This is a genomic window from Rhodovulum sp. DZ06 (genome assembly GCF_050586345.1).
In the GTDB taxonomy this organism is placed as follows: Bacteria; Pseudomonadota; Alphaproteobacteria; order Rhodobacterales; family Rhodobacteraceae; genus JBOCEF01.
On record NZ_JBOCEF010000038.1, the window covers coordinates 1 to 49,765 of the forward strand.

Sequence of the window (49,765 nt, forward strand, 5' to 3'; positions counted from 1 at the left end):
GGGAGGGAGGGGTATGCATACCCCTCCCTCCCCCTCGCAAAACGGCGGCCCCGAAAGGCCGCCGTCACATCACCCCTTCGCCCAGCGCGCCGCCGCGGCGTCATCCGCGTCGCGGGCGTCGACCCAGCTCGCCCCGTCCGGCGTCGTCTCCTTCTTCCAGAAGGGGGCGCGGGTCTTGAGGTAGTCCATCAGGAACTCCGCCGCCTCGAAGGCCGCGCCGCGATGGGGCGAGGCGGCGGCGGCCAGCACGATCCGGTCGCCGGGCAGCAGGGGCCCGTAGCGGTGGATCAGCGTCACCGCCTGCAAGGGCCAGCGCTCGGCGGCCTCGGCCGCGATCTTCTCCAGCGACCGTTCCGTCATGCCGGGGTAATGCTCCAGCTCCATGGCCGAGACGGGCTTGCCGTCCTCGGCCTTGGTCATGTCGCGCACGAGGCCCGAGAAGGTGACCACGGCGCCGATATCGGCGCGGCCCTCGCACATCCGGTCGATCTCGGCCGCGATGTCGAAATCGCCCTCCTGCACCCCGACATGGATCCGCGCGGACATGCTCAGCCCCCCGTGACGGGCGGGAAGAAGGCCACCTCGCGCACGCCGGCGAGGGGGGCGTCGAAGGCCGCCTCCTCCTGGTCCAGCGCCACGCGCAGGGCGGAGGTGTCCTCGAAGGCCGCGGCATAGCGCGGCTCCTTCGCGCGCAGCTCCTCGACCAGCGCGTCCACGGTGGCGGCGCCGGTCTCGATCTCCTCGGACGAGGCGCCGATCCGCTCCCGCAGCCAGGCGAAATACATGATCCGCATCAGTTCCCTCCCTCGCGCAGCGCGGCGATCCCCTTGGCCAGGTACTCCGCCCCCGTCCAGACCGTCAGCAGCGCGGCGATCCACAGGCAGGCGATCCCGCCCCACTCGAGGCCGGTCGCCAGCCTCTCCCACATGACCACGTCGAAGCGGTCGGGCAAGGCGCCCGAAAGCATCCCCTCGTAAACGTCGGGCGGAAGCTCCCAGAACCGGAAGTCGCGCTCCTGCTGCGCCCAGCCGGCGGCGAGCAGCAGGCCGAGCGCGGCCATCTGCACCGTGGTCTTCCACTTGGCGAGCATCGTGACATGGATCACCACCTTGCCCGCCAGCGCCTCGCGCAGGCCCGAGACCATGGTCTCGCGCAGCAGGATGGCGGCGGCGGGGAGCAGGAACAGCGGGTCCGGGCCGCGCAGCGCCAGGATGACGGCGAGGGCGGTGATCACCATCGCCTTGTCGGCGATGGGGTCGAGCATGCGGCCCAGCGCGCTGACCTGGTCCCAGCGGCGGGCGAGCCAGCCGTCGAGGTAATCGGTGGCCGCGGCCACGATGAAGAGCGCGAGGGCGAGCTGGTCGGCGAAGGGCCGCTCGAAGGCCGCGAAGGCGATGGCGGCCATGGGGGCCGCCGCCACGCGGAAATACGTGAGCAGGTTCGGAAGCGTCCAGGCGCCTGGATCGGTGCGGGCGTCAGTCATGCGATCTCTCATGACGCGGGACGCGCCCGGGCGCAAGGGCGGCGCGCGCCCGCATGGCGGGATCGCGCGGCAGGGGCGGCGCGCGTGGGGGGCGCGGAGGGCGGGCGGCGGGACTGCGGCGGGACGCGAGAGGGGCCGCGCGGGGTCCTGCGCGGCGCGATGCGCCCCTTCCGCGGCGTCCGCTTGATCCAGCGCAAGGCGGCGGGGGCGCGGCGCTCCTATTCGTTTTCGCGAATGCAACATTTTGCGCAAGGGGCGCCGCAATGGACTGGAACGACTTCCTCAAGGACACCAATGCCGAACTCGCCGAATTCCGGGGCGCGCAGAAGGACGTCGCCTCGGGGTTCCACAAGCTCGCCGCCGCCGCCACCGCCGAGGGCGCGCTGGACCCCAAGACCAAGGAGCTGATGGCCGTGGCCATCGGCATCGCCGTGCGCTGCGACGGCTGCATCGGGTTCCACGTCAAGGCGGCGATGCGGCTTGGCGCAACGCGCGAGGAGATCGCCGAGACGGTCTCCATGTGCCTCTACATGGGCGGCGGCCCGTCGCTGATGTACGGCGCCAAGGCGCTGAAGGCCTTCGATGATTTCCGCGAGGCCGGCGCCGCCTGAGCGCACGCCGCCGGAAATACCGACGCCGCCGCGCCTTGCCGGGCGCGGCGGCGTCGTCATGCGCGGGGGCGGGCCTCAGCCGAACGCCACCGGCCCCATCGGGGTGTCGAGGACCACGCGCAGCGGGCCGCCGTCGGTCTCGCCCTCCGGGGCGAGGGCGTCGGCCCCGAGGGCCGCGAGCGCCGCCTCGGCCGCCGGGTCCGCCCGCCGCAGCAGCCGCGAGAGGCGCATCGGCCCGCCCGCCATCGCCTGCGCCGGGGGGCAGCCGCCCATGGGCCAGTCGATCAGCGACGGGACCACGCCGCCGCAGGCGGGGATGCGGTCCCCGGGGATGGTCAGCCGCCACGAGAGATCGCCGCGGGACATCGGCGTCAGCGGCCCGATGGGCGCCGGGCACAGCGTCGCCGCGGCCTCCACGGCGCCGAGGCCGACGCCCTTGCGGGCCCGCAGCACCCATGCCACCGGCGCCGGGCCGTCCGCGAGCCGCGCCCGCGTCGCCGGTGTGGACAGGCCGAAGGGCAGCCCGACTGCGGGCGCCTCCTGCGCCGGATCGGGGCCGATCAGCTCGAGATAGACCGGCCCGAGGCCCCAGAGCAGGTTGCGCGAGCCCATGCCCGGATGCGCGCCGCCGCCCTGGGCGGGCACGCCGAAACGGGCCTCCAGCGCCTTGCCGTCGCGGTCGAGGTCGAGCGAGCCGAGAACGATGTGGTCGAGTTCGAGGGTCATGCCGCCGATCCTGCCCCGCGCGAGGGCCGCTCGCAACCGGGCTTGCGGGGGCGCGGGGGGCGGGCGCAGGATGCGGCGGCGACGCCCCGGCCCCGGGGCCTTTCCTTGCCGGACCTGCCCATGCCGCTGCGCATCACCCGCCATGACGGCGCTTTCAACGACTGGGCCGCGCTGCGCGCCCTCTTGGCCGCGGCTTTCGCCTTCATGGAGGGGCGGATCAACCCGCCCTCCTCGCTCCACGCCATGAGCGCGGCGGATTTCGCCGCCAAGGCGGAGGCCGAAATCCTGCTCCTGGCCCATGACGGTCCCGCGCTTCTCGGCTGCCTCTATGCCCGGCCCGAGGAGGACGCGCTCTACCTGGGGAAAATCGCCGTTGCGCCGGGCGCGCAATCCCGCGGCATCGGGCGCGCGCTGGTCGAGGCGGCGGCGGAGGAGGCCCGCGCCCGCGCCCTGCCCGCCCTGCGCCTGCAGACCCGCATCGAGCTGACCGAAAACCACGCCGCCTTCGCCGCCATGGGCTTTGTGAAGACCGCCGAGACGGCCCATGCGGGCTACGCGCGCCCCACCTCCATCACCATGACGCGCCGCCTCTAGGAACGCGAAAAGGGCGACGCCATGCGCCGCCCTTTCCCGATCTCCCTCCCAGCCTGCCCCCAGGCGCCCGCAAGGGGATGGAGGGGGGAGCGCGAGGGGGGAGGAAGGGGTCGAGACCCCTTCCCCTCCCCTCGAAATCACCCGCGCTTGTTGCGGTTGGCCAGCAGGCGCAGCCGCAGGGCGTTGATCTTGATGAAGCCCGCGGCGTCCTTCTGGTCGTAGGCGCCGGCGTCCTCCTCGAAGGTCACGTGCTGCTCGGAGTAGAGCGAGAACGGCGACCAGCGGCCGACGGTGTTGGCCGAGCCCTTGTAGAGCTTCAGGCGCACGGTCCCGGTGACGTGCTCCTGGCTCTTGTCGATCAGCGCCTGCAGCATCTCGCGCTCGGGCGAGAACCAGTAGCCGTTGTAGATCAGCTCCGCGTATTGCGGCATCAGCTGGTCCTTCAGGTGGGCGGCGCCGCGGTCAAGCGTGATCGACTCGATGCCGCGATGGGCCTCGAGCAGGATCGTGCCGCCCGGGGTCTCGTAGATGCCGCGGGACTTCATGCCAACGTAGCGGCCCTCGACCAGGTCAAGACGGCCGACGCCGTGCTTGCGGCCGTACTCGTTCAGCTCGGTCAGGATCGTGGCCGGGGACATGGCGACGCCGTTGATCGACACCGCGTCGCCCTTCTCGAACCCGATCTCGATATATTCGGGCGTGTCGGGCGCGTCCTCGGGGTTCACCGTGCGCTGGTAGACGTAATCGGGCGCCTCCTGCGCCGGATCCTCGAGCACCTTGCCCTCGGAAGAGGTGTGCAGCAGGTTCGCGTCGACCGAGAACGGCGCCTCGCCGCGCTTGTCCTTGGGCACCGGCACCTGGTGCGCCTCGGCGTATTCGATCAGCCGCGTGCGCGAGGTCAGGTCCCACTCGCGCCACGGCGCGATCACCTTGATCTCGGGGTTCAGCGCATAGGCCGACAGCTCGAACCGCACCTGGTCGTTGCCCTTGCCGGTGGCGCCATGGGCGACGGCGTCGGCGCCGGTCTCCTCGGCGATCTCCACCAGCCGCTTGGAGATCAGCGGCCGGGCGATGGAGGTGCCCAGCAGGTACAGCCCCTCGTAGACCGCGTTGGCGCGGAACATCGGGAACACGAAGTCGCGCACGAATTCCTCGCGCACGTCCTCGATGAAGATGTTCTCGGGCTTGATGCCGAGCAGCTCGGCCTTCTTGCGCGCGGGGTCCAGCTCCTCGCCCTGGCCGAGATCGGCGGTGAAGGTCACCACCTCGCAGCCATATTCGGACTGCAGCCATTTCAGGATGATCGAGGTGTCGAGGCCGCCGGAATAGGCGAGGACGACTTTCTTCGGCTTGGACATCGGGGAGCTCCGCGCGCGCGTGGGATTTTCAGGTTGCGGCGCGGTTTACGCCTTTCGGGCGCGCGACGCAAACGCTGCGCGGGGGAAACGCCGCCGGGGCGCCCGCGGCGAAGCGCGCGCGGGCGGCGAGATGCTGCGCATGTTAAGCGTCCCGGCATTCCCCATCCGTCGCAGGTTCGATTCGCCCATGCTCGCCGTTTTCGAGATCGTCGCCCCCGTCTTCGCCCTCGTCGCCATCGGCTGGGCCGCGGCGAAGGGGGGGATCGTGTCGCCCGAGGGCGGGCGGGCGCTGGGCGCGCTGATCCTGTGGATCGCGATGCCGGCGCTGATCGTGCGCGCCTTCGTCGAGCGGGGCGTGACCGAGGTGCTGGACTGGCGCATGGCGGCGGGCTACGCGGGCGCCTCGCTGGCGCTGCTGGTCGCGACCTATGTCCTTCTGCGCCTGCGCGGGCGACCCCATGCGCGGGCCGGGGTCGGGGCGATGGGCGCGGCGGGGCCGAATTCGGGCTTCATCGGCTATCCGCTGGTGACGCTGGCGCTGGGCCCCGAGATGGGGGCGATGGTGCTGGCCAACGCGCTGCTGGTCGAGAACGCGATGACCGTGCCGCTGTCGCTGGCGCTGGCGCAGCGGGGGGGCGGGGCCTCGCCGCTGCGGGCGGCCTGGGGGCTCCTGAAAGCCGCCTTCACCTCCAACCCGCTGCTCGGCTCGGTGATCCTCGGGGCGGTCCTGTCGCTGTCGGGGATCGGCCTGCCGGGGCCGTCGGGCACGGTGATCGCGCTGCTCTCGGGCGCCGCGACGCCGGTGGCGCTGATCGCCGTGGGCGCGGCGCTGGCGCACCTGCCCGAGGGCACGGCCCGGCGCGACCGCCCCGAGGTGGCGGCCGCCAAGCTGGTCCTGCACCCCGCCCTCGTCCTCGGGGCCGTCGCGCTGCTGATCGGGTCCTGGCAGGACCCGCGCGCCGTCGGCATGGCCCTGACGGCGGCGAGCCCGATGATGGCGGCCTACCCGGCGATATGCGCGCGGGTGCAGGAGACGCCCTGGGCCGCCGCCACCCTGGTGACGGCGATGGCCGGATCGGTGGCCTCGCTGCCGCTCTGGCTCTGGGCGCTGGGGGTCTGACGCGCGGCGCCCCCCGAGCCCCCGGCCCCAACGTCACCCTTTCCCCCGCCCGGCCGCGGCGCCACATTGCGCGCGACACGCCTTTCGGAGCCCGCCATGTACCCTTATCTGCGCGCCGCCCTCTCGATCTTCCGCGCCAGCCGCATGCCGCCGCTGGCGCCGGGGGACGTCCACGTGGTGCACACCCGCTGCTGGCCCTGGGACATCGACCCGTTCATGGAGCTCAACAACGGGCGCACCATGACGCTGATGGATCTCGGGCGGATCCCCGTCGCCATCCGCTCGGGGCTGATCAAGGCTGTGCAGGCCAATGGCTGGCGGCTGACCATGGCGGGCGCCTGCGTGCAGTACCGCCGCCGCGTCATCCCCTTCGCGAAGATGGAGATCCGCACCCGCGCCATCGGCCGCGACGACAGGTTCATCTATCTCGAGCATCTCACCCTCGCGGGCGGGGTCCCGGCCCATAACGCCGTCTACCGCGCGGTGGTGGCGGGGCCGGACGGGATCGTGCCGATGGACAGGGTGGCCGAGGCGATGGGGCAGGAGGACTGGAACCCGCCCCTGCCCGAATGGGTCGCGGACTGGGCCGCGGCCGAGGCGAAGCGCCCCTGGCCGCCGGAAATGTGATCACGCGCCTCGGGGTTCGTGATCACATATCGCCGGACACGCGGTCGGCGGCCCCCGCCGCCCTGCCCCGCCCGGCGTCGCGCGCGATTCGGCGCCCCCGCGCCCGGCGCGCAGTTTCCTTTCGCATGTCCCGGCCCGACGGCCCGATCCTTGCCCGCCGCGCCGCGCCGCGCGACCGAACGTGACCGCCCGGCCCGGCCGGCGGCGCTTGCGCCCGGCCCGCCCCCGGCCCATGCTGCGCCGCCGAAGCGCCCCCGCCGCGCGTTTGCGTCGCGGCGACCACGGGCGCGCTGTTCCGCGCGCCGCATCGGGCGTTAACTGAAGGCCAAGACCCAAGGCCCCAACGAACAAGAGAGGAAACCCCAATGACTCGTGAAGTCGTGATTCTCGACGGCGCCCGCACCGCCATCGGCACCTTCGGCGGCAAGCTCGCCGGCATCGCCCCGACCGACACCGCCACCCACGTGACCAAGGTCGCGATGGAGCGCGCGGGCGTCGAGGCGGGCCAGGTCGGCCATGTCGTGTTCGGCCACGTGATCAACACCGAGCCGAAGGACATGTACCTCTCGCGCGTCGCCGCGGTGCAGGCCGGCATCCCCGAGGAAGTCCCCGCCTTCAACGTCAACCGCCTCTGCGGCTCCGGCGCCCAGGCCATCGCCTCGGCCGCCCAGCACATCATGCTCGGCGACGTCGCCTACGCCGTCGCGGGCGGCGCCGAGTCGATGTCCCGCTCGCCCCACTCGTTCCAGCAGGGCCGCTTCGGGCAGAAGATGGGCGACCTGAAGATGAACGACATGATGATCGGCGCGCTGAACGACCCGTTCGGCGTCGGGCACATGGGCGTCACCGCCGAGAACGTCGCCGACGAGCACCAGATTTCGCGCGAGGAGCAGGACGCCTTCGCGATGGAGTCCCAGGAGCGCGCCGCGAAGGCCATCGCCGAGGGCTATTTCAAATCGCAGATCGCCCCGATCGAGGTGAAGGTGCGCCGGGACATGGTGCCCTTCGACACCGACGAGCACCCCAAGCAGACCTCGCTCGAGAAGCTCGCCGGCCTGCGCCCGGCCTTCCGCAAGGACGGCTCGGTCACCGCGGGCAACGCCTCGGGCATCAATGACGGCGCCGCCGCGGTGGTGCTGGCGGATCGCGAGGCGGCCGAGAAGGCGGGCCTGAAGCCCAAGTGCAAGCTGCTCGGCTACGCCCATGCCGGCGTGCGCCACGAGGTGATGGGCATCGGCCCGGTCCCGGCGGTCACCAACCTGCTGACCAAGCTGGGCATGACCGCGGACCAGTTCGACGTGATCGAGTCGAACGAGGCCTTCGCCGCCCAGGCCTGCGCCGTGAACAAGGGCCTCGGCCTCGACACCGCCAAGGTGAACCCGAACGGCGGCGCCATCGCCCTCGGCCACCCGATCGGCGCCACCGGCGGCATCGTCACCATCAAGGCGATGTACGAGCTGGAGCGGATCGGCGGCAAATACGGCCTGATCACCATGTGCATCGGCGGCGGCCAGGGCATCGCGCTGGCCATCGAGATGCTCTGAGCCTGACGGCGCATCCCTGAAAACGCGGGAACGCCGCGCCCAACCGGGCGCGGCGTTCTTCTTTGCGGCGGTGGCGGCCCTCAGCGCGCCGGGGCGCCGCCGAACAGGCGCTGGAATTCCGGCGCCACGCCGTCCGCGAACACCGCCTGCGGGATCACCGCGGTCTGGGGGCCAAGCGCGAAGGGCCCCAGCTCATAAGGCGCGTAGTGGAAGGCGATGCCGCCGATCCGCCCCGCCTGGGTGGAGGGTTCCAGCGTGAAATTGCCCAGCGCCGCCGGGTCCAGCGGCGTGGAATAGGCGATGGACTCGCGCCACAGCCCCTCGCGCGCCAGCAGGTCGGCCTTGAGCGCCATGACCAGCGCCTCGAGGCCCCGCGCCCCCTCCCGCGTCGGCGGGAAGATCAGGTCGAGGCCGATCACGTCGCCCGTGGTCTTGTCCCAGGTCAGCGCGTCGAACCAGAGGCCCCCATGGGCGCCGCCCTGGTACCGCTCGGTCGTGCGCAGGACCGACACGAAGCGCGGGGTGACGGCGCGGGCCGCCTCGGTCGCCTTGAACACCTGACGGCGCGGCGTGCGCCCGTCCTCGGCCGCGCGGGCCGCCGCCTCGGCCGCCTCGTCCCGCGCCAGGTGCAGAAGGTCCGCGGTCTCTGCCGCGAGGAACGCGGCGAGCTTCGGCGCGGCGGCGGCGATGGCCGGGTCGCGCGTCACCTCCCAGTCGAGATTCGGGGCGGTCCCGCTCTCGGCCCCGGCGGGAAGCGCCGACAGCGCCAGGGCGGCGGCGAGGATCGCTTCCCGGATCATGCGCCCTCCGCCCAGTCGGGTTTGCGCTTCTCGAGGAAGGCGTTCACCCCTTCCTCGGTATCGCGCAGCAGCATGTTCTCGGCCATCACCCGGCCCGTATAGGCATAGGCGGCGTCGAGGGACATCTCGCCCTGGGCGTAGAACGCCTCCTTGCCGATCTTCACCGCGGCGCCGAGCTTCTCGGCCACCCGGCCCGCCAGCTCCAGCGCCGCCTGCGAGAGGGCCTCGGCGGGGACGACATGGTTCACGAGGCCGAGCCGCTCCGCTTCTTCCGCGCCCACGAAAGCGCCGGTGGTCAGCATCTCGAACGCCTTCTTCGGGGCGATGTTGCGCGACAGGGCCACCATGGGGGTGGAGCAGAACAGGCCGATATTGACGCCGTTGACGCCGAAGCGCGCGCCCTCCTCGGCCACCGCCATGTCGCAGGTGGCGACCAGCTGGCAGCCCGCCGCCGTCGCCACGCCATGCACCTCGGCGATCACCGGGATCGGCAGGCGGCGGACCGAGGTCATGAACCGCGCGCATTGCGCGAACAGCGCGTTGTAATAGCCGCGCCCGCCATCGGGCGCCTGCCGGGCGGCCTGCATCTGCTTGAGGTCGTGCCCCGCGCAGAACGCCTTGCCGGTCCCGCGGATCACCAGCGCCTTCACGGTCTTGTCCACCGCCAGCGCGTCGATCTCGGCCTGGAGGCGGGCCAGCATCTCCTCGGACAGCGCGTTGAGGCGTTTCGGGTCGTCGAGCGTCAGCCGGTGCACGGCGCCGATGCGCTCGGAAATCAGGATCTCGGGGGCGTCCTGGGTCATGCGTCACTCCTCCCTTGGGGCTCGGGCCGGAGACTAGCGGAGCGCCGGGGCCGCAGGAAGGGCTTGCGCGCGGGCGGGATACCGGGCGGTATGCCGACCCGAAGACATCAACATGTGCATGAACGGGAGGCATGGGATGGCGCAGCGCGAGCCGGTGATGAATGAGCGGGAGCTCGAGGAGTTCCTCGACGAGGTGTTCCCGCAGCAGCGGGGCAAGTTCACGATCGAGAAGATGGCCTCGATGGAGGCGCGGCTGCGCATGAAGATCACCGAGGCGGAGCTGCGCCCGGGCGGCACGGTGTCGGGCCCGGCGATGTTCACCGCCGTCGACTGCGCCTTCTACGTGGTGGTGCTGGGGATGATCGGGCGGCAGGCGCTGACGGTGACCACCAACTGCGCGATCAATTTCATGCGCAAGCCCGAGCCGAAGGACCTGGTGGTCGAGGCGAAGCTGATGAAGCTCGGCAAGACGCTGGCGGTGGGGGATGCGACGGTGTTCTCGCCCGGGGTCGAGGGGCCGGTCTGTCACGCCAGCCTGACCTACGCCATTCCGCCGGCGCGGTGACGCGCCCGGCCGCCGGCGCGGCGACACGCTCGGCCGCGGGCGCGGCGCGGGCAGCCGCGGCGCTCAGCTCCTTCGCCATCTTCGACATCTGGAACGGCAGGCCGTCGCCGATCCACGCGCTCTCGGTCGTCGCGCTCGTCTCGCTGGTCTTCGCGGTGCGCGCGGCGCGGGCCGGGCGGATCGACCGACACCGCAAGATCATGCGCGGGCTGACCCTCGGGGCGCTGCTGATCGCCGGGGCGTTCACCCTGCTTCCGGGGCGGATCATGCACGCGGTGGTCTTCGGGGGGTGAAATTAGTGGGGTATCCTGATACCACACGCACACCGCCATTGATTTCATTGAGATTTTTGGAACGAAGGGGAATTGACTTGCCCCGGGCTTGCCCCTAGAAGCCCTCCATCCGCGGCGCGGAGGGTTTCCTTTGACGGGAATCGCCCACGCCGCGCCCGCCCTGAAACCGCCCGCCGGCGCCGCTCGCGCCAGCCAGGACAGACGGATCGACAATGAAGACCTTCTCCGCCAAACCGGCCGACATCGACAAGAAGTGGGTCGTGATCGACGCGGAAGGCGTGGTGCTGGGGCGGCTCGCCTCCCTGATCGCCATGCGCCTCCGCGGCAAGCACAAGCCCTCGTTCACCCCGCACATGGACATGGGCGACAACGTTATCGTCATCAACGCCGACAAGGTGCAGATGACCGGCAACAAGCGCGCCGACAAGGTGTACTACTGGCACACCGGTCACCCGGGCGGCATCAAGCAGCGCACCGCCGCGCAGCTGCTCGAGGGGCGTTTCCCCGAGCGCGTGCTGTTCAAGGCCGTGCAGCGCATGCTGCCGGGCGGCCCGCTGTCCCGCAAGCAGCTGACCAACCTGCGCATCTATGCGGGCGCCGAGCACCCGCACGAGGCGCAGTCGCCTGAAGTGGTCGACGTCAAGTCGATGAACAAGAAGAACACCCGGAGCGCCTGAGCATGTCCGAAGAGATCAAATCGCTCGACGAGCTGAAAGATGCGGTCGCGGACTCCGGGATCGAGGTCGTGGCCGAAGAGACCGCCCCGCGTGAGCCCGTGCGCGACGCGCTCGGCCGCTCCTACGCCACCGGCAAGCGCAAGGACGCGGTCGCCCGCGTCTGGGTTCGCCCCGGCTCCGGCCGCGTGGTCGTGAACGGCAAGCCGATGGAGGAGTACTTCGCTCGTCCCGTGCTGCAGATGGTTCTGAACCAGGCGTTCGGCGTGGCCGGCGTGGCCGGTCAGTTCGACGTGATGGCCACCGTCAAGGGCGGCGGCCTGTCCGGCCAGGCCGGCGCGGTCAAGCACGGCGTGTCCAAGGCGCTGTCGCTCTACGACCCGTCGCTGCGCCCGGCCCTGAAGGCCGCCGGCTTCCTGACCCGCGACAGCCGCGTGGTCGAGCGCAAGAAGTACGGCCGCCGCAAGGCCCGTCGTTCGTTCCAGTTCTCCAAGCGCTGATCGCAAGGTCGGCGTCCGGAACAGGACGCATTTTCCGCGCCCCGGCGCGGCATGGTCGCGGCCCCGCCAATCGGCGGGGCCGTTTCCGTTCGTGTTTTCGAAAGATCGCTGAAGCAAAACTTGGCTTGCCTGCGGGGGCCCGGGGCGCGTATCCGCACGGGGACGCGCGCCCGCGGGCGCCGCGGCGGAATGACGAGACGGAGCCTGCGCATGGGCGGCGTGGCCAGGGAAATCACCTACGAGACGGGCGTGCAGACGCGCGCGGGGCGGCTCATGGTGCGCGGGTTCGAAACGCTGTCGGGCCGCCGGCGGCTGGTGGATCTCGCTGCGGGCTATGAGGACGAGGTCGCCGCGGGCGCCGATTTCTGGGAGGTGATCGCCCGCCGCTACGGCATCGGGCTGAACCTGCCGGGCCAGGGGCTGGCCAACATCCCCGCGCAGGGCGGCGCGCTGGTGGTGGCGAACCACCCGTTCGGCATCCTCGACGGGCTGATGCTGGGCCGGATCCTGTCGGCCGCGCGCCCGGACGGCTTCCGCATCGTCGCCAACCAGGTGTTCAACAAGGCCGAGGAGGTCGCCCGCGTCGTCCTGCCGATCAGCTTCGACGGCGACAAGGCGGCCCGGGGGATCAACGTCGCGACGCGGCGCGCCGCGCTCGACCACCTCGCGGCCGGGGGGATCGTCGGCATCTTCCCGGGGGGCACGGTGTCCACCGCGCGCCGCCCCTTCGGCCCGGCGCTCGACCCGCCCTGGAAGACCTTCACCGCGCGGCTGGCGGCCAAGTCGGGGGTCCCCGTGATCCCGGTCTATTTCGACGGCGCCAATTCGCGCCGCTTCCAGGTGGCGAGCCACCTGCACTACACGCTGCGCCTCGCGCTGCTGATCCACGAATTCCGCACCCGCGTGGGGCGCGAGGTGACGGCGGTGATCGGCGCCCCGATCCCGCCCGAGACCATCGCCGCCAAGGCGCGCGACGGCGCGGCGCTGATGGATTTCCTGCGCGCGCAGACCTATGCGCTCTCGCCCCGGCCGCTGAAGGACATGGGCTACGGGTTCGATTACGACCTCGCCGGGCTGCCCGCCCGGCTGACCGGCGCCCATGGCGCGGGGGCCGAGGCGGGGCGGCGAGGGCTCTGACCCCTCAGATCGGGGCCTGCCAGCCGGTCAGCGCCTGCACCAGCAGCGCCAGCGGCGGCAGCGCCCGCGCGACCCCGAGGGGCCCGAGCGGCAGCAGGTAGGGCCACCAGGCGCCGAGCCCGCCCCCGGCGGGCAGGTCCGCTGGGGCGCCCGGGCCCCCGGCCTCGCCCGCGCCCCTGCCCCCGGCCTCGCCCGCGTCCTCGACGCCCTGCCCCGCGCGCCGACGGTCCAGCACCGCCAGCGCCAGCAGCGCGATCATCGCCGCGAAGCCCAGTTGCCCCCAGCGCAGCCAGTCCCAGCCGAGCGCGTAGAGCGGCGCGCTCATCGCCAGGGGCATCAGCAGGTCCCGCGGCGCCATCCCCGCCCCGCGCGCGACCTTCGCCGCCAGCATGTAGGGCGCGGCGGCGTAGACCAGGGCGGGGAGGACCTCCCACCAGCGCAGGTGCAGCGGCAGCACCACCAGCGGCCGGTCCCAGGCGCTGTCGTAATTGGCCAGATGCGGCCAGAGCGCGGCGATCTCGGCGTCCGTGGGCTGGGCCGAGAGCAGCAGCAGCGCCCCCGCGGCCAGCGCCGGGGGCGCCAGCAGCGCCGCCTGCGCCGCCGCCCGGCCCGCGACCGCGCGCCCGCGCTCGAACGCGAACAGCGCCGCCGGGGCGAAGAGGAACAGCGCCCCTTCATGCACCAGCGCCGCCAGCGCCCAGGTCAGCCCCGCCGCCAGCGCCCGCCCGCGCAGCAGCGCCGCCGCCATCCCCGCCAGCAGCAGGAACAGGACGTGGTCGTAGCGCCCCACGTCCCAGCCGACCTGCACGAAGCCGACGGGCGAGACGATCAGCCCGAAGCGCAGCACGGCGGCGAGGCGCGGCGCCCCCGCCCCCTCGAGCGCGCGCAGCGCCGCGCGGGCGGTGAAGGCCAGGCCCAGCGCGCAGGCGCCGTCGAGCGCGATCATGGTCCAGCGCACCGCCCCGGTCGACCGGCCCACCGCCTCGAACCACGGGTGCAGAAGCGAGCCGACGAGGCCCCGGCGCAGCCAGCCGAACTCCTGCCACGACATCACCCAGGCGTTGAGGTTGTAGTCGAGGAACACCCCCCGCCCCGGGAAGCCCGCCGCCCAGAAGGCCAGCAGCACGCCGATCCCCCAGCCGAGCAGCGCGAGCGGGATGAAGAAGCGGCGCAGCACGGCGTCGAGGCGCAGCAGGATCGGGGGCATGGCAGGTCTTTCACGCGGGCGGCGGGGCGAGGAAGCGAAGCGGCGGGCGACGGGCGACGCGCAGCGGCGCCGGGGCGGGGCGGAGCGAGGCGGGGCGGGGCGGGGCGAGGCGGGACCGGCAGGCGGGCGCCCCCTTTCCTCGCCCGACCCGCCGCCGCGGGCAAGGGGCGCCGCGCCGCGCCCCCCCCGGGGGCCGCGCGTCGCCGCGGCGCGGATCGCTCCCCGGGGCGAAAGGAGGGGCGCCCGATACCGGCGCGGCGCCGCGCCCCGGGCGCCTCTTCCCGGCCCGGCGCGGCGGGCCGGGCCGCCCTCCCCGCCCCCGCGCCCCCTTTCCCCCTGCGCCGCAATGCACTAATTCCCGTGATGACGCGCCCCGACACCGCGGGCGCCCCAGATCACGGGAGCGAAGCCATGACCATCGTCCGCACCGCCATCCTCGGCGCCTCCGGCTATACCGGGGCGGAGCTGACGCGCCTGCTGCTCTCGCATCCCAATTTCCGCATCGACGCGCTGACCGCCAATTCCAAGGCCGGCCAGACCATGTCGGCGGTCTATCCGCAGTTCAGCCATTGCGACCTGCCGGTGCTGACCACCATCGAGGATGTCGACTGGTCCGCCATCGACGTCGCCTTCTGCGCCCTGCCCCACGCCACGACGCAGGAGGTGATCGCCTCGATCCCCGAAGCGGTGAAGGTGGTGGACCTGTCGGCCGACTTCCGGCTCCGGGACGTCGCCATGTACGCCAAGTGGTACGGGCATGAGCACATGGCCCCCGAGCTGCAGAAGACCGCTGTCTACGGCCTGCCCGAGTTCTACCGCGAGGAGCTGAAGACCTGCCGCCTCGCCGCCGGAACGGGCTGTTTCGTGGTCGACGGGCTGCTGCCGCTGGTGCCGCTGCTCGAAGCCTCGGTCATCGACCCGGACGACATCGTGATCGACAGCAAGACCGGCATCACCGGCGCCGGCCGCGCGGCGGCGGAGTGGAAGCTGTTCTCCGAGGTCACCGAGGGGACCAAGGCTTACGGCATCGCCAGCCATCGCCACACGTCCGAGTTCGACCAGGAGCTGTCGAAGGCCGCGGGCCGGGAGGTGAAGGTGTCCTTCACCCCGCACCTCTTGCCGATGAACCGCGGCATCCTGGGGACCATCTACGTGAAGGGCGACGCGGCGAAGATCCACGAGACCCTCGCCGCGCGCTACGCCGACGAGCCCTTCGTCGAGGTGATGCCGATGGGCGAGGCCCCGACCACCTGGCACGTCAAGGGCTCCAACCTCTGCCGCATCGGCGTGGTGGCCGACCGGCGCCCCGGCCGCGCGATCCTGGTATCGGTGATCGACAACCTGGTGAAGGGCGCCTCGGGCCAGGCGGTGCAGGTCGCCAACATCATGTGCGGCCTGCCCGAGGATGCGGGCCTGACCGCCGCGCCGATGTTCCCCTGACCGGGGCCGACGACACGACGACGGCGAAGGGAGCGGCGCGATGACCGAGCGGATGACGCCCGAAAACAGACGCGCCGCGGCCCGGGCCGAAGCGGCGGCCGAGGACGACGCGGCGGAGCGGGCCGAGGACCTCGCCCAGCTGTCCCCCGACGCGAAAAGCGAGGGGGATGAGGGCGAGGGCCGGCGCCTCTTCGGCTCGCGCCTCGCCGGGCTGTTCTGGAACGCGCTGCGCGACAGCGCGGTGGTCGCGGGCCGGGCCTACAAGCATTTCGACGCGGACGAGGGCGGGATCCTCGCGGGCTACATCGCCTATGCGATGCTGCTGGCGCTGTTCCCCTTCATGATCTTCACCGCAGCCCTCGCCTCGGCGCTGGTCGGCCCGGAGGAGCTCCAGGCCGCCATCGACTGGCTCTTCGCCACCGCGCCGCCGAACGTGGCGGATACGCTGGCCCCCGTGCTGACGGACGTGCTGGGGCAGGAACGCGGCGGGCTGCTGACCATCTCGGCGGGCGGCGCGCTCTGGGCCGCCTCCAACGGGGTCGAGGCGTTCCGCGCCGCCTTCGACCGCGCCTACGAATCCCGCCGGGTGCGCAATTTCGCCCTGCGGCGGATCATCGGCATGGCCTATGTGCTGCTCGGCTCGGCCACCTTCGCGCTGCTCGGCTTCGCCATCGTGCTGGCGCCGCTGCTGTTCACCGCGGTCGAAGGCCTGTTCGGGGTCAAGCCGCCCTTCGGCGCGGGCCTCCTGCGCTACGGCGTCGGCATCGGCGCCTTCATCGGGTTTCTCTGGGCGCTGCACCGGTTCCTGCCCTCGCGCTCCCAGCGCGGCGCGCGGCTGCTGCCGGGGATCGTCTCGACGCTGCTGCTGTGGATGGCGGGGGCGACGGCCTTCTCGGTCTATCTCGCCAACGCCCCGAGCTATTCGGTCACCTACGGCTCCATCGCGGGCGTGATCGTCACGCTGCTGTTCTTCTACCTGACCGGCGCCGCGATCATCTTCGGGGCCGAGATCAACGCCGCGCTCGAGCGTCTGACGGGCGAGGCGCTGCGCCGGAGGGCCGAGGAGGAGCGGGTGGTCGACGCCGCCGAGGCGCGCCGCCAGGCCCGCCAGGCGCGGCGAGAAGCCCGCAAGGCCGTGACCACGGCGAAGGAGGCGGCGGCCGAGGCCAAGGCGGTGGAAGCTGCCGAGGCCGCCGCCGAGGCGACCGCGCATGTGGAGCCGCGCAAGGCCTGAGGCCGCCCCCCGCGCCCCTTGGGCGCAAGACCGGGGCCGCGCCCCTTGGGCGCAGGACCCGGGCCGCATCTTGCTATATGCAGGGCCCTGCATACGTCTTTGGTCTCGCCCCCTTGCGCCGCCCGCCGCTTGCGCGCATCTAGGGGCGGACCGCACGGCCCGGGCCGGACTGAGCTGAGGAGCACGCACCCATGGCGATGACGCGCAAGAAACGGCGGATCATGCTGATCGGCATCGGCGCAGGCTTCCTGGCCGCGGCCTCGGTGCTGGTGGGGATCGGGTTCTCGGACGCGATCGAGCTGTTCCGCTCGCCCACCCAGATCGCCGAGGAACCGCCCCGGCCCGGGGATCCGATCCAGGTCGGCGGGCTGGTGAAGGAAGGCAGCCTGGTGCGCGGCGACGGCGCCGAGATCCGCTTCGTGGTCACCGACGGCAATGCCGACCAGCTGGTGGTCTACAAGGGCGTCCTGCCGGACCTGTTCCGCGAGGGCCAGGGCACCATCGCCAAGGGCACGCTGAACCCCGAGGGCGTGTTCGTCGCCCGCGAGGTGCTGGCCAAGCACGATGAGAAATACATGCCGCGCGAGGTGGTCGACGCCCTGAAGGAACAGGGTGTGTACAAGGAGCCCGAGAGCGGGTCCTGACCCCGGCGCCGCCGGGACGCGAAACGCCCCGCGGGTCCCCCCCCCGCGGGGCGTTTCGCATCCGGGGCCCCTCGCCGCCCGCGCCCCGCCGGCCGCGCCGCGCGGGCGCCGCGCCCGCCGCAGGCGCACTGCCCGACGCGCGGCCCAACGCGCGGCCCCCTCAACCGTTCCCCGGGTCCGCCGTCCCCAGCCCGAGCCGCGCCAGGAACCGCCGCCGCCGCCCCGGCAGGGTCAGCCCCACCAGCACGTGCCGCAGCAGCCCCGGGTCGCGCAGCGGTTCGAGCCGCGCCGCCCAGGCGTCGCCCTCCGCCGCCCGCGCCTTGGCGCCCGGATCGCAGAGCGAGGCCCAGGCCCGCTCCACCCAGGCCCCGTGCTTCGTCCGCCAGCCGGGCGGGCAGACGTCGCGGCCCCAGGCCCGCTCCTGCAACACCAGGAACGCCTCGGCCGCGGCGCGCGACCGGGCGCCGTCCCAGCCCGCCAGCGCGGCGAGGGCCTCGGCGTCCAGCGCCTCCTCCGCCGCCGCCAGCATCCGCCAGTCGTGGCAATCCTTCAGCCGCGCCGTGCCGCGCGCCCAGCCGCGATCCCCCAGCTGGGCGTGCCGGACCAGGTGCGCCGCGCGGTCCAGCGGCGCCGGGCGCAGCAGGCCGGGATGGTGCGGGCACGGCGCCGCGCGCGACAGGATGGCATCCGCCGACAGCGGCCCGCCGCGGGCCCAGTCGAGCCGCTGGTGCAGCTCCACCGTCGCCGGGCCGCCCGGGGGCGGGAACAGCGCCGGGTAATGATAGTCGGTGCGCGCCGAGAACGCCGCGTGATCGCCGGTCCACCCCGCATCGCGCAGCGCCTCGACCGCCCCGGCCATGTCTTCGGGGCGGACCAGCAGGTCGAGATCGACCATGTCGCGCAGGTTCGGCGGCGGGTCCGAGAGGGTCAGCACCGCGGCCCCCTTCAGCGCCGCGGCCTCGATCCCCGCCGCCGCCAGCACGGCGCCCAGCCCGCGCAGGGCGCCCGAGAGCCGCGCCGCGCGGGCCTGCGCGGCGAAGGCGGACTGGAACAGGTCGGCGCGGGCGTCGGGGGGCAGGTCGGGCGACAGGCCCAGCGCCGCGGCGGCGGGCATGGAGACGCCCTCGGCCCGCGCGGCCTCCAGCAGGGCCGCCGGGGACATGGCCGAGAGGTCCGGCGCCGCCCCCGCCGTCCAACCATCCGGGGCGCCATAGAAGCCCCCCTGCCCGGCGCCGAGGCGCAGCAGCGCGATCAGCGCGCCCCGCAGCGCGGCGGCGGAGGGATCGGGCGAGGCGGCGGTCATGGAAAATCCTTCGGGGGCGGCAGGCCCGGCCCCGATCATCATGCCCCGCGCGGCCCCGTCAACACGGGGCCCGCGCGGCGCAAGGGCGCGGCGTGCCGGGGGGACTCGCGCGGCTCAGACCGTCCAGTCGGGTTTGCGCTTGTCGAAGAAGGCGGCGATGCCCTCCTGCGCGTCCCGCGTCTCCCAGGTATTGGCGAGGCGGCGGACGGTGTCGGCGATCAGGTCCTCGTCGATCCGCGGCCCCTGGGAGCGGGCCAGCGCCTTCGACGCCGCCACCGCCTGGGGCGAGACGCCGAGGTAAGGGGCGACCTCCGCCTCCACCGCCGCGTCCAGCGCGTCGGCCTCCACCGCCTGCGCCAGCAGCCCCAGCGTCACCGCTTCCTCGGCCCCGAAGAGGCGCGCGGACATGAACACCCGCCGCGCCATCGCCTCGCCCATCCGCGCGAGCACGTAGGGCGAGATGGTCGCCGGGATCAGCCCCAGCCGGGTCTCGGTGAAGCCGAACTTCGCCCCCGTGACCCCGATCGCCACGTCGCAGACCGAGATCAGCCCCATGCCCCCGCCGAAGGCCTGGCCGTTGATCCGCCCGATCAGCGGTTTCGGCAGGGTGTTGAGCGCCTGCAGCGCCTTCGCCAGCCCCCCCGCCTCGCGCATCCGGGTCTCGCGGTCCGCCGCCATCTGCGCCTGCATCCAGCGCAGGTCGCCCCCGGCCGAAAAGCTGCGCCCGGCGCCGGTCAGCACCACCACGCGCACCTTGTCATCCGCGCCGAGATCGGCGGCGGCCTGCTGAAGGTCGGTGATCAGCGCCTTCGACATCGCGTTATGCGCCTCGGGGCGGTTCATGGTCAGGGTGGCGACGCCGCGCGCATCCACCTCCAGAAGCAGGGTCTCGTAAGCCATCAGTCGCCCTCCCTGAGCGTTTTCGCGAAAGCAGCCGCCTCGGCCAGCAGCTCCATGTCGAGCCCGGTGGAGAGGCCATGCGCCGCCATCAGCCGCGCCACCGCCTCGGTCGCCACGTTCCCCTTGGCGCCGGGCGCGTAGGGACAGCCCCCGAGGCCCCCGACCGAGGCGTCGAACACCCGCAGGCCCCGGTCGAGCGAGGCCGCGATGTTCTCCAGCGCCCTTCCGCCGGTGTCGTGGAAATGCCCGGCCAGCATCGACGCGGGCACGGCGGCGGTGACGGCGGCGAGCATCGCGTCCACGCTCTCGGGCGTCCCGGCGCCGATGGTGTCGCCGAGGCTGATCTCATAGCAGCCCTCGGCGGCCAGGATCTCGGCCACCGCCGCCACCGCCGCCGGGGCCACCTTGCCGTCATAGGGGCAATCGGTGACGCAGGAGACGTAGCCGCGCACCGGGATCCCGTCGGCCTTGGCCGCGGCGATGATCGGCTTGAAGCGCTCGATGCTCTCGGCCACCGAGGCGTTGATGTTCTTGTGGGAAAACCCTTCCGAGGCGCTGGCGAACACGGCCACCTCGTCCGCGCGCGCGGCCTTCGCGGCCTCGTAGCCCTTCATGTTGGGCGCCAGCGCGGTGTAGCGCACGCCGGGGCGGCGGGCGATGCCGGCCATCACCTCGGCCCCGTCGGCCATCTGCGGCACCCAGCGGGGCGAGACGAAGCTGGCCGTCTCGATCTTCTGGAACCCGCAGGCGCTGAGCATGTCCACGAGGCGGATCTTGTCCGCCGCCGGGATCATGCGCTTTTCGTTCTGAAGCCCGTCGCGCGGGCCCATCTCGAAGATCAGGACGTCAGGCATCGGCGGTCTCCTCTTCCTCGAGCCGCAGAAGGATGGCGCCGTCCTCGACCTGGGCGCCCTCGGCGCAGAGGAGTTCAGCGACCACCCCGGCGCGCGGGGCGGTCAGGCGGTGCTCCATCTTCATCGCCTCCATGACGATCAGCGCGGCGCCTTCCTCCACCCGGTCCCCGGCGGCGACCGAGACGAGCTTCACGAGGCCCGGCATCGGGGCGGTCACCACGTCGGCGGCCTCGGCCGCGTCGGCGGCGGCCTCGGGGTCGGGGATGTGGAAGGCCGCGGCCCGGCCCCCGGCGATCACGGTGACCGAGGCGCCCACCCTGGCGAAGGAGACGGGGCGGCGCGGGCCGTCATCGGCGGCGTAGCGGCCGCCCACGAGGGTCAGCGCGTAGGTCCCTTCCCCGTCGGTCACGCTGAAGCGGCCATGGCCGTGGATGGCGAGCGACAGGGGGTGGTCCTCCTCGCCCGCCTTCAGGGTCACGTCCCGCACCTCCGGGCCCCAGAGGCGGAAGCCGTCATTCGCGCCGATCAGCCCCGCGCGCGGCGCATCGAGCCCAAGCAGCGAGAGGGCGGCCAGCGCCGGGGCCTCGCGCATCGGCGGCAGCGGCGCGGTCAGCGCGTCGAGCTCGCGGTCGATCAGGCCGGTGTCCATCTCTCCCGCCGCGAAGACGGGATGGCGGACGAGGCGCTGCAGGAAGGCGGCGTTGGTGGTGCAGCCCGCGATCTCCGAGGCGGCGAGCGCGTCATGCAGCTTGCCCAGCGCCTCGGCCCGGGTGGCGCCGTGGGTGATGACCTTGGCGATCATCGGGTCGTAATGGGGGGTGACCACGTCCCCCTCGCGCACGCCGCTGTCGATGCGGGCGCGGGCGTCCGGCAGGCGCAGGCGGTGCAGGCGCCCGGTCTGGGGCAGGAAGCCCTTGGCCGGGTCCTCGGCATAAAGGCGCGCCTCGACCGAATGGCCGGTGATCGACAGGTCATCTTGCGTGACCGGCAGCGGCGCCCCCGCGGCGACGCGCAGCTGCAGGTCCACGAGGTCGAGCCCGGTGATCGCCTCGGTCACCGGGTGCTCCACCTGCAGGCGCGTGTTCATTTCCATGAACCAGAACCGGTCGGGGCGCAGCCCGTCCGAGCCGTCGACGATGAACTCCACCGTCCCGGCGCCCGAATACCCGATGGCCCTGGCGGCGCGCACGGCGGCGGCGCCCATCGCCTCGCGCATCTCCGCGGTCATGCCGGGGGCGGGGGCTTCCTCGATCACCTTCTGGTGGCGGCGCTGAAGCGAGCAATCCCGCTCGAACAGGTGCACCGCGTTCCCGTGACCGTCGCCGAAGACCTGGATTTCAATGTGGCGGGGCGAGGTGATGTATTTCTCGATCAGCACGCGGCCGTCGCCGAAACTCGCCTGGCCCTCGCGCTGCGCGCCCGCGAGCGCCTCGGCGAAGTCCTTCGGATCGTCGACGCGGCGCATGCCCTTGCCGCCGCCGCCGGCGCGGGCCTTGATGAGGACCGGGTAGCCGATGGCGTCGGCCTCCCCGGCCAGGAAATGCGGGTCCTGTTCCTCGCCGTGATAGCCGGGGACGACGGGGACCCCGGCCTCCTCCATCAGCGCCTTGGCGGCGTCCTTGAGGCCCATGGCCCGGATGGCCGAGGCGGAGGGGCCGATGAACACGAGGCCCGCAGCCTCGACCGCCTCCACGAAATCCGGGTTCTCGGACAGGAAGCCATAGCCGGGATGGATCGCCTCGGCGCCGGTCGCCCTGGCGGCGGCGATGATGCGGTCGGCCTTCAGGTAGCTCTCGGCCACCGCGGCGGGGCCGATGGGGACCGCCTCGTCACAGGCGGCGACGTGGACCGCGGCGGCGTCGGCCTCGGAGTAGACCGCCACGGTGCGCACGCCCATGGCGCGGGCGCTGCGGGCCACGCGGGCGGCGATCTCGCCGCGATTGGCGATGAGGATCTTCGTGAACATCTGGATCACCTCCCTGCCCCGGCTGCGTCCGCAGCGCGGGAGAGCGCCGCGCGGGCGCCGGTCGTCATGTCTTCGATGATGTCGGCGGCGGGGCGGACCCGGTGGATCAGGCCCACGGCCTCGCCGACGATGGGGTTGGCGATGGCGGCGTCCCCGGCGGCGAAGGCGGCCTGCCAGAGCGGGGCCTCGCGCGGGAGGGCCTTTTCCAGCCCCTCGGGGTCGTCGTGCCAGCGGTCGGTGAAGGTCGAGCGCATGACCCGGATCGTGTAGCCCCCCGGCCAGCGCAGGCCGCGGGCGCGGTCGACGGCGCGGGTGCGCAGGGTTGCGTCGCCGTCCGCGTCGAGGGCGGCGTCGTGGAAGCCTTGCGGCACCAGCGCCTCCGCCGCCGCCCAGAAGCGCGAGCCGACCAGCGCCCCGTCCGCCCCGAGGCAGAGCGCGGCGGCGAGGCCGCGCCCGTCGGCGATGCCCCCCGCGGCCAACAGCACCGTGTCGGGCGCGCGCGCGGCCAGCAGGTCGGCGATCTCGGGGACCAGGGTCATGCCGCCGCGGATCGCGCCATGCCCGCCTGCCTCGGCGCCCTGGGCGACGATCACCTCGGCGCCGTCATCGACGGCGGCGCGGGCCTGTTCCATGTCCTGCACCTGGGCGATCAGCGGGACGCCGGCGGCGGCGATCCTCGGCGCGAAGGGGCGCAGGTCGCCGAAGGACAGGAAGACGGCTCGCGGCCGGTGGGCGAGGGCCATGTCCAAGAGCGCGGGCTTCTTCTGCAGCGACCAGGTGATGAACCCGACGCCGACGCCGGGCCCCTCGGGGGCGGCCTTCGCGGCCTCCTCCAGCTCCCATTCCAGCCAGTCGGCGTCGCCATAGCCGCCGCCGACGAAGCCCAGCCCGCCCGCGGCGCTGACCGCGGCGGCGAGCCGCCCGCCCGCCGCCCCGGCCATGGGGGCCGAGGCGATGGGGGTCTTCAGGTCGAACATGTCGGTGAAGCGGGTGCGCATGGCCGTCACATCCGGAACAGGCCGAAGCGCGGCGCATCGGCGATGGGGGCGCAGAGCGCGGCCGAGAGCGACAGCGCCAGCGTGCGGCGCGTGGCGCGCGGGTCCACCACCCCGTCATCCCAAAGCCGCGCGGAGGCGTAGAGCGGGTGGCCCTGCGCCTCGAACTGCGCGGTGATGGGGGCCTTGAAGGCGGCCTCGTCCTCGGCCGACCAGGTCCCGCCCTTCCGCTCGATCCCGTCGCGGCGCACGGTGGCGAGGACGCCTGCCGCCTGCTCTCCGCCCATCACCGAGATGCGGCTGGTCGGCCAGGTCCACAGGAAGCGCGGCGAGTAGGCCCGCCCGCACATCCCGTAATTCCCCGCGCCGAAGGACCCGCCCACCAGCATGGTCACCTTCGGGACCTGCGTGGTGGCGACGGCGGTGACCATCTTGGCGCCGTGGCGGGCGATGCCCTCGTTCTCGGTCTTCTTGCCGACCATGAAGCCGGTGATGTTCTGCAGGAACACCAGCGGGATGCGCCGCTGGGAGCAGAGTTCCACGAAATGCGCGCCTTTCTGCGCGGATTCCGAGAACAGGATGCCGTTATTGGCGACGATGCCGACGGGGATCCCCTCGATATGCGCGAAGCCGCAGACAAGGGTCTGGCCGAAGCGCGACTTGAACTCATCGAAGCGGGAGCCGTCGACGATCCGCGCGATCAGCTCCTTGATATCGTAAGGTTTCTTCAGGTCCGCGGGACAGACGCCGAGGATCTCTTCCGGGTCGTAGAGAGGCTCTTCCGGCGTGCGCAGCTCCACCTGCAGCGCCTTGGGGCGGTTCAGCCCCCCGACGATGTCGCGCAGCAGGGACAGCGCGTGCGCGTCATCCTCGGCCAGGTGGTCCGCGACGCCCGAGAGGCGGGTATGGACGTCGCCGCCGCCAAGCTCCTCGGCGGTCACGATCTCGCCCGTCGCGGCCTTCACCAGCGGAGGACCGGCGAGGAAGATGGTCCCCTGTTCCTTCACGATGATGGTCTGGTCGGACATGGCGGGCACATAGGCGCCGCCCGCGGTGCAGCTTCCCATCACGCAGGCGAGCTGCGGGATGCCCTTGGCGGACATGTTGGCCTGGTTGAAGAAGATTCGCCCGAAATGGTCGCGGTCGGGGAAGACCTCGTCCTGGTTCGGCAGGTTGGCGCCGCCCGAGTCCACGAGGTAGATGCAAGGCAGGTTGTTCTGTTCGGCGATCTCCTGCGCGCGCAGGTGCTTCTTGACCGAGACGGGATAGTAGGTGCCGCCCTTCACGGTGGCGTCGTTGCAGACCACCATGACCTCGCGGCCCCGCACCTGCCCGACGCCCGCGATGACGCCCGCGCTGGGGGCGGCGCCGTCATACATCCCGTGCGCGGCGGTCAGGCCCACTTCCAGGAAGGGCGAGCCGGGGTCCAGCAGCTGCGCCACGCGCTGGCGCGGGGGCAGCTTGCCGCGGGCCACGTGGCGGGCGAGCGCGGTTTCCCCGCCGCCTTGCATGGCGGCCTCGGCGGCCTCGCGGATCACCTCGATGGCCTGCAGATGGGCCTCGCGGTTGGCCTTCGCCTCTTCCGAGGCGGGCGAGAAGGTTGATTTCAGAACGGTCATCTCTCGTCCCCCTGCCGCAGCTCGCTGCGGAAATCGATCACCCGGTCGGCGGTGCGCCCGGCCATGCAGTCGGCGCCCGCGATCTGGCGCATCGACCCGAGGCCCCAGATCGCGTGCTGCCAGGCGCATTCGGCGTCGCGGAACGCGATCCAGGCGCGCTGCGCGCGCAGGAGCGTCTCGGCCCGCGCCCCGCCATCATCGGCATCCGCGGCCGCCATGCTTGCGCGCAGCCGCTTCCAGACTTCGTTGAGCAGCACGTCCCAGGCCCGCTGTTCGGTCAGCAGGCACAGGGTCATGCCGATGGTGGTGTCGCGCGTCCCCTCGGGGGCGCGGTGGCCGCATTCCTCGAACACCAGCCCCTTGCAGGCGGCGTCTTCGTCCGGCGTCGCGGCGCCCGAGAGGCAGCCGCGCAGCAGCTCCATGTAAGGCCCCGGATCCGTCTCGGGCGCGGGCTGCGCCGCCGCCCCGCCGGGCGCTGCCAGGGCGGCGGCCAGCAAGGCGGCGCGGATCACGCCGTGGCCTTCATCAGCTCGCGCCCGCAGAGCATCCGGCGGATCTCCGAGGTCCCCGCGCCGATCTCCATCAGCTTGGCGTCGCGCATCATCCGGGAGACGGGGCTGTCATTGAGGAAGCCCGCCCCGCCGAAGGCCTGCACCGCCTGAACCCCCTGCTCCATCGCCTTTTCCGAGCAATAGAGCACGCAGGCGGCGGCGTCCTGGCGGGTCACCTCGCCCCGGTCGCAGGCGGCGGCGACGGCATAGAGGTAGGCGCGCGCGGTGTTCATGGCGGTGTACATGTCGGCGATCTTGGCCTGCATCAGCTGGAACTCGCCGATCGGTTTGCCGAACTGTTTGCGCTCGTGCATGTAGGGCATCATCTCGTCGAGCATGGCGTGCATCAGGCCGACGCCGATGCCGGAGAGGACCACGCGCTCGTAATCCAGCCCCGACATCAGCACGTTCACGCCGCGCCCCTCGCCGCCGAGGACGTTCTCGAACGGGATCTCCACGTTCTCGAAGATCAGCTCGAAGGTGTTGGACCCGCGCATCCCCATCTTGTCGAAATGGGGCGAGGCGGAGAAGCCGGCCATGTCCTTTTCGACGATGAAGGCGGTCATCCCGCGGGCGCCCGCCTCGGGGTCGGTCTTGGCATAGACCACCAGCGTGTCGGCGTCGCCGCCATTGGTGATCCAGTACTTGGTCCCGTTGAGCACGTAGCGGTCGTTGCGCTTCTCGGCCCGCAGCTTCATCGACACGACGTCCGAGCCCGCGCCCGCCTCGGACATCGCGAGGGCGCCCACGTGGTCGCCCGAGATCAGCCCCGGCAGGTACTTCGCCTTCTGCTCTTCCGTGCCGTTGAGCTTGATCTGGTTGACGCACAGGTTCGAATGCGCGCCGTAGGAGAGGGAGACGGAGGCCGACGCGCGCGCGATCTCCTCGACCGCCACGCAATGCGCCAGGTACCCCATGCCGAGGCCGCCATGCTCCTCGGGCACCGTGATCCCGAGCAGGCCGAGATCGCCCATCTCCTTCCACAGGTGCGCGGGGAAGTCGTTGGTCCGGTCGATCTCGGCCGCCAGCGGCTTGACGCGCTCCTGCGCCCAGCGATGGGTCTGCTCGCGCAGCGCCTCGATATCGTCGCCGAGGGCGAAGTTCATGGATGCGTGGAACATGCGGTCATCCTCCCTGGATGGGCGCGCGGGGTTGGGCCCCGACGGCGCGCAAGGTCATGTCGATATAGATCTGTTCGATGTCTTCGGCCGAGAGGCGCCCGCCCTCGCGGAACCAGTTGGTCACGCCGGTCATCATGGCGATGACGGCGCGCCCGGCCACGCTTGCGTCGGCGATGTCGAAGGCGCCGGTCTCGGCCCCGCGGGTCAGGATCGCGCGCAGGCGGGATTCGTACTGCGCGCGCAGGGCCTGGACGGCGGCGTAGTTCTCGGGCTCGAGATTGCGCAGCTCCATGTAGGAGATGAACACCGCGTCCTCGCGCCCCATGTGGAAGCGGATGTGGAACCGGGTGAAGGCGGCGAGCGCCTCGGCCGGGTCGTCCCGGGGGGGCAGCTCGGCCTGGGCGGCCAGCAGGTCCTCCATGTGCGCGGTCATCAGGTCGCGCAGCAGGTCCTGCTTGGAGCCCATGTGGTTGTAGAGCGCGCCGGGCTGGACCCCGACCTCGGCGGCGATCATGCGCATGGAGACCGCGGCGTAGCCATGCCGCGCGAACAGCGCGAGCGCCGCGCGGCGCAGCGTCTCGGCGGTCTGGGCGCCGTTGCTGCCGGTTCTCCTGGCCATGATCTCTCCTCCCGCCGCGGACGTTAAAACGAACATTCGTTCATTTCAAGCGGCGCGTGTGCGCCGAGGAGGATTTTCGCGAGCGGCGGTTCGGGGCGAAACCCTCAGCGCGGCAGCATCGCCTGCATGTACATGGCGGCGAAGGCGGTGCGGTCCCCGGCGAGGACGGCCGAGACCAGCGCGGCGCCGCGCGGCGGCAGGCCCGCGCGCAGCAGCGCGTCGTCGAGCGCGGCGGCGTCGTGGCGGAGCAGGCAGGGGCGCGCGGCCTCCCAGAAGGCGAAGAGGCCGCCGGGATCGATCCGCTCCAACGCCCACCACAGGTGGCGCACCAGCCATTCCGCGAATTCCGGCGCATGGAGGGCGGACATCCCGCGGCGGTCGAGCGAGGCCGCGATGCGGTCGTGATGCCCGAAAATGGCGAGGAACTTGCGCCCGCGTCCGCCGATGGTCTGCGCGGCCGAGCCGACGCGGTGCATGTGCAGGGGCCGGTTCAGCAGCGCGATCTTCTCCGCCCCCAGCACCGCGTCCCAGTGGTGGACGTTATCCTCGAAGTAGAAGTCCCCGACCGGGAAGCGCAGGTCGATCCGGTCGATGAAGGCGCGGGCGTAGACCTTGCGCCAGGGCATCGGCGCGCAGCGCAGCAGGACGCGGCGCAGGGCCTCGATATCCGGCGCCTTCTCCAGCTCCGGCCACAGCGCGGCGTCGGGATAGGGCGCGAGCCGACCCTCGGGCGCGATGAAATCCACGCAGTCGGTGAACACCATGTCGGCGCCCGTCGCCGCCAGCCGCGCCAGCGCCAGGTGCAGCGCGTCGGGGTCCAGCCAGTCGTCGCCGTCGAGGAAGGCGACCGCGCGCCCCGTCGCCTCGTCGAGGCCGAGATTCGCCGCCGCCCCGACGCCGCCGGGGGTGTTCCCGGCCAGCCGCAGCAGCTTCCAGCGCGCCCGGTCGCGGTTGCGCGCGACGACGAGGTCCACCACCGCCGCCGTCTCGTCCGAGGAGCCGTCGTCGACCACGATGATCTCGGGCCCGTCCAGCCCCGCGTCCAGCGCCGATTGCAGCGCGCCGGCGATGTAGGGGCCGACATTCCAGCAGGTGACGATCAGCGACAGGGCGGGCCCGGCCGCCTGCGTCGCGGCGGCGGCGGGTTCGGGGGCGGGCCCGGCGGAGGGCATCGGGGCGCCGTCAGGCATCGGCCGCCTCCCCTGCCCCGAGGATCTCGAGATGCGCCTCCCGATCCTCCCATTCGGCGCCGCTGACCTCGGCCAGCGCGACGAGCCTGCCGCCCAGCGCGGCGGCGGCGCGGGCGGCCTCGGCGGCATGCGGCCCGCCCTTCAGAAGCCCCCGGACCCAGCGCACGAGGTCCACGGAAAAGTCGATGAAGGCCCCCGCGGCCCCCGGCGCCCCGGCCAGCGACGGCTCCTGCTCCAGCACCATGTCCAGCGCGCGGAACGCGTCCAGCCGCCGCGCATCCGCCGCATCCGTCGCCCGCCCCCCGCGCTCGAGCTGGAAGTGGTGCAGCAAGGGGGGCGCGTGGTCGAGCACGAGGAACGCCTCGGCCCGCAACCAGGCGGCCCAGTGGAAGGGCAGGTCCTCGTGCAGGCGCAGCTCGGGGAAGCGCACGTCCCGGCCGCGCAGGAACTCGGTGCGGAACAGGCGGGTCCAGGGGAAGGCGATCATCCCCGCGAGGCTCGGCGCCTCCTCGAGCCGCACGAGACCGGCGAGGTCCCCGCGCGCGCGCCGCGCCGCGTCCCAGGCCGCCTCGTCCCGCGCGGTCATCCGGCCGGGGAACAGCCGCCCCTCGCGCGTGCAGAAATGGTGCCGGAACAGGGTGAAATCGGCCGGCGCGCGGGGCGGCGCATCGGCCAGCCAGGCGAACAGGTCCCGGTGCGGCAGGTCGTCGGCGTCGATGAACAGGAGCGCCTCCGCCTCCGCCGCATCGATGGCGCGGTTGCGGCTGGGGCCGGGCCCGAGATTGGCCGCGTTGCGCAGGAGCCTCAGCGCGCCGCCGGGGGGCGGGGGCCGGGTCGCCAGCGCCTCCTGCGTGTCGTCTTCCGAGGCGTCGTCGACCACGATCACCTCGAGCCGCGCGCCGGTCGCGTCGAGCCGGTCCAGCAGCCGCTCGAGCCCCGGCCGGTCGTTCCAGGCGGGAATCGCCACCGCGACCGGGTCGGGCGCCAAGTGCAGCGCGGGCGCGTCCATGCCGGTCACTCCGCGAGGAACGGGTCGATGCGCGCCAGGCGCAGCCCCGCCGCGCGCTGGCGCAGGAACAGGATCAGGGTGGCCGAGGCGGCGTCATCGCGCCCCGCCATGCGGTCGAGCGAAAGGATGACGGTCTGCTCCGCCTCCGCCGGGGTCAGGGCGAAATCGCGGCCGGCGTCATGGTCGCTCCAGCCCTGCTCGGCATGGAGGCGCAGCACGGGATGCAGCGCCGCCACCCCGGCCTGCGCGGCGCCGGCGAGGCGCAGCCCGAGGAACCGGGCCCGCCGCAGCGCCTCCACGGGCAGCGACAGCTCCAGGCTGAACCAGGGCGAGGCGCCGCGGTCGTCGAGGGTCAGCCCGAACCCGTCCGCGCCCAGCCCCTCGGCCCGCGCGACGACGCCCGACTTCCCGGCATATTGCACGGCGATTCCCGGCCCCAGCGCCATGCCGGGACGCTTGAGCCTGGTCCGCGGCAGGGCGCGCAGCCCCGCCAGCCCGGCGTCGAGCGCCGCCAGCGGCCGCGCCGCGCGCGCCTGTTCCTCAAGCGCCGTCTGCGTCATGCGCCAATCATTCCCGGCAGATCCTCCGCCCCGGACGCGCCGCACCGGCGGCGCCCTCGGGTCCGACCTTGCCCGCGCCGTCGTTGCGAATGGGTTAACCACGCTTGCGCCCGCGCGCCGCCGCGCGTGGTTAACCGTTCGGCAACCAAGCCGCGCGACACAGGACGCCCGGGAGGCGCCCATGATCATTTCCGAACGCGGTGGATTCATCTTCGTGCACAACCCCAAGGCCGGGGGCATGAGCATGCGCACCGCGCTGAAGCCATGGGACGATTCGGACGGGTTCTTCGACGGCTGGCGGCCCTATCCGGCCGAGGGGCGGCGGCTCGACCGCATGCACCTGACGCTGGCGCAGCTGCGCCGTCACCACCCCGACGCCTTCGCCGCCTTCGACCGGCTCTGGTCCTTCGGCTTCGTGCGCGATCCGTACCAGCGGCTGTGCTCGGCCTTCTCGCAGCACCTGACGCTGAACACGCCGATCCTGCGCGATTCGATCCGCGGCGACCCGGACGTGTTCTACGCCGTGCTCAATCGCTTCGCCCTGCGCGCGATGGGCCCGCACGCGGCGGCGAACGACGTGAAGCTGACCCATTTCACGCCGCAGAGCGCGTTCTTCTTCCTCTCCGGGCGCCAGGTGGTGCAGGAGATCGCGCGCCTCGACGCCCCCGGGACCTGGTCCGCGCGCCTGCGCGACCTGCTCGGCCCGGCGGGACCCGAGCGGCGCAACGAGAACCCGGACAAGGGCGGCGCGGCGTACGACGTCTCGCGCCTGTCGCCCGCGGTGATCGCGCGCGCCAACGCCTTCTACGCCGAGGATTTCGAGCGATTCGGCTTCGCCCGGATCGAGGTGCAGGACGCGGCCGGGGCCTGAGCCGCCGCCGGGGGCCGCTGGAACGCCGGTCGGGCGCCGGTCGGGCGTCGGGTCGGGCGCCGGGCCGCGCGCCACGAAAAAGGGCCGCCCCCCGCGGGGACCGGCCCTTTCCGTCTGCCTGCGCCTGCGTCGCTCAGCGGTCGGAGCGCAGGATGGTCACCGCGATCCGCCGGTTGCGCGGCGAGGCCGGGTTGTCCGGCGTCGCCAGGTCGCTGTCCGCCTTGCCCACGACCCGGTTGATCCGGGTCTCGGGCAGGCCGGCGGCCACCAGGGTCCGGCGGGCGGCATGCGCCCGGTCCGAGCTGAGCTCCCAGTTGCCATAGCCCGCGTCGCGGTAGGGCGCGGAATCGGTGTGCCCTTCCACGGCGACTTCGTTCTCGAGCATCGCGGCCACCTCGCCGATCATCGTCAGCAAGGCGGTCATGGTCGGGGTCGGCTCAGCCTTGCCCCGGCCGAACAACGGCCGCTCCTCGGTGTCGAACAGCTCGATGATGAGCCCCTCGTCGGTCACCCGCGTCCGGATGTGACGCAGCAGCTCGTCCGCCACGTCGCTTTCCCCGCGCATCCCCTCGAAGACCTCGGCGACCCGCTCCAGCGGATCGGTCTTCTCACCCTCGGCCTCGCCGGCCGCCTCGTCCTCCATGACGCCGGTGGCGCCCCTGGCCTGTTCGGACTCGGTCGGGTTCTCGTCCTCCGCACCGCGGCCGGACTGGGTCAGCGTCTCTTCCGACAGGACGGAATCGCCGCCGAACGCGCCGGACCCGCCGCCCGAGATCCGGGCGATGGGCACCTTGGGGTCGAAATATTCGGCCAACCCCTTGCGCTGATCCTCGGACGTGGCGTTCAGCAGCCACATGAGGAGGAAGAAGGCCATCATCGCGGTCACGAAGTCCGCATAGGCCACTTTCCAGGCGCCGCCGTGGTGGCCGTCGCCGCCCCCGGCTTTCTTCTTCTTGATAATCGTAACGCCGGCATCGTTCGCCATGACGCACGCTCCTTCTACGCAACTCACCCAGGGCCCTTGATACAGGCAGGAAGTTACGCAGCGGTTTCCCGCCCCGCGGAGGCCCAGGTGCGGCGGCAGGCCGCGGAACGCCCCCTTTCACCCCCCACAACCCCTTGATTCCCGGCGCTTTCCCGTGGCGCGCGGACGGGCGGCGGCGTGCAAAGGCGGCGCGACGGCCCGGATGCTTTTCAGACTTAAGCGGATGGCAACGAAAGCGGTGAAGGATGCGCCGGAACAGAAGCACGAGGACCACGCCCGCATGGCGCAGACCGAGAACGCACTAGCACGCAAGATCAGCGGCGCCCGGGTGGGTCGCGCGCCGATCCCGCGCGTGGAGGAGATCGGCGAGAACTTCGCCAAGATCGTGGACGAGAAGGTGCGCCCGCTGCTGCGCACCATCGTCGGCGCCATCGTCATCGACTGCGAGGTGCGCAAGCTCTCCCGCGTGCTCGAGGACATCCCCGTGCCCGCCATGATCGGCGTGATCAAGGTGAAGGGCTCGAAGAACATGGCCCTCATCAACGTGGGCACCGACCTGATCTTCCACATCGTCGACCTGCGCATGGGCGGCGACCCGGCCCAGGCGCCGATGCCGACGATGCGCTCGATCACCGCGATCGACTGCGCGCTCTGCGCCGATTTCATCAACGCCGTGCTGCAGGCCTTCGAAGGCTCGCTGGCGCTGAACCTCGGGCCGATCCCGCGCGGGGCGATGCGGCTCGACCATTTCGAACAGCACGTGACCATGGTGCGCATCGCGCCCGAGCATTCGGACGTGCTGGTGCTGCGGCTCAGCCTCGACGTGGGCGAGGCGGCGCGGTCCGGCGAATTCGACCTCGTGCTGCCGCTCTCGGTGCTCGACGCCTACCAGGCCGGGGTGGACCCGGCGGCCCAGGCGGCGGCCGAGGCGAAGGAAGAGCAGGGCGACCTGTGGACCGCGCGCATGTCCAAGGCGGCGCGCCAGGCCCCGGCCCAGCTGCGCGCCGTGCTGCACCGCGCGGACATGAGCGTCTCGGAGCTGTCGGCGCTGCAGCCGGGCGACGTGATCCCCCTGCCCGAGGGCAGCCGCGGGCGGGTCGAGATCGTGTTCGAGAAATCCGAGGACCAGACCGCCTTCGCGGTCGGCCGCCTCGGCGCCTTCGAGGGCCGCAAGGCGGTCAAGCTGACGGAGGCGCCCGACGCGGCGCTGGTCGAGAACATTCGAAATCTGACTGATCGGAACGGAGGGGCGGGATGAGCGAGACTTCCGATACGCCGGAACCCGAAGAGGACGGCGCGCCCGGCGCGCTCCCGTCCTGGGTGCCCGGAGACATGGATGACGACGCCGCGGGCGCCGGCGACGCGGCCGATGCGGCGCTCGCCGCGGACGCGGACGACGCGGCGGATGACGCCGTCGACGACGTCGCGGATGAGGGCGACGTCGACGACGGCGCCGCGGCGGCCCCGGCCGACGCGGCGCCGGCGGCGACGGGCGAGCCGGTGACGATCGTGCTGGCAGACCGGCTGCGCACGCCCGAGGCCGAGGAGCTCGCCGAAACCCTGCGCGCCTCCGTCGGCGCCTCGGAACTGGTGTTCGACGCGCGCGAGGTCTCCGACATCGGCGCCGCCGCGGTGGCCTGCATCATCTCGACCCTTCACGCCCGGGCGGACATCTCCCCGCCCGCCGCCATCCTCTCGCCGTCGCCGGCCTTCGTCGACGCGTTTTCAGATCTCGGCCTGTTCCAGGACCTCATGAAGATGGAGTTTCGCCAATGAGCCGCATTCTCGCCGTCGACGACACCCGGGCGCTGCGGAACATGCTCGTGGATTGCCTGGAAAAGGCGGGGCACGAGGTGTTCGTGGCCGCCGACGGGCGCGAAGCGCTCGACCAGCTGCGCAAGCACAAGCCCGACATGGTGATCACCGACCTCAACATGCCGATCATGAACGGCATCGAGTTCATCGAGGCCGCGCGGTCCGAACCCGCCGGCCGCGCGCTGCCCATGCTGCTGCTCACCACCGAGACGGCGGAAGAGCTGAAGGCCCGGGCGCGCAAGGCCAAGGCCACCGGCTGGCTGACCAAGCCGTTCGATCCGGACGTGATCCTGGGTCTGGTCAAGCAGCTCGCCTGAGGGGGCCCGGTCCATGGACGACACCGAAGACTATCTCTCCCTGTTCTTCACCGAGTGCGGCGAGCTCCTGGGCGACCTGCACGAGCATCTCGACGCGATGCTCGACGCCTCCGAAACCGGAGGCTCGGTGGATATCGAGGTCGTGAACGCAGCGTTCCGCGCGGTCCATTCCATCAAGGGCGGCGCGGCGGCCTTCGGCTTCGACGTGCTGATCGCCTTCGCCCATGTCTTCGAGACGGTGATGGACCGGATCCGCTCGGATGAAATGCCGCTGAGCGCGGACGTCGCCCAGCTGCTGGTGCGCGCCGGCGACGGGCTCGAGGTGCTCGTCGAACAGGCGCGGGACGGCGGCGGACCCGCCGATTCCATGGTCGACCGCGTGCGGGTGGAGCTCGAGGAGCTCGCCGGCGTCGCGCCCTCGGCCGCCGAGGAGGCGCCGCCCGCGGCCGCCCCCGCCGCGGCCGCCCCGGCGGTGGAATACGACCCGGATATCGAGCTCGAGACGCGCGAGGTGGTGATCCTCTTCGCGCCCGGCCCGGAATTCATGCATCGCGGCCATGACCCGCTGCGCGTGATCCGCGCGGCGCGGGACATCGACCTGGTGAGCGCCGAGCCCGAGGGATCTCCGCCCTCGATCGAGGAGCTGGACCCCTGGGTCTGCCCCTGGTCCTGGCGGCTGAGCTTCGACACCTCGATGCCGCAGGCCAAGCTGCTCGCCTTCTTCGAACTCTACGACGACACGGCCGAACTGACGGTGGAGTCCGATCCCATGCCGGAAGGCGCATCGCCGCCGCCGCCCAAGGCGGCGCCGGAAGCCGAGGCCGCGCCCGCGGAGCTGGAGGCCGCCGCCCCCGTCCCAAAGTCCGAGGCCAAGGCCGCGGCCGCTGAAGGCGGCGGCGCAAGCTCGCGCACCTCGGTCTCGAAAACCCTGCGGGTCGAGCTGATGCGCATCGACCGGCTGGTCAACCTGGTGGGCGAGATCGTCATCACCCAGGCCGTTCTGGCGCAGAAGCTGTCGGAAACCGACGCGGCGACCTCGCTGGAAATCGGCCACTCGGTCGAGGCGATGACCCGCCAGACGCGCGAGCTGCAGGAAAGCGTCATGGCGATCCGCGCGCAGCCGGTGAAATCGGTGTTCAGCCGCATGCCGCGCGTGGTCCGCGACCTCGCCGACACGCTCAAGAAGGAAGCGCGGCTGGTGGTCTCGGGCGAGCATACCGAGGTCGACACCACGGTGATCGAGGAGCTCGCCGAGCCCCTAACCCACATGCTGCGCAACTCGATGGACCATGGCCTCGAAGGCCCCGAGGAACGCGCCGCGGCCGGCAAGCCGCGCACCGGCACGATCCGCCTCTCGGCCGAACACCGGGGCGAGCGGGTGATCATCACGATCGAGGATGACGGCCGCGGCATCAACCGCCAGCGGGTGATGGAGAAGGCGATCGAGAACGGCCTGATCTCGGGCGAGGAACAGCTGAACCCCGAGGATATCGACCAGCTGATCTTCCACCCGGGCTTCTCAACGGCGGCCGAGGTCTCCTCGGTCTCCGGCCGCGGGGTCGGCATGGACGTGGTGAAGAAGAAGATCCAGAGCCTCGGGGGCCGGTGCCTCGTCACCTCCACCCCCGGCAAGGGCACCCTCTTCACCATCACCCTGCCGCTGACCCTCGCGGTGCTCGACGGCATGACCATCTGCGTGGGCGAGGAGCGATTCATCCTCCCCCTCTCCTCGGTGGTCGAGGCGCTGCGGCTCGAGAACTGCGAGATCGAGCGCCTGCCCGACAACTCCCGCGTGCTCGCGCGGCGCGGCGAATACCTGCGGCTCCTGAGCCTGCGCTCCGCCCTCGGGGTCGAGGGCGCGGCCCAGCCCGAAGAGATGGCCATCGTGGTCGACACCGAAACCAACGGGCACGTCGCCCTGCTCGTCGATGAACTCATCGGCCAGCGCCAGGTCGTGCTCAAGAGCCTCGAGGCCAACTTCCGACGCGTCGACGGCGTGTCGGGCGCGACCATCCTCGGCGACGGCCGCGTCGCCCTGATCCTCGACGTTCCATCGCTCGTGGCCCTCGGCGCCTCGCAGCACTACATCGCGCAGGAGACGTTCCATTGACTGAAGTCAACGATCAGACCGACCCGTTCGGCGCGGACGGAGAAGAGGCGCAGAGCGCCGCCGCCCGCTACAAGCAGTACGTCACCTTCATGGTCGGCGACCGCGCCTATGGCGTGGACATCGTCCAGGTGCGGGAGATCAAGCAGTGGTCCCCCACCACCGGCCTGCCGAACCAGCCCCACTACACCCGCGGCGTGCTGAACCTGCGCGGCACCATCGTGCCCGTGCATGACCTGCGCGCGCGCTTCGGCGGGGCGCTGACCGAGGCGACCGAGACCCATGTCGTGGTCATCGTGTGGATCGGCGACCAGACGGTGGGCGTGCTGGTGGACGCGGTGTCGGACATCGTCACCGTCTCGGTCGACGACATCAGGCCCGTGCCCGACAGCTCGCCCGAGGCCGACGTCTCGTCGATCAGCGGCCTGGTGAACACCGAGGACCACATGGTCGCGCTGCTCGACCTCGTCAACCTGTTCGGGACCCAGCGGGACTTCGCCGCCTGAACGCCTTCCCCCGTTTTCAAGGAACCGACCTGATGTCCATGCCCGGCGCGACGTCGTTCTTCTCACATCTCTCGATCTCGAAAAAACTGACCCTCAGCACCGCCGCGGCGGCGCTGGCGGCCGGGGTCGCGATCGGCGGCATCTCGCTCTACTCGGCGGGAGAGGTGGCCACGCGCAACGCCGCCGACCGCCTGCTTGGAACGGCGCGGCAGGAAGCGGACATGATGGAGTCCTACCTGCGCCAGGTGGACACGGACCTCGCCTTCCTCAGCCTCGGCCAGATGGGCGGGATCAACTTCAGCGAGCTGCTGTCGGGCTGGAACACCCTGCCCGGCGACCGGGCCGCGACGCTGCAATCGGCCTATATCGACGCCAACCCGCACCCCAGCGGGTCGAAGCAGATGCTCGACGACGCCGGCGACAAGACGATCTACTCGGCGATGCACGCCAAGCATCACCCGACCTACCGCGCTTTCCAGGAAAGCCGCGGCTACTACGACCTGTTCCTGATCAGCCCCGAGGGCGACGTCGTCTACACGGTGTTCAAGGAACGCGACTACGCGAAGAACGTCGCCACCGGGCCGCTGGCGAGCTCCGGCCTCGGGCGCGCCTTCCGCAAGGTGGCCGAGGCGCCCCAGCGCGGCCAGATCGTGTTCCAGGATTTCGCCCCTTACGCGCCCAGCGCGGACGCCCCCGCGGCCTTCGCCGCCAGCCCCGTCTTCGACGGGTCGGGCGCCTTCATGGGCGTGGTCGCGCTGCAGCTGCCGCTCGACGTGATCAACCAGCTCGCCGGGCGCAACAACAATGCCGAGGCGGACATCCGCGGCTTCCTGATGGGCGCCGACGGCGTGCTGCGCACCGACATCCCGGGCACCGAGGCCGACGAGACGCTGAGCCTTGAATACGGGGCGGAGGCGCTGCGCGCGCTTGCGCCGGGGGACGCGCAGGTGACCGAGACCTCGGGCCTGTTCGGCGAGCCCTCGATCGCCGGCGCCGCCGCCTTCGACTTCCACGGCTCGACCCTGATCATGGTGACCGAGCAGTCCAAGGCCGGCGTCGGCCGCGAGGTCGCGGCGCTGCGCAACACCATGGGCATGCTGGCCCTTCCGGTGCTGGCGCTGACCATCGGCATCGGCCTGCTGGTCGCGCGCAGCTTCGCGCGCCCGATCCAGCAGATCTCGCACCAGGTGGCGCTGCTGGCCCAGGGCGACGTGACCAAGGTGCACGGGCGCGAGCGCGGGGACGAGATCGGCGATCTCGCCCGCTCGCTCGGCGTGATCCATGACCAGTCGCTGGAAAACCAGCGGATGAGCGCGGCGCTGACCGAGAGCGACGCGATGGTGATGATCGCCGACCAGGACATGACCATCGTCTACGTGAACGAGGCGATGAAGCGCGGGCTGGAGCCGGTGCTGCCGGCGCTGCAGAAGATCAAGCCGGGCTTCTCGCTCGACGATCTCGTCGGCACCAACGTGCACATCTTCCACAAGGACCCGGAATATGTCGAGGACGCGGCGCAGAAGCCGCGGACGTCGAATTCCGAACTGATCCGCCTCGGCGGCCGGTATTTCGGCCTCCACATCACCGTGATGAACAACAAGCGGGGCGAGAAGATCGGCTACGGCGTCACCTGGCGCGACCGGACCGAGAACATCCATGTCGAGCAGCAGATCGAGGAAGTCATGCAGGCGGTCAGCCGCGGCGACTTCTCGCGCCGCCTCAAGCTCGACACCCGCATGCACTTCATGAAGCGCATCGCCGAAGGCGTGAACGAGATCTGCGAGGTCTCCGAAAGCTTCATGAGCGAGCTGAACGACGTCATGGCGGGCGTGACCAAGGGCGAGCTGACCCGCCGCATGGCGGCGGCCCACCAGGGCCAGCTGGCCGACGTGGCGAAGAACGTCAACGCCACCATCTCCAAGATCTCCGAGCTGGTGGCCGACATCAAGCGCGCCACCGGGTCGATGGGCGACAGCACCGTGCTGATCGCCGACGGCGCGCAGGAGCTGTCGGGCCGCACCGAGGCGCAGGCCTCCTCGCTCGAGGAGACGGCGGCGACGATGGAGGAGATGACCGCCAACGTGAAGGCCAACGCCGAGAACGCGGACAAGGCCAACGACCTGGCGCAGGACGCGGCCGACCGCGCCCGCGGCGGCAAGGACGTGATGCGCGACGCCGTCTCGGCCATGAGCCTGATCGAGGAGAGCTCGCACAAGATCTCCGACATCATCTCGGTGATCGAGAGCATCGCCTTCCAGACCAACCTGCTGGCGCTGAACGCGGCGGTCGAGGCGGCGCGCGCGGGCGAGGCCGGCAAGGGCTTCGCCGTCGTCGCGGCCGAGGTGCGCACCCTCGCGCAGCGGTCCTCCCAGGCGGCCAAGGACATCACCGCGCTGATCCAGGACAGCTCCGAGCATGTCGGCAAGGGCGTGAAGCTGGTGCAGTCCACCGGCGACGCGCTGCAGGAGATCGTGGACAGCATCGCCCGGGTCGCGGACACGATCCAGGACATCTCGGCCGCGAGCCGCGAGCAGTCCTCGGGCGTCGAGGAGATCTCCATCGCCGTCAGCCACATGGACGAGATGACCCAGAAGAACTCGACCATGGCCGAGCAGAGCGCCGCCTCGGCGCGCGGGCTGCAGAACGAAACCGCCTGGCTGCTCGACCTGGTCAGCTTCTTCCGCGTCGACGAGGCGTCCGAGAAGGCGGCCGCGAAGCGCAGCGACAAGGCCTCGCGCTCGGCCCCGGCGGCGGCGAAGGCGCCCGTGAAGGCGCCGGAGCCGCGCGCCGCCGCGCCCGCGTCCCGGCCCGCCCCCGCGGCGCCGCGCAAGGCCGCCGCCGCCGCGCCCGCCGCCGCCGTGCCGACGACCGCGCCGGACCAGGACTGGTCGGAGTTCTGATCGATGTCGGCCCTGCCCCAACCCAAGAACGAACCCGCCGGCGAGGCCGCGCGCGACTTCCTGATGACCGACGACGATTTCCATCGCGTCGCGCGGATGGTCGAGGCGATGGCCGGGATCATCCTGAAGGACCACAAGCGGCAGATGGTGTACACGCGCCTCTCGCGCCGCCTGCGGGCCCTCGGGATCGACACCTTCGCGGCCTATCTCGACCTGGTGGACAGCCCGGCCGGCGCGGCCGAGGTCGGGGAATTCGCCAACGCGGTGACCACCAACCTGACCTCCTTCTTCCGGGAGGCGCACCATTTCGAGCACCTGTCGAAGGAGGTGCTCACCCCCCTGACCGAGGCGGGCGCGCGGCGGATCCGGATCTGGTCCGCGGGCTGCTCGACCGGCGAGGAACCCTACACGATCGGCATGACCGCGCTGTCCCAGCCCAGTTTCACCGCCGGGCGCGACCTGCGAATCCTGGCGACGGACCTCGACACCAACGTGCTGGCGACCGGCCGGGCGGGCGAATACCCGTCCGACAAGCTCAAGGGCGTGCCCGAGGCCCTGCGCCGCGCGCACATGTCCCCGACCCCGACCGGCGCGAAATTCAATGACCGCATCAAGTCCCTGATTTCCTTCCGGCAGCTGAACTTGCTGCACGACTGGCCCTTCAAGGGACCGTTCGACGTCATCTTCTGTCGAAACGTCGTGATCTATTTCGATACGGAAACGAAGAACCGGCTGGTGAACCGATACGCCCAGATGCTCACGCCCAACGGCGTGCTCTATCTCGGCCACTCGGAATCCCTGCTGGGCGAACATCCGCTCCTGCGCTCGGAAGGGCGCACCATCTACCGGAGGCGTACGTGATCACGACTTCAGCCAGGGACAGCTCGGCCTATTTCGACCCGAAGATCAACGCGTGGTCCATCAGCGTGCTGCCCGGTCATCACAAGGTGATCGACACGCCGGACACCGCCGTGTCGACCCTGCTCGGCTCCTGCGTCGCGGCCTGCATCCGCGACGTGCGCCGGGGGATCGGGGGCCTCAACCATTTCCTGCTGCCGGGCGAGGCCGGGGACGGCGCCGGCTCGGCCCGCTACGGCGTCAACGCCATGGAGGTGTTGATCAACGACATCCTGCGCCGCGGCAGCAGCAAGGCGGACCTGGAGGCGAAGATCTTCGGCGGCGCCAACGTGATCGACACCGCGGCGAAGGAGACGGTGGGCATCCGCAACGGCCGTTTCGTCGAGGATTACCTGCGCTCGGAGGGGATCCGCGTCGCCGCGCGCGACCTGGGCGGCGATCGCGCGCGCCGGGTGTTCTTCTTTCCCTCCTCGGGGCGCGCCTCGGTGCTGCGCCTGCCGCCGTCGGCCAGCTCGCGCATGCGGGCCGAGGAGAAACAGCTCGCCAAGCAGGCGCAATCCGCGCCGAAGGCGGGCGGGGTGGAGCTGTTCTGATGCCGGGCGCTGGATCCTTCAGGAAGATATCCGCGGTGGTGGTCGACGATTCGCTGCTGATGCGGATGATGGTGCGCGACGCGCTGGAGCGGGACGGGGACATCTCGGTCACGGGCCTCGCGCGCGACACCTCCGAGGCGCGGGCGCTGATCAAGCAGGTCAATCCCGACGTGGTCACGCTCGACGTCGAGATGCCGGGCATGAACGGGCTCGAGTTCCTCGAGAAGATCATGACCCTGCGCCCGATGCCGGTGATCATGGTCTCGAGCCTCACGGCGCGGGGGGCGGACGCGACGCTCGCCGCGCTGGAGATCGGCGCGGTCGACGTGGCCCAGAAGCCCCACGGCAAGGACGGCGCCGACCGGTTCGGGCAGATGCTGCGCGAGAAGGTGCGGATGGCCGCCGGCGCCAAGGCGCGCGCGCGCTGCGCCGCCCCGGCGCGGCGTCCCGCGGCGGCCGGCGGCATGGCCGCGCAGGGCGTCGGGCGACCCGCCGCGGGCGGGTCCTGGAAGCGCGCGCTGATCGCCATCGGCGCCTCGACCGGCGGCGTGGCGGCCCTGTCGCGGGTGCTGTCCGAGCTGCCCCGCACCTGCCCGCCCATCGTGATCGCCCAGCACATGCCGCCCGACTACACGGGGCGGTTCTCGAACCGGCTTGCCGAACAGCTCGGCCGCGACGTGGCCGAGGCGAAGGACGGGGAGATCATCGGCCAGGGCGCGGTGCGCATCGCGCCCGGCGATTACCACCTCGAGGTGCACCGCGCCGGGCCGAAGGCGCGCCTCTCGCTCAGCCAGGGGCCGCCCGTGTCGGGCCACCGGCCCTCGGTCGACGTGCTGTTCCGCTCGGTGGCCAGGGCCTACGGGGCCGATGCGGTCGGGGTGATCCTGACCGGCATGGGCCGCGACGGCGCCGAGGGCCTGCGAGAGATGCGCCAGGCCGGCGCGCACTGTCTTGGTCAGGGTCCGGAAAGCTGCGTCGTCTATGGAATGCCCAAGGCGGCCGCCGAGATCGGGGCCCTGAACGAAACCCGGGAGCTTTCGGCGCTCCCTTCCCGAATATGCACCGCCGCGCAAACCCCTTCCCGCGCGACCGGCGCCGCACTTTGAACAGGAGACGGACATGCCTGCAGCCAAATCCCTGAAGGTCCTCGTCGTCGACGACCAGCAAACCATGCGCGGCCTCGCGCGCCAGTGTCTCAAGCGCCTCGGCGTCGTGGACGTGGCGCTGGCCGCCACCGCCGACGCGGCCCTCGACGCGCTGAACCAGAAGAAGTTCGACGTGGTCATCTCGGACCTCAACATGCCGGGGATGAGCGGCGTCGAGCTGGCCGAGAAGATCAAGTCGCACCCGGTGCTCAACCGCATCCCGGTGTTCCTCGCCACCTCGGAAAGCTATCGCGACCAGGCCGAGGGCGACACGGTGGACCACTTCGTGGCCAAGCCGTTCTCGGTGGCCGACATGCGCACCGCGTTCGAGGCGCATCTGGGCGAGCTGACCTGACGGCACGGCCCGGACCCGCGCTGCAAGCCGCTGCAGCGCGGGACGCCCGCCCGCGCTTCCCGCCGACGGGGCCGCCCCGCCGGGCGCGCCTCCCGGGCGGGGTCTGCCGCCCGCGCGGCGGCGCCGCGCGGTCCGACCGGTCGGTCCTCCTCAGCCCTGCGCCCTTGCGCGCAGGCGATGGAGCGAAGCGCGCGCAACCGCGGCTGATCGGCCGCGCCCCAACCCCCGCGCGCGTCGACCCGGCGGCATCCCCGCCGCGGCGCCGGGGCGGCGGGGGTGCGACCCGGGAGTTCCGCAATGGGACCCGGAAACGACCGGCGCGACCCGGAAGCGGCCGACCGAAGAACACGGCCTGCGCGCGGCGCCCTCAAGGCGCGCGCTCGACACGGGCGGCCCGCGCGCCACGCCAGAGCCACGCCCACCCGCCACTCACGCCCCCGCCCGCAGCGCCGCGCGGGCGCCCGGCCCGCAACAGGCGCGCGGCCCGACGCGCGGCCCCGCAAACGCGCCCTTCCGGCCCGGCCCGCCGCGCTGTATAGCCCCGGCATGACCCAGCCCGATGACGCCCAGCGCCCCGCCGCGCCCAACCTGCGCGCCGACCGTCCCGACCTCGCCCCCGCCCCCCGGCTGGGGGACCCGGAGGCGCGCGAGGGGCAGAAGCGCATCGGCATGGTCTCCCTCGGCTGCCCCAAGGCGCTGGTGGACAGCGAACGAATCCTGACGCGCCTGCGCGCCGAGGGCTACGCCATCTCGCCCGACTATGACGGCGCCGACGCCGTGATCGTGAACACCTGCGGCTTCCTCGACACCGCCAAGGCCGAAAGCCTCGACGCGATCGGCGAGGCGCTGGCCGAGAACGGCAAGGTCATCGTCACCGGCTGCCTCGGGGCCGAGGAGGACTATATCCGCGGCACGCATCCCAGCGTCCTCGCCGTCACCGGCCCGCATCAATACGAACAGGTGCTCGACGCCGTCCACGCCGCGGCCCCCCCCGCGCCGGACCCGTTCGTGGACCTGCTGCCCGCCACCGGCGTCAAGCTCACCCCCCGGCACTTCGCCTATGTGAAGATCTCCGAGGGCTGCAACCACGCCTGCAAGTTCTGCATCATCCCCGACATGCGCGGCAAACTCGTCTCGCGCCCCGCCAACGCGGTGCTGCGCGAATGCGAACGCCTCAGCGACGCCGGCGTCGGGGAACTCCTCATCATCTCCCAGGACACCTCCGCCTACGGGCTGGACCTGAAACACGCGGAAAGCCGCTGGCGGGACGAGGACTGGCGCGCCCATATCCTCGACCTCACGAAGGGCCTCGCGCGCCTGCCCGCCTGGTCGCGGCTGCACTACGTCTACCCCTACCCCCATGTGGACCGGCTGATCGAACACATGGCCGAGCCGGGGGACGAGGGCGGCGTGCTGCCCTATCTCGACATTCCGTTCCAGCATTCCCACCCGGATGTGCTGAAACGCATGGCCCGCCCCGCCGCGTCCTCGAAAACGCTCGAGCGCATCGCCGCCTGGCGCGCCATCCGCCCCGAGATCACCCTGCGCTCCACCTTCATCGTCGGCTATCCCGGTGAGACGGAGGCGGAATTCCAGCACCTTCTCGACTGGCTCGACGAGGCCCAGCTCGACCGCGTCGGCTGCTTCCAGTACGAGAACGTGAAAGGCGCCCGCGCCAATGACCTGCCCGGCCATGTGCCGGAGGAGGTCAAGCAGGACCGCTGGAACCGCTTCATGGAGAAATCCGCGGCGATTTCCGAAGCCAAGCTGCAGGCCAAGGTCGGCAAGCGCGTCCAGGTGATCGTCGACGAGGTCGACGAGGACGGCGCCACCTGCCGCACCTGGGCCGATGCGCCCGAGATCGACGGGAACCTCTTCATCGACGAGGGGTTCGAAAATCTCGCCCCCGGCGACAAACTTCATGTGGTGATCGACGAAGCCTCCGACTACGATCTGTGGGGTCGCCCCGCCTGATCCAGCGCCCGCCAGAGGCGCGAGGGGCGCCAGAGGCAGGGCCGGGGCGCGGACCCCGGCGGGATCGCAGGGGGAAGGGCCATGGCCGTCGTCGTCTTCGCGCAGCAGAAGGGCGGGTCCGGCAAGACCACGCTCGCCGCCCATCTCGCCGCCGCCTGGCGGCAGGCGGGCATGACCGTGGGGCTGGTGGACGTCGACCCGCAGCGCTCCCTCTCCCGCTGGGCCGAGCTGCGGCGCGACGGGGGCGTGAGCCTTTATTCTTCCAAGGACTGGCGCGCGGGCTCCGACATCCGCGACGCGGCCAAGGGCTGCGACCGGGTGGTGGTGGACTGCCCCGGCGCCGCGGAATCGCTGCTGCGCACCGCCCTGCGCGCCTCCAACCTCGTGGTGCTCCCCTGCCAGCCGACGCAGCTCGACGCCTGGGCCACCGGCGCGATGCTCGAGATGTGCGCCAAGGAGAAGGCCCGCGCGCGCGTGGTCCTCAACCGCGTCCCCGCCCGCGGCGGCACGCTGGAGGAAGCCGAGCGCCTGCTGGCCGAAAGCGGCGCCGAGCTGATGCAGGCGCGGCTCGGCAACCGCGTCGCCTTCTCCAACGCCTTCCTCACCGGGCGTTCGGCGGGGGAGATGCAGCCCCGCTCCATCGCCGCTGCCGAGGCGAAGGCGCTGGAGCAGGAGGTGGAGGCGCTGCTGGGCTGAGGCCCGGGCCCGCCTTCAACCGCCCCCTCAGCAGCCGTCCCAGGTGAATTCGGCGCGCGAGAAATCGCGGGCCGCAAGGTCCGCCGCCGGGATCACCAGCGCCGCCTCGCCCGCATCGCCCCACATGATCGTCTCCTCGTCCCAGCCGAGCCGCAGGATGCAGCGGTCGAGCGGGATCCCCGGCGCGTCCCGTCCGCCCCCGAACAGGGTCACCTCGCCCTGGGTGCTCACCATGTGGCCGCCCGCGTGATGGGCCCAAGCGGGGTTCAGCGCCCCGGCCAGCGCGTCAAGGGCGAGGTCGCGCGCCTGCCCGCCCGCGACCGGATCCGCCGCGGCGGTCGCCCCGCGCAGGGCGTCCTGAACCGCCGCGTCATCCACGGTGGGGCGCATCGCCCCCGACGGTCCCGGCACGATGGCGAAGCCGCGGGCGCATTCCTCTTCCTCGGGGAACGGGCCCTGCGCGCCCGGCGGCTGGGGCAGGATCCGCGCGCCCTGGGGGTCGGGATGCCATTCGACCACGCAGCGCGTGTCGAGGATGCAGATGTCGCGATTGATGAAGACCTGCAGCAGCCCCGCCTGCGGCAGCCCCTCCAGCGCCAGCCCGGCGAGGTCGAGCTGCGCGATCATCAGCATCGGGGCGCCGTCCAGCTCGGGCCAGCCCGCGCCCTCTTGCCGCCAGGCGGGGCCGCCGATGCGCCCGCCGCGGGGCGTGATCTCCGCCTCCATGTCCAGCGCCAGCATCCGCGCCGGGCGGGCCGGCGCCTCGGCCGCCGCCGCGCCGGCCTCATAGGCTGCGCGGGCGAGGCCCGCGACGGCCGGTGAGGCGCCCTCCAGCGCCGCCTCCAGCGCCGCGCGGCCCGCATCATGGTCAGGCGTGAAGGACAGGCCTTCGAAACGCTCGGAAGTCATCGCCGATTCCTTGATGACATACGCGAGGCTACACTGGGCCGATGGTCGATCTCTTCTCAATCCCCGCGCCCGGCCCGCGCGTCGCCTTCCGCCCGCTGCGCGCCCCCGACCGCGACGCCTTCGCGGCGATGCACATGGACAAGCAGGTCTCCGACTGGCTCGGCCGCCGCTTCACCCGCGCCGATGCCGACGCGCTGTTCGGCGTCCTCTCCGACGGCCGCCCCTGGGCGCTGGATGCCGGCCACGGCTTCATCGGCCTCGCCGGTCTGCGCCCCATCCCCGCGGACCTGCCGCCCCACGCCCCCGGCGCGCTCGAAATCCTCTGGCGCCTCGCCCCCGCCGCCCAGGGGCGCGGCTACGCGTCCGAGGCCGCCCGCGCCCTCCTCGCCCACGGCTTCGCGCAAGGCGCCGAAGGCATCCGCGCCTGGACCGCCAGGGCCAATGCGCGCAGCCAGGCCGTCGCTGCACGCATCGGCATGCAGCGGCGCCCGGATCTCGACTTCCTCCACCCCGCCCTGCCCCGAAACCATTCCTTATGCGCCCATGTGGTCTATTGCATGCAGCGGTGTTCATGGCATGAAGGCTGACCGCAGCGCGCCCCCCGCCCCCACGGGCCGGGAGGGGGGAGCCGCGCCCTGTCCCCCGCCCGCCCGTCCCGGCGATGGCGGCGGAGAGGGGACGGCGCGCCCCAGGCCCGGGACGAGAGAAGAGACGCGAGCATGAGACGCGACGCCAGCCGCGATTCCGGGGCCGACGCCTATACCAAGATCCTCGAGGCCATCGACCGCGGCGCCTATCCGCCCGGCGCGCGCCTGGTGGAGACGGAGCTGGCCGAGACCTTCGGCTTCTCGCGCACCCCGATCCGCGAGGCGCTGGGGCGGCTCGAGACCCAGGGCGTCGTCGCCCATGACGGGCGCCGCGGCATGGTGGTGGCCAGCCTCGACCATGACCAGCTGGGGGAACTCTACGAGGTCCGCGCGGTGGTCGAGGGGCTGGCCGCCCGCCTCGCCGCCCGGCACGCCGCGCCCGAAGAAATCGCCATCCTGCGCGAACTGGTCGAGGAAAGCCGCGCTTACGGCGAGCAGCCCGAGGCGCTGCGCGAGAACAACGGCCGCTTCCACCGCCAGCTGCACCGCGCCAGCCACAACCGCTACCTCAACTCGATGCTCGAGGGCATCCGCCGGTCCATGGCGCTGCTGACCCATGCGGGCCTCGCCGATCCCGGCCGCGGCGATGCGACGGTGCATGAGCACGAGGCCATCGTGCAGGCGATCGAGACCCGGGACGAGGCTGCGGCGGATGCGGCGGCGCAGAAGCACATCTCCAACGCCTACAAGACGCGGCTGCGGCTGGAAGCGGACAAGTGACGGCGCGCCGCCCGGCGCCCCTGCCGACGCGCCCGCCCTTGCACCTGGCCGTGCACCTGGCCGTGAACCTGTCCCGGTCGTGATCCTGCTCCGCGTGGCAATGGACGCCGAATCCCCCCATATTCACGCGATGACCGCCGCAAATCGCTCCCACCGGGCCGCCGCAAGCCGTTCCCGCCGGGCCGCCGCCGGGGGCCCTCGCAGGCCCCGTCCCGCCGCCCCGCGCGGCCTGCGCGTCGCCGCGGCGGCCGCGCTGCTGGCGCTGTGCGCCGCCCTGCCCGCCGCCTTGCCCACCGCCCCCGCGGCGGCGCAGGAGGCCGCCGCCGCGCCCGCCTTCCCGACGCTCGAAGACCTGCTCGACGGCGCCGTCCCGATCCCGCCCGAGCGCTGGCAGGCGCTCAGCGCCGGGCGCACGTTGTGGTATTTCCTGCCCGACGGCTACTGGGGGCGCGAGGCCTATATGGGCCGCGGCCCGGACGGGCGCGGCACGGTGGTGTTCGAACATCGCGACGGCGACTGCCTCGAAGGGGCCTGGAGCCATGACGCCATGACCGGCCTCTATTGCTTCGATTTCGACGACGGCCGCACCCATTGCTTCCAGCACGTGGAGTGGGAGGGACGGCTCTTCGCCCTCAGCCTCGGCGGCGACGTGCAGGAGGTGCAGCGCATCGACGACGCCCCCCTCTCCTGCGGCCCCACGCCGATGAGCTGACGCCCCCACGCGCGCAGCGGACGCGCCCCGCGCCCCCGGGCGGCGCAGCCGTCCCGGGCGGGCGGCCGAGCGGGGGGCGCGCCCCCCCGAGGCCGCCCGCACGCCGGCGCCAGGCCACGAAAAAAGGCGCCGGGTTCCCCCGACGCCCCTTCAACTTCACCCCGAACGCGGCGCCCCGAACGCGGATCTCAGAGCGCGCGCCAGCCGATATCCGAGCGCCAGAAGCCCCCCGGCCAGTCGAGCTTGCCGACCGCCTCATAGGCCCGCGCCCGCGCCTCGGCCAGATCCGCGCCGCGGGCGGTGACGTTCAGCACCCGGCCGCCATTGGACAGCACCCTAGCGCCATCGGGGCCGCCCTCGGCCTTCGTGCCCGCATGGAACACCTCGACGCCCTCCACGGCGCCCGCCGCGTCCAGCCCGCCGATCTCCTCGCCCTTCGCATAGGACCCGGGATAGCCCTTCGCGGCCACCACCACCGTCATGGCCGAGCCGCCATGCCAGTCGAGGCTCACGCCCGACAACTCGCCCGTCGCGCAGGCCATCAGCGCCGGGACCACGTCGCCCGCCAGCTGCATCATCAGCACCTGGCATTCGGGGTCGCCGAAGCGCACGTTGAACTCCACCAGCCGCGGCTTGCCGCCTTCGATCATCAGCCCGGCATAGAGCACGCCCTTGTAGGGCGTCCCGCGGCGCGCCATCTCGGCCACCACCGGGCGGACGATCTCCTCCATCGCCTTCGCCTCGATCTCGGCCGAGAGCACCGGCGCCGGGGAATAGGCGCCCATGCCGCCCGTGTTCGGCCCCTCGTCGCCATCGAAAGCGCGCTTGTGGTCCTGCGCGCCGGCCAGCGCCAGGCACGCCTCGCCATCGGTCAGAACGAAGAGCGACGCCTCCTCGCCCGTCATGAATTCCTCGATCACCACCTCGGCGCCCGCCGCGCCGAAGGCGCCGCCGAACATGTCGCGCAGCGCGTCCTCGGCCATCTCCAGCGTCTCGGCCACCACCACGCCCTTGCCGGCGGCGAGCCCGTCGGCCTTGACCACGATCGGCGCGCCCTGCGCGCGCACGTAAGCCAGCGCAGGCTCCAGCGCGTCGAACCGCGCCCAGGCGGCGGTGGGGGCGCCCACGGCGTCGGCCACTTCCTTGGTGAACCGCTTGGAGGCTTCAAGCTCCGCCGCCGCCTTCGACGGGCCGAAGGCCGGGATCCCGGCCGCCTCCAGCGCATCCGCCACGCCCGCGGCCAGCGGCGCCTCGGGGCCGATCACCACGAACTCCACCGCCTTCTCGGCGCAGAAGGCCACGACCGCGGCGCCGTCCTCGGCGTTCAGCGACACGCACTGCGCCACCTGCGCCATGCCGCCATTGCCGGGCGCGGCATACAGCGTATCGCAGAGCGGGCTCTGCGCGATCTTCCAGGCCAGGGCATGTTCGCGGCCGCCGCCGCCGAGGATGAGGATGTTCATGGCGCGCGCCTCCGGGGGAATTTCGGGTTCCGGGGGCTTTTACGGCGCGGGGCGCGCAAGGTCCAGAAGGTGGGGGGGGGGGGGGGGGGGGGGGGGGGGGGGGGGGGGGGGGGGGGGGGGGGGGGGGGGGGGGGGGGGGGGGGGG

At 72.3% G+C, this 49,765-nt stretch carries 52 protein-coding genes; 29 read left to right on the top strand and 23 right to left on the bottom strand.

Going from position 1 to position 49,765, the window contains the following annotated elements; all coding sequences use genetic code 11:
* Positions 1-69: 69 nt before the first annotated feature.
* The 3 genes from moaE to pgsA are packed head-to-tail and all read right to left on the bottom strand — an operon-like array spanning position 70 to position 1,483.
* Complete coding sequence (gene moaE / locus ACQ5SO_RS15425) at positions 70-546, bottom strand: molybdopterin synthase catalytic subunit MoaE (RefSeq protein ID WP_430942514.1); 477 nt, start codon at positions 544-546, stop codon at positions 70-72.
* A 2-nt stretch (positions 547-548) separates the two neighbouring features.
* The gene (gene moaD / locus ACQ5SO_RS15430) at positions 549-794 is read right to left on the bottom strand and encodes a molybdopterin converting factor subunit 1 (RefSeq protein WP_430942515.1); all 246 of its coding nucleotides are present in this window, start codon (positions 792-794) and stop codon (positions 549-551) included.
* Positions 794-1,483: a CDP-diacylglycerol--glycerol-3-phosphate 3-phosphatidyltransferase gene (gene pgsA, locus ACQ5SO_RS15435; RefSeq protein WP_430942516.1), complete on the bottom strand. Its 690-nt coding sequence runs from the start codon at positions 1,481-1,483 to the stop codon at positions 794-796. The genes moaD and pgsA overlap by 1 nt, the downstream gene beginning before the upstream one ends.
* 263 nt (positions 1,484-1,746) lie before the next feature.
* On the opposite strand from pgsA, the gene ACQ5SO_RS15440 reads away from it, so the two are divergent.
* Entirely contained in the window at positions 1,747-2,094 is a 348-nt protein-coding gene (locus tag ACQ5SO_RS15440) for a carboxymuconolactone decarboxylase family protein (protein ID WP_430942517.1), read from the top strand.
* A 75-nt stretch (positions 2,095-2,169) separates the two neighbouring features.
* On the opposite strand, the gene ACQ5SO_RS15445 is transcribed toward ACQ5SO_RS15440, so the two are convergent.
* Positions 2,170-2,820: a VOC family protein gene (locus ACQ5SO_RS15445; protein WP_430942518.1), complete on the bottom strand. Its 651-nt coding sequence runs from the start codon at positions 2,818-2,820 to the stop codon at positions 2,170-2,172.
* 120 nt (positions 2,821-2,940) lie between these two features.
* Here ACQ5SO_RS15445 and ACQ5SO_RS15450 point away from each other — a divergent pair, with 120 nt between their 5' ends.
* Complete coding sequence (locus tag ACQ5SO_RS15450) at positions 2,941-3,414, top strand: GNAT family N-acetyltransferase (RefSeq protein WP_430942519.1); 474 nt, start codon at positions 2,941-2,943, stop codon at positions 3,412-3,414.
* A 137-nt stretch (positions 3,415-3,551) separates the two neighbouring features.
* Here the strand turns inward: ACQ5SO_RS15450 and ACQ5SO_RS15455 are convergent, their stop codons facing one another.
* Complete coding sequence (locus ACQ5SO_RS15455) at positions 3,552-4,772, bottom strand: argininosuccinate synthase (protein ID WP_430942520.1); 1,221 nt, start codon at positions 4,770-4,772, stop codon at positions 3,552-3,554.
* A gap of 187 nt (positions 4,773-4,959) precedes the next feature.
* Here ACQ5SO_RS15455 and ACQ5SO_RS15460 point away from each other — a divergent pair, with 187 nt between their 5' ends.
* The 3 genes from ACQ5SO_RS15460 (at position 4,960) to ACQ5SO_RS15470 (ending at position 8,063) form a co-directional block, all read left to right on the top strand.
* Positions 4,960-5,892 carry an AEC family transporter gene (locus ACQ5SO_RS15460; protein ID WP_430942521.1) on the top strand — a complete coding sequence of 311 codons (933 nt, stop codon included), beginning with the start codon at positions 4,960-4,962 and terminating at the stop codon, positions 5,890-5,892.
* Positions 5,893-5,988: 96 nt separating this feature from the next.
* Positions 5,989-6,519: an acyl-CoA thioesterase gene (locus ACQ5SO_RS15465; protein WP_430942522.1), complete on the top strand. Its 531-nt coding sequence runs from the start codon at positions 5,989-5,991 to the stop codon at positions 6,517-6,519.
* 365 nt (positions 6,520-6,884) lie between these two features.
* Positions 6,885-8,063, top strand: a complete 1,179-nt coding sequence (locus tag ACQ5SO_RS15470; protein ID WP_430942523.1) for an acetyl-CoA C-acyltransferase family protein — start codon at positions 6,885-6,887, stop codon at positions 8,061-8,063.
* An 80-nt stretch (positions 8,064-8,143) separates the two neighbouring features.
* Here ACQ5SO_RS15470 and ACQ5SO_RS15475 read toward each other — a convergent pair whose 3' ends face one another.
* Positions 8,144-8,863 carry an RsiV family protein gene (locus ACQ5SO_RS15475; protein WP_430942524.1) on the bottom strand — a complete coding sequence of 240 codons (720 nt, stop codon included), beginning with the start codon at positions 8,861-8,863 and terminating at the stop codon, positions 8,144-8,146.
* Complete coding sequence (locus tag ACQ5SO_RS15480; RefSeq protein WP_430942525.1) at positions 8,860-9,666, bottom strand: enoyl-CoA hydratase; 807 nt, start codon at positions 9,664-9,666, stop codon at positions 8,860-8,862. The genes ACQ5SO_RS15475 and ACQ5SO_RS15480 overlap by 4 nt, the downstream gene beginning before the upstream one ends.
* 136 nt (positions 9,667-9,802) lie before the next feature.
* Between ACQ5SO_RS15480 and ACQ5SO_RS15485 the strand changes: the two genes are divergently transcribed.
* From ACQ5SO_RS15485 to ACQ5SO_RS15505, 5 genes are all read left to right on the top strand, one after another.
* The gene (locus tag ACQ5SO_RS15485; protein ID WP_430942526.1) at positions 9,803-10,231 is read left to right on the top strand and encodes a PaaI family thioesterase; all 429 of its coding nucleotides are present in this window, start codon (positions 9,803-9,805) and stop codon (positions 10,229-10,231) included.
* Entirely contained in the window at positions 10,228-10,524 is a 297-nt protein-coding gene (locus tag ACQ5SO_RS15490; RefSeq protein ID WP_430942527.1) for a hypothetical protein, read from the top strand. Before ACQ5SO_RS15485 ends, ACQ5SO_RS15490 begins: the two co-directional genes overlap by 4 nt.
* 212 nt (positions 10,525-10,736) lie before the next feature.
* Positions 10,737-11,201 carry a 50S ribosomal protein L13 gene (gene rplM / locus ACQ5SO_RS15495; RefSeq protein ID WP_430942528.1) on the top strand — a complete coding sequence of 155 codons (465 nt, stop codon included), beginning with the start codon at positions 10,737-10,739 and terminating at the stop codon, positions 11,199-11,201.
* Positions 11,202-11,203: 2 nt separating this feature from the next.
* Positions 11,204-11,698, top strand: a complete 495-nt coding sequence (gene rpsI, locus ACQ5SO_RS15500) for a 30S ribosomal protein S9 (RefSeq protein WP_430942529.1) — start codon at positions 11,204-11,206, stop codon at positions 11,696-11,698.
* A 189-nt stretch (positions 11,699-11,887) separates the two neighbouring features.
* On the top strand, positions 11,888-12,835 hold the full coding sequence (locus tag ACQ5SO_RS15505) for a lysophospholipid acyltransferase family protein (protein WP_430942530.1): 948 nt from the start codon (positions 11,888-11,890) through the stop codon (positions 12,833-12,835).
* Between the two features lie 4 nt (positions 12,836-12,839).
* On the opposite strand, the gene ACQ5SO_RS15510 is transcribed toward ACQ5SO_RS15505, so the two are convergent.
* On the bottom strand, positions 12,840-14,042 hold the full coding sequence (locus ACQ5SO_RS15510; RefSeq protein WP_430942531.1) for a hypothetical protein: 1,203 nt from the start codon (positions 14,040-14,042) through the stop codon (positions 12,840-12,842).
* A 411-nt stretch (positions 14,043-14,453) separates the two neighbouring features.
* Between ACQ5SO_RS15510 and argC the strand changes: the two genes are divergently transcribed.
* The 3 genes from argC to ccmE all read left to right on the top strand — a co-directional run bounded on the left by argC (position 14,454) and on the right by ccmE (position 17,360).
* A complete protein-coding gene (argC, locus tag ACQ5SO_RS15515) occupies positions 14,454-15,482 on the top strand; it encodes an N-acetyl-gamma-glutamyl-phosphate reductase (RefSeq protein WP_430942532.1) in 1,029 nt (342 codons plus the stop codon).
* 40 nt (positions 15,483-15,522) lie between these two features.
* Positions 15,523-16,716 carry a YihY/virulence factor BrkB family protein gene (locus ACQ5SO_RS15520; protein ID WP_430942533.1) on the top strand — a complete coding sequence of 398 codons (1,194 nt, stop codon included), beginning with the start codon at positions 15,523-15,525 and terminating at the stop codon, positions 16,714-16,716.
* 191 nt (positions 16,717-16,907) lie between these two features.
* A complete protein-coding gene (gene ccmE / locus ACQ5SO_RS15525; protein WP_430942534.1) occupies positions 16,908-17,360 on the top strand; it encodes a cytochrome c maturation protein CcmE in 453 nt (150 codons plus the stop codon).
* 160 nt (positions 17,361-17,520) lie between these two features.
* Here the strand turns inward: ccmE and ACQ5SO_RS15530 are convergent, their stop codons facing one another.
* From ACQ5SO_RS15530 to ACQ5SO_RS15585, 12 genes are all read right to left on the bottom strand, one after another.
* Positions 17,521-18,663: a nucleotidyltransferase family protein gene (locus ACQ5SO_RS15530; protein ID WP_430942535.1), complete on the bottom strand. Its 1,143-nt coding sequence runs from the start codon at positions 18,661-18,663 to the stop codon at positions 17,521-17,523.
* Between the two features lie 114 nt (positions 18,664-18,777).
* A complete protein-coding gene (locus ACQ5SO_RS15535; protein ID WP_430942536.1) occupies positions 18,778-19,563 on the bottom strand; it encodes a crotonase/enoyl-CoA hydratase family protein in 786 nt (261 codons plus the stop codon).
* Positions 19,563-20,417, bottom strand: coding sequence for a hydroxymethylglutaryl-CoA lyase (locus ACQ5SO_RS15540; RefSeq protein ID WP_430942537.1), 855 nt, complete (start codon positions 20,415-20,417; stop codon positions 19,563-19,565). The genes ACQ5SO_RS15535 and ACQ5SO_RS15540 overlap by 1 nt, the downstream gene beginning before the upstream one ends.
* Positions 20,410-22,383, bottom strand: a complete 1,974-nt coding sequence (locus ACQ5SO_RS15545) for an acetyl/propionyl/methylcrotonyl-CoA carboxylase subunit alpha (RefSeq protein ID WP_430942538.1) — start codon at positions 22,381-22,383, stop codon at positions 20,410-20,412. The genes ACQ5SO_RS15540 and ACQ5SO_RS15545 overlap by 8 nt, the downstream gene beginning before the upstream one ends.
* 5 nt (positions 22,384-22,388) lie before the next feature.
* On the bottom strand, positions 22,389-23,381 hold the full coding sequence (locus ACQ5SO_RS15550) for a nitronate monooxygenase (RefSeq protein WP_430942539.1): 993 nt from the start codon (positions 23,379-23,381) through the stop codon (positions 22,389-22,391).
* A 5-nt stretch (positions 23,382-23,386) separates the two neighbouring features.
* Entirely contained in the window at positions 23,387-24,997 is a 1,611-nt protein-coding gene (locus ACQ5SO_RS15555; protein WP_430942540.1) for a carboxyl transferase domain-containing protein, read from the bottom strand.
* Positions 24,994-25,509 (bottom strand): lysozyme inhibitor LprI family protein, encoded by a 516-nt coding sequence (locus ACQ5SO_RS15560; RefSeq protein WP_430942541.1) that lies wholly within the window; start codon positions 25,507-25,509, stop codon positions 24,994-24,996. Before ACQ5SO_RS15560 ends, ACQ5SO_RS15555 begins: the two co-directional genes overlap by 4 nt.
* Positions 25,506-26,669: an isovaleryl-CoA dehydrogenase gene (locus tag ACQ5SO_RS15565; protein WP_430942542.1), complete on the bottom strand. Its 1,164-nt coding sequence runs from the start codon at positions 26,667-26,669 to the stop codon at positions 25,506-25,508. The genes ACQ5SO_RS15560 and ACQ5SO_RS15565 overlap by 4 nt, the downstream gene beginning before the upstream one ends.
* A 4-nt stretch (positions 26,670-26,673) precedes the next feature.
* Positions 26,674-27,288, bottom strand: coding sequence for a TetR/AcrR family transcriptional regulator (locus tag ACQ5SO_RS15570; RefSeq protein WP_430942543.1), 615 nt, complete (start codon positions 27,286-27,288; stop codon positions 26,674-26,676).
* Between the two features lie 104 nt (positions 27,289-27,392).
* Positions 27,393-28,478, bottom strand: a complete 1,086-nt coding sequence (locus ACQ5SO_RS15575) for a glycosyltransferase family 2 protein (RefSeq protein WP_430942544.1) — start codon at positions 28,476-28,478, stop codon at positions 27,393-27,395.
* Positions 28,471-29,487 carry a glycosyltransferase family 2 protein gene (locus tag ACQ5SO_RS15580; protein WP_430942545.1) on the bottom strand — a complete coding sequence of 339 codons (1,017 nt, stop codon included), beginning with the start codon at positions 29,485-29,487 and terminating at the stop codon, positions 28,471-28,473. The genes ACQ5SO_RS15575 and ACQ5SO_RS15580 overlap by 8 nt, the downstream gene beginning before the upstream one ends.
* A 5-nt stretch (positions 29,488-29,492) precedes the next feature.
* Entirely contained in the window at positions 29,493-30,047 is a 555-nt protein-coding gene (locus tag ACQ5SO_RS15585; protein ID WP_430942546.1) for a hypothetical protein, read from the bottom strand.
* 181 nt (positions 30,048-30,228) lie between these two features.
* Between ACQ5SO_RS15585 and ACQ5SO_RS15590 the strand changes: the two genes are divergently transcribed.
* A complete protein-coding gene (locus tag ACQ5SO_RS15590) occupies positions 30,229-30,918 on the top strand; it encodes a sulfotransferase family 2 domain-containing protein (protein ID WP_430942547.1) in 690 nt (229 codons plus the stop codon).
* A gap of 133 nt (positions 30,919-31,051) precedes the next feature.
* On the opposite strand, the gene ACQ5SO_RS15595 is transcribed toward ACQ5SO_RS15590, so the two are convergent.
* A complete protein-coding gene (locus tag ACQ5SO_RS15595) occupies positions 31,052-31,903 on the bottom strand; it encodes a flagellar motor protein MotB (protein WP_430942548.1) in 852 nt (283 codons plus the stop codon).
* A 202-nt stretch (positions 31,904-32,105) separates the two neighbouring features.
* Here ACQ5SO_RS15595 and ACQ5SO_RS15600 point away from each other — a divergent pair, with 202 nt between their 5' ends.
* The 12 genes from ACQ5SO_RS15600 to parA all read left to right on the top strand — a co-directional run bounded on the left by ACQ5SO_RS15600 (position 32,106) and on the right by parA (position 45,169).
* On the top strand, positions 32,106-33,161 hold the full coding sequence (locus ACQ5SO_RS15600) for a FliM/FliN family flagellar motor switch protein (RefSeq protein ID WP_430942549.1): 1,056 nt from the start codon (positions 32,106-32,108) through the stop codon (positions 33,159-33,161).
* Entirely contained in the window at positions 33,158-33,679 is a 522-nt protein-coding gene (locus tag ACQ5SO_RS15605; RefSeq protein ID WP_430942550.1) for a hypothetical protein, read from the top strand. The genes ACQ5SO_RS15600 and ACQ5SO_RS15605 overlap by 4 nt, the downstream gene beginning before the upstream one ends.
* Entirely contained in the window at positions 33,676-34,035 is a 360-nt protein-coding gene (locus ACQ5SO_RS15610; protein ID WP_430942551.1) for a response regulator, read from the top strand. Before ACQ5SO_RS15605 ends, ACQ5SO_RS15610 begins: the two co-directional genes overlap by 4 nt.
* A gap of 13 nt (positions 34,036-34,048) precedes the next feature.
* The gene (locus ACQ5SO_RS15615; protein ID WP_430942552.1) at positions 34,049-36,145 is read left to right on the top strand and encodes a chemotaxis protein CheA; all 2,097 of its coding nucleotides are present in this window, start codon (positions 34,049-34,051) and stop codon (positions 36,143-36,145) included.
* Positions 36,142-36,648: a chemotaxis protein CheW gene (locus ACQ5SO_RS15620; protein WP_430942553.1), complete on the top strand. Its 507-nt coding sequence runs from the start codon at positions 36,142-36,144 to the stop codon at positions 36,646-36,648. Before ACQ5SO_RS15615 ends, ACQ5SO_RS15620 begins: the two co-directional genes overlap by 4 nt.
* Before the next feature lie 32 nt (positions 36,649-36,680).
* Positions 36,681-39,548 carry a methyl-accepting chemotaxis protein gene (locus ACQ5SO_RS15625; protein WP_430942554.1) on the top strand — a complete coding sequence of 956 codons (2,868 nt, stop codon included), beginning with the start codon at positions 36,681-36,683 and terminating at the stop codon, positions 39,546-39,548.
* A 3-nt stretch (positions 39,549-39,551) separates the two neighbouring features.
* Entirely contained in the window at positions 39,552-40,409 is an 858-nt protein-coding gene (locus tag ACQ5SO_RS15630) for a CheR family methyltransferase (protein ID WP_430942555.1), read from the top strand.
* Positions 40,406-40,999 (top strand): chemotaxis protein CheD, encoded by a 594-nt coding sequence (locus tag ACQ5SO_RS15635; protein WP_430942556.1) that lies wholly within the window; start codon positions 40,406-40,408, stop codon positions 40,997-40,999. Before ACQ5SO_RS15630 ends, ACQ5SO_RS15635 begins: the two co-directional genes overlap by 4 nt.
* Positions 40,999-42,105, top strand: a complete 1,107-nt coding sequence (locus ACQ5SO_RS15640; protein ID WP_430942557.1) for a protein-glutamate methylesterase/protein-glutamine glutaminase — start codon at positions 40,999-41,001, stop codon at positions 42,103-42,105. Before ACQ5SO_RS15635 ends, ACQ5SO_RS15640 begins: the two co-directional genes overlap by 1 nt.
* A 13-nt stretch (positions 42,106-42,118) precedes the next feature.
* Positions 42,119-42,499, top strand: a complete 381-nt coding sequence (locus ACQ5SO_RS15645) for a response regulator (RefSeq protein ID WP_430942558.1) — start codon at positions 42,119-42,121, stop codon at positions 42,497-42,499.
* Positions 42,500-43,045: 546 nt separating this feature from the next.
* Complete coding sequence (rimO, locus tag ACQ5SO_RS15650; protein ID WP_430942559.1) at positions 43,046-44,473, top strand: 30S ribosomal protein S12 methylthiotransferase RimO; 1,428 nt, start codon at positions 43,046-43,048, stop codon at positions 44,471-44,473.
* A gap of 81 nt (positions 44,474-44,554) precedes the next feature.
* Positions 44,555-45,169, top strand: coding sequence for a ParA family partition ATPase (gene parA, locus ACQ5SO_RS15655; protein WP_430942560.1), 615 nt, complete (start codon positions 44,555-44,557; stop codon positions 45,167-45,169).
* A 27-nt stretch (positions 45,170-45,196) separates the two neighbouring features.
* Here parA and ACQ5SO_RS15660 read toward each other — a convergent pair whose 3' ends face one another.
* Positions 45,197-46,078: a DUF1963 domain-containing protein gene (locus ACQ5SO_RS15660; RefSeq protein WP_430942561.1), complete on the bottom strand. Its 882-nt coding sequence runs from the start codon at positions 46,076-46,078 to the stop codon at positions 45,197-45,199.
* Positions 46,079-46,119: 41 nt separating this feature from the next.
* Between ACQ5SO_RS15660 and ACQ5SO_RS15665 the strand changes: the two genes are divergently transcribed.
* The 3 genes from ACQ5SO_RS15665 (at position 46,120) to ACQ5SO_RS15675 (ending at position 48,157) form a co-directional block, all read left to right on the top strand.
* Entirely contained in the window at positions 46,120-46,665 is a 546-nt protein-coding gene (locus tag ACQ5SO_RS15665) for a GNAT family N-acetyltransferase (RefSeq protein ID WP_430942562.1), read from the top strand.
* 132 nt (positions 46,666-46,797) lie between these two features.
* On the top strand, positions 46,798-47,445 hold the full coding sequence (locus ACQ5SO_RS15670) for a GntR family transcriptional regulator (protein WP_430942563.1): 648 nt from the start codon (positions 46,798-46,800) through the stop codon (positions 47,443-47,445).
* A 130-nt stretch (positions 47,446-47,575) separates the two neighbouring features.
* Positions 47,576-48,157 carry a hypothetical protein gene (locus ACQ5SO_RS15675; RefSeq protein WP_430942564.1) on the top strand — a complete coding sequence of 194 codons (582 nt, stop codon included), beginning with the start codon at positions 47,576-47,578 and terminating at the stop codon, positions 48,155-48,157.
* Positions 48,158-48,345: 188 nt separating this feature from the next.
* On the opposite strand, the gene purD is transcribed toward ACQ5SO_RS15675, so the two are convergent.
* Positions 48,346-49,620, bottom strand: a complete 1,275-nt coding sequence (gene purD, locus ACQ5SO_RS15680) for a phosphoribosylamine--glycine ligase (protein WP_430942565.1) — start codon at positions 49,618-49,620, stop codon at positions 48,346-48,348.
* Between the last annotated feature and the right edge of the window lie 145 nt (positions 49,621-49,765).

Bases quoted from the DNA above. Each gene is read 5' to 3' on its own strand.
- moaE (WP_430942514.1), bottom strand. From the start codon at position 546: ATGTCCGCGCGGATCCATGTCGGGGTGCAGGAGGGCGATTTCGACATC.
- moaD (WP_430942515.1), bottom strand. From the start codon at position 794: ATGCGGATCATGTATTTCGCCTGGCTGCGGGAGCGGATCGGCGCCTCG.
- pgsA (WP_430942516.1), bottom strand. From the start codon at position 1,483: ATGACTGACGCCCGCACCGATCCAGGCGCCTGGACGCTTCCGAACCTG.
- ACQ5SO_RS15440 (WP_430942517.1), top strand. From the start codon at position 1,747: ATGGACTGGAACGACTTCCTCAAGGACACCAATGCCGAACTCGCCGAA.
- ACQ5SO_RS15445 (WP_430942518.1), bottom strand. From the start codon at position 2,820: ATGACCCTCGAACTCGACCACATCGTTCTCGGCTCGCTCGACCTCGAC.
- ACQ5SO_RS15450 (WP_430942519.1), top strand. From the start codon at position 2,941: ATGCCGCTGCGCATCACCCGCCATGACGGCGCTTTCAACGACTGGGCC.
- ACQ5SO_RS15455 (WP_430942520.1), bottom strand. From the start codon at position 4,772: ATGTCCAAGCCGAAGAAAGTCGTCCTCGCCTATTCCGGCGGCCTCGAC.
- ACQ5SO_RS15460 (WP_430942521.1), top strand. From the start codon at position 4,960: ATGCTCGCCGTTTTCGAGATCGTCGCCCCCGTCTTCGCCCTCGTCGCC.
- ACQ5SO_RS15465 (WP_430942522.1), top strand. From the start codon at position 5,989: ATGTACCCTTATCTGCGCGCCGCCCTCTCGATCTTCCGCGCCAGCCGC.
- ACQ5SO_RS15470 (WP_430942523.1), top strand. From the start codon at position 6,885: ATGACTCGTGAAGTCGTGATTCTCGACGGCGCCCGCACCGCCATCGGC.
- ACQ5SO_RS15475 (WP_430942524.1), bottom strand. From the start codon at position 8,863: ATGATCCGGGAAGCGATCCTCGCCGCCGCCCTGGCGCTGTCGGCGCTT.
- ACQ5SO_RS15480 (WP_430942525.1), bottom strand. From the start codon at position 9,666: ATGACCCAGGACGCCCCCGAGATCCTGATTTCCGAGCGCATCGGCGCC.
- ACQ5SO_RS15485 (WP_430942526.1), top strand. From the start codon at position 9,803: ATGGCGCAGCGCGAGCCGGTGATGAATGAGCGGGAGCTCGAGGAGTTC.
- rplM (WP_430942528.1), top strand. From the start codon at position 10,737: ATGAAGACCTTCTCCGCCAAACCGGCCGACATCGACAAGAAGTGGGTC.
- rpsI (WP_430942529.1), top strand. From the start codon at position 11,204: ATGTCCGAAGAGATCAAATCGCTCGACGAGCTGAAAGATGCGGTCGCG.
- ACQ5SO_RS15505 (WP_430942530.1), top strand. From the start codon at position 11,888: ATGACGAGACGGAGCCTGCGCATGGGCGGCGTGGCCAGGGAAATCACC.
- ACQ5SO_RS15510 (WP_430942531.1), bottom strand. From the start codon at position 14,042: ATGCCCCCGATCCTGCTGCGCCTCGACGCCGTGCTGCGCCGCTTCTTC.
- argC (WP_430942532.1), top strand. From the start codon at position 14,454: ATGACCATCGTCCGCACCGCCATCCTCGGCGCCTCCGGCTATACCGGG.
- ACQ5SO_RS15520 (WP_430942533.1), top strand. From the start codon at position 15,523: ATGACCGAGCGGATGACGCCCGAAAACAGACGCGCCGCGGCCCGGGCC.
- ccmE (WP_430942534.1), top strand. From the start codon at position 16,908: ATGGCGATGACGCGCAAGAAACGGCGGATCATGCTGATCGGCATCGGC.
- ACQ5SO_RS15530 (WP_430942535.1), bottom strand. From the start codon at position 18,663: ATGACCGCCGCCTCGCCCGATCCCTCCGCCGCCGCGCTGCGGGGCGCG.
- ACQ5SO_RS15535 (WP_430942536.1), bottom strand. From the start codon at position 19,563: ATGGCTTACGAGACCCTGCTTCTGGAGGTGGATGCGCGCGGCGTCGCC.
- ACQ5SO_RS15540 (WP_430942537.1), bottom strand. From the start codon at position 20,417: ATGCCTGACGTCCTGATCTTCGAGATGGGCCCGCGCGACGGGCTTCAG.
- ACQ5SO_RS15545 (WP_430942538.1), bottom strand. From the start codon at position 22,383: ATGTTCACGAAGATCCTCATCGCCAATCGCGGCGAGATCGCCGCCCGC.
- ACQ5SO_RS15550 (WP_430942539.1), bottom strand. From the start codon at position 23,381: ATGCGCACCCGCTTCACCGACATGTTCGACCTGAAGACCCCCATCGCC.
- ACQ5SO_RS15555 (WP_430942540.1), bottom strand. From the start codon at position 24,997: ATGACCGTTCTGAAATCAACCTTCTCGCCCGCCTCGGAAGAGGCGAAG.
- ACQ5SO_RS15565 (WP_430942542.1), bottom strand. From the start codon at position 26,669: ATGTTCCACGCATCCATGAACTTCGCCCTCGGCGACGATATCGAGGCG.
- ACQ5SO_RS15570 (WP_430942543.1), bottom strand. From the start codon at position 27,288: ATGGCCAGGAGAACCGGCAGCAACGGCGCCCAGACCGCCGAGACGCTG.
- ACQ5SO_RS15575 (WP_430942544.1), bottom strand. From the start codon at position 28,478: ATGCCTGACGGCGCCCCGATGCCCTCCGCCGGGCCCGCCCCCGAACCC.
- ACQ5SO_RS15580 (WP_430942545.1), bottom strand. From the start codon at position 29,487: ATGGACGCGCCCGCGCTGCACTTGGCGCCCGACCCGGTCGCGGTGGCG.
- ACQ5SO_RS15585 (WP_430942546.1), bottom strand. From the start codon at position 30,047: ATGACGCAGACGGCGCTTGAGGAACAGGCGCGCGCGGCGCGGCCGCTG.
- ACQ5SO_RS15590 (WP_430942547.1), top strand. From the start codon at position 30,229: ATGATCATTTCCGAACGCGGTGGATTCATCTTCGTGCACAACCCCAAG.
- ACQ5SO_RS15595 (WP_430942548.1), bottom strand. From the start codon at position 31,903: ATGGCGAACGATGCCGGCGTTACGATTATCAAGAAGAAGAAAGCCGGG.
- ACQ5SO_RS15600 (WP_430942549.1), top strand. From the start codon at position 32,106: ATGCTTTTCAGACTTAAGCGGATGGCAACGAAAGCGGTGAAGGATGCG.
- ACQ5SO_RS15605 (WP_430942550.1), top strand. From the start codon at position 33,158: ATGAGCGAGACTTCCGATACGCCGGAACCCGAAGAGGACGGCGCGCCC.
- ACQ5SO_RS15610 (WP_430942551.1), top strand. From the start codon at position 33,676: ATGAGCCGCATTCTCGCCGTCGACGACACCCGGGCGCTGCGGAACATG.
- ACQ5SO_RS15615 (WP_430942552.1), top strand. From the start codon at position 34,049: ATGGACGACACCGAAGACTATCTCTCCCTGTTCTTCACCGAGTGCGGC.
- ACQ5SO_RS15625 (WP_430942554.1), top strand. From the start codon at position 36,681: ATGTCCATGCCCGGCGCGACGTCGTTCTTCTCACATCTCTCGATCTCG.
- ACQ5SO_RS15630 (WP_430942555.1), top strand. From the start codon at position 39,552: ATGTCGGCCCTGCCCCAACCCAAGAACGAACCCGCCGGCGAGGCCGCG.
- ACQ5SO_RS15640 (WP_430942557.1), top strand. From the start codon at position 40,999: ATGCCGGGCGCTGGATCCTTCAGGAAGATATCCGCGGTGGTGGTCGAC.
- ACQ5SO_RS15645 (WP_430942558.1), top strand. From the start codon at position 42,119: ATGCCTGCAGCCAAATCCCTGAAGGTCCTCGTCGTCGACGACCAGCAA.
- rimO (WP_430942559.1), top strand. From the start codon at position 43,046: ATGACCCAGCCCGATGACGCCCAGCGCCCCGCCGCGCCCAACCTGCGC.
- parA (WP_430942560.1), top strand. From the start codon at position 44,555: ATGGCCGTCGTCGTCTTCGCGCAGCAGAAGGGCGGGTCCGGCAAGACC.
- ACQ5SO_RS15660 (WP_430942561.1), bottom strand. From the start codon at position 46,078: ATGACTTCCGAGCGTTTCGAAGGCCTGTCCTTCACGCCTGACCATGAT.
- ACQ5SO_RS15665 (WP_430942562.1), top strand. From the start codon at position 46,120: ATGGTCGATCTCTTCTCAATCCCCGCGCCCGGCCCGCGCGTCGCCTTC.
- ACQ5SO_RS15670 (WP_430942563.1), top strand. From the start codon at position 46,798: ATGAGACGCGACGCCAGCCGCGATTCCGGGGCCGACGCCTATACCAAG.
- ACQ5SO_RS15675 (WP_430942564.1), top strand. From the start codon at position 47,576: ATGACCGCCGCAAATCGCTCCCACCGGGCCGCCGCAAGCCGTTCCCGC.
- purD (WP_430942565.1), bottom strand. From the start codon at position 49,620: ATGAACATCCTCATCCTCGGCGGCGGCGGCCGCGAACATGCCCTGGCC.